Below are 57,671 nucleotides of genomic sequence, written 5' to 3' on the forward strand. Positions count from 1 at the left end.
GGATGCTATGGAGCTAGGGATAGGTATGGTACATCAAGAATTTATGCTTATACCAGGATTTACGGTATCTGAAAATATAAAAATAAATAGAGAAATTACAAAGTCTACTATAATCAGTAAAGTGTTTGGTAAAAATCTGAAAAAGTTAGATTTTAAGACTATGAATGAAGATGCAAGAAAAGCCCTTGATACTATAGGAATAGGTATTGATGAGTTAACATATGTATCTTCTTTACCAGTAGGGTATATGCAATTTGTAGAGATAGCTAGAGAAATTGATAAAAGTAGTATGAAAGTTTTAGTTTTTGATGAGCCTACAGCGGTGCTTACAGAAAGTGAAGCAGAAACATTAATGAATACTATGAAAGTACTAGCCAATAAAGGTATAGGTATAATATTTATAACTCATAGATTGGATGAAGTTATGCTAGTTGCGGATAATATAACTATTTTAAGAGATGGAGAATATGTAAATACATTAAAAAAATCTGAAACTAATGTAATAGAACTGGCAGAACTTATGGTTGGTCGTAAATTAGAAATCCTACAAAAAACAGATGATGATATTGAAGAACATAGAGAAAAAATTCTAGAAATTAAAAATTTTAATGTAGATATGCCAGGAGAAAGAATTAAAGGAATTAATCTAGATGTATTAAAAGGAGAAATATTAGGACTAGGTGGCCTTGCAGGACAAGGAAAAATAGGTATAGCTAATGGAGTAATGGGCTTATATCCTAGTGATGGAGAAGTCATATTTCAAGGAAATGCACTAAAGCTTAACAATCCTAAAGAAGCCTTAGAAAGTGGTCTTGCTTTTGTATCAGAAGATAGAAGAGGCGTAGGGTTATTATTAGATAGCTCTATAGAACTTAATATTGCAGTAACAGCTATGGAGGTTAAGAATAAATTTTTAAAATCCTTTGGTTTCATTAAGTTTGAAGGCTCCAAAGAAATTAGAGCTTATGCAGAGAAAATGATTAAGGCTTTAGATATAAGATGTACAGGTCCAACACAAACAACTAAAAGTTTAAGTGGAGGAAATCAACAAAAAGTATGTATAGCTAGAGCGTTGGCTTTAAGTCCTAGTATTTTATTTGTCTCAGAGCCTACCAGAGGAATAGATATAGGAGCCAAAAAACTAGTTTTAGATACTCTTGTAAATCTAAATAGGGAAACAGGTATGACTATAGTTATAACTTCTAGTGAGCTAGCAGAGTTAAGAAGTATATGTAATAGAATTGCAATAATTACTGAAGGAAAAGTAGCAGGAATATTAAAACCTCAGGATAAGGATGCAAATTTTGGACTGTTAATGTCAGGCTTAGAAATACCAAGAGAGCAAGGAGTTGATTAAATATGAAAGAAAAAATTAAAACCTTTATAGGAAAAATTGGGTTACCAAGAATTATTATAGCAGCATTTTTCATATTATTATGTGTTCTCGCAATACCATTAAATCTATCAGTTCCTATGTTGATCTCTGATATATTAGTTAGATTTGGTATGAATGGAATTCTAGTTTTAGCCATGGTTCCAGCTATTTTATGTGGTATAGGCTTAAATTTTGGATTACCAATAGGTATCCTTGCAGGTATATTAGGCGGACTTATAAGTATAGAACTAAATCTTAGTGGTGGTTTAGGGTTCTTTGTAGGAACATTAATTGGGATACCAATAGCGATATTATTTGGATATTTATATGGACAACTTCTTAATAGAGTTAAGGGTTCTGAAATGATGATAGCAACCTATGCAGGATTTTCAGCTATATCTTTAATGTGTATTGGATGGTTACTATTACCTTTCAATAGCCCGGAAATAAGGTGGCCAATAGGACAAGGATTAAGAACAACCATAACTTTGGAAGGTAGATTTGCTAAGATTTTAGATAATTTCTGGGCATTTAATATAGGAGGAGTAAGGATACCTACAGGGATGTTATTATTATTTTTTATAGGATGTGTAATAGTATGGCTATTTTCCAAGAGTAAAACTGGAATCATGATGGCAGCAGAAGGAAGCAATCCTAAATTTGCTAATGCATCTTCTATTCCAGTAGATAGAATGAGAATTATAGGAACTATTCTTTCAACAGTTTTAGGCTCTATAGGAATAATGGTCTATTCTCAAAGCTATGGCTTTATACAGTTATATCAGGCTCCTATGATGATGGGGTTTGCAGCAGTAGCAGCAATTCTTATAGGGGGAGCTTCTACAACTAAAGCTAAAATATCTCATGTAATAATAGGCACTTTTCTGTTTCAAGGATTACTAACAGTAGGACTTCCAGTAATAAATCAGATGATAAAGGAAAGTAATTTATCAGAGGTTATAAGAATAATAGTTAGTAATGGTATTATAATCTATGCACTAACTAAAGCTAAAGGAGGTGCAGCACATGAATAAAGGCAATTTTATGGGAAAGGCAAAAGAGTATGTTTTCAATAACATGGTAACGATACTTTTTGTGATTCTATGTTTAGTAGGGCTTAGTTTATCAGGGCAACCTATTTCTTTAGTTTTAAACGAATTAGTAATTAGAATTGCAAGAAATTCTTTCCTAGTACTTGCTCTAATAATACCTGTAATTGCTGGAATGGGACTTAACTTTGGTATTGTAATTGGAGCTATGGCTGCCCAAATCATAATAATTGCAGTTACACATTGGGGTGTAGTAGGGGTTCCTGGATTTTTACTTTGTGTGGTATTAACAACTCCTCTAGCTATAATCTTTGGGTATTTTACAGGAAAGCTACTTAATAAAACAAAGGGACAAGAAATGATAACTAGTATGATTCTTGGATATTTTGCCAATGGATTATATCAATTACTATTCCTTTTCTTGATTGGAACTTTAATACCTATGAATAATCCAGTACTCATGATAAGTGGTGGTGTAGGAATTAAGAATACGGTAGATTTAACAGGCGGAATTAAATATGCATTAGATAATATATTTAATAGATCTTTGTATTATGTAGTATATAATATGGCGCTTATAGCATTAGTAATATGTATAGCTTTAATAATATACTCAGTAATTAAGAAAAAGAAAAATCTGAAAGGCTTAATTATTAAAGCCATAATTTCTTTAGTAGTATTTGTTGGTTGTCAAATATATAGTGTAGCAATACTTTTAAACTATGTAGGGGTCCCAATAGTAACAATGCTTGTAATAGCAGCATTATGTGTATTTAATATACTTATCTTTAAAACTAAGCTTGGGCAAGATTTTAGAACCGTTGGACAAAATCCAGTAGTAGCCAATGCATCAGGTATAAATGTTGATAAAACTAGAATAAAGGCCATAGTTATATCAACAGTATTAGCAGCTTGGGGACAGCTTATATTCCTACAAAATATAGGAACATTAAATACCTATGGAAGTCATGAGCAAGTTGGAATGTTTGCAATAGCTGCTATTCTTATAGGGGGAGCTACAGTATCTAAAGCTACTAATAAGCAAGCTATTTTAGGGGTAATATTATTTCATACTTTATTTATTGTTTCTCCAACAGCAGGAAAAAATCTATTCAATAATGCACAAATCGGTGAATACTTTAGAGTATTCGTTGCTTATGGAGTAATCTGTGTATCCTTAGTATTATATGCGTGGAAGGATTATGTTAAAGCAAAAGAAAAGATAACATTGTAATAATAAAAAATATAAGGATATGGAGTGTATTGTTATAATATTCACTCCATATCCTATTTTAATATAGAATAATTTATATAATTTTATATGTTTAAATTAGAGTCTATATCTGAAAACTCTACCATGAGTTTTTCGCTATTATCGCTTATGTTTTGAGAGATATGATTCTCCACATCTTCAGTAGCTTTATCAAATTCTTTTATAGGAAGAGTAAATATAAATTCACAACCTTTATTTGGTTCGCTTTTAAGGATAATGGATCCATCTAAAAGTTCTACTAGAGATTTTACTAAAGATAAACCTATACCACTACCCTCTTTACTTTTAGCTTTTTCATTTTTAACTTGTGTAAATCTTTCAAATATGCTTCTTTGTTTATCTTTAGGTATTCCGATTCCAGTATCTTTTACTGAAACGGATATAGAATGCTCTGAGCATTTTAGGGTTACGTATATACATCCCCCTTTAGGAGTAAATTTAATGGCATTTGAAAGAAGATTTAATATAATCCTATCTAGCTTTTCAGAATCTAGTGGCATATAAACCTCTTCTTCGTTAGTATCAAATACTATAGAAATTCCTCTAGCAGACGCATATTCAATAACAGACATAGTGATATCTTCTACTACTTCTACTATATTTTTAACTTCAAATTCCACATGATAAAATCCAGAATCGATTTTGGTCATATCAATTAAGTTATTTATAAGCTTAAGTAGTCGAAAGCCATTTTGACGTATATATATTAGTTTAATTTCATCTTCTTTATTAGCAAAAGTAAGCTTGCCATTATCTTTATATATATCTAAAAGTTGTAGACCTGAAAGTATAACATTAAGTAAAGTACGTATTTCATGAGAAAAGTTAGCTAAAAATTCAGTTTTAATCTTATCACTTATCAGAAGTTCATCATATCTTTTTTTGGCAGCAATCATACTTTTAGCATTATTTGTTTTTTGGATTGTTTGAACGGCCAACATTATCATGCATATTAGTAAGATTAGGAGTAAAAGAAATACTATACCTATAGAGACACCTTTATTTATCCAGCTATCGTTTATAAATACAACATTCTCAGGAAGAGAAGATCTAGAAATATTATTTGCTGTTATTTCAGAAGCATCAAATAACAGGGTGCTTCCAGGATCATATACACTAGGTATTTCTTTTGGCTTAGCACCATTTAATACACGAATAGCAGTTTCATATATAATTTTACTGTGATTTTTTGCATATAATATATGCCCACCGATAGCTCCGTTTCCAACATAAGTTTCATTAAAAGTATACAATTGACCATGTGAATAGTTGTTTATTATGTGTGTAGCATTCTTAGGTGAAATTATAATGTTAGAAGTATCTTTAAAATTACCAACGATTATTGAGGGTGTATTACTAGGATATTGAGATAATTTATAGCATAAATCATCAATATAATCACTTTTAATAAAATTGAATTTTAACACATTATTATAATAAGGAATAGTGTCTCTTACTTGATTTTCTATATATTTAGACGCTATAGTATTATCTAATAAAATATTCATTTCTGAAGTATTTGGATTAGTGTATAAAATTAAATCAACTAGAGTACGTACATTAATTGGTTCCATTACTCCAGTGAAATTATTAAATGGATAGGAAGATAATTTGGTAACATCATTAATGCCACCATATACCACAGGTACATCTTTAAACATAGGAGTAGTGTAGTAATTTCCTATAAAACTTAAGGACTCATCATCAAGAGTAATAATTAAATCAAATTTAGTATTTTTATATTTTAATGACCATAAGTCAGCTTGTTTATCTAAGTAGGATTTGTCATTGTTTGTCATGGATAGGGATTCTGTTCGTGTATGAATATTTAAGTCGCTTGAAGTTAGTGAAGTATTAAGATCATCTAGAAGATTAGATTCCCATAGTCCATTTTCACTTTGAGAAGATAAGATTAATACTTCTTTATACTTTATAAGGTGTTGATCGGTATCACTTGATGGCGTAGCAAAAGCTGTGATAGAGCTGAAGGACATAATTGTAGCCAAAGCTAAATTCACTAGTATGTATATAAAACTATTTCTTTGAAAGAATCGTACATATTTATCATTCATAAAAATCACCTAACATATCTATACTTATATTTTAATCATATTTGATTGAATTGTAACAAAATATTTGAGCAAGTATCCCAAGAAAGTATATATATCGACATAATAATTATACCATGAAAATTAAATAGATAATAGAAAATTTTTAACATTATATTAATTTTTAATGTATTTATTATTATCTTAGAGAATATAATAAATACATTTCCATAAAATAATAGTATTAAAATAGTGATGGGAGTATATATGAGTAGTAAGTGTATTGTGAAATGTAGTAAATGTGTGGATTATGATAAAATAATAAAATTTAACTATAAAAATCTAAACTTTAATGGAAATACACAACAAGATTATATTGATATTAAATTGGAAGATGTACGTTATAGCAATTGTGAATTTAGAAATATAAGTTTTAAAAATAATAGTTTTTCAAATGCTATCTTTATTAGTTGTAAATTTATTAATTGTAAATTTATCAGAGGAAGGATAAGTTTAAGGAATTTTTTAGAGTTTAATAAGTGTATCTTAGAAAGTTTGTATGTTAATAATTGTGATTTTTCATCTTTGTATATAAAAGAATGTTCATTATATAAGGTTGATTTTAAGAATAGCTTTATGAAAGGATGCAATTTTATAAAAAACAGCTATGATGAAGTTAGGTTTATAGATGACTGTAACTTAATGGATTGTATTATAAAAGAGATGGAAGGCACTATGGATATAAAGTTTATTAATGAAAAGTCTTATACTAAGCTTAATTATGGTTCTTATATAGGAAAATTCAACTATAAGGATATGAAAAAAAATAATGGATGTATTAATAAAAAAGAGCATTGTAATTGTATATGTAAAGCTAATTATTTAAATATTAGTTTTACATATATGGATTTTGGTGGGCAATATTTAAGAAATCATGTAAGTGGAAGATATGGAAGATGTTTTTATCAAAGTAAATTAGCTTTTCATAGAACACTAGAAGGGAGAAAGAAGTTTTATTCTTATGTGGCTAATATAGTTTGTGGTTATGGTGAAAAACCTTATAGAAGTTTTATGTTATCGTTAATTATAATTTTGATATTTGCTTTATTATACATGATTACCGGTATAAGCTGTGCTAGTGGAATAATTGGATTTAGAGGATTAATAGGTAATTTCTCTGTTGGAATGCTATTAAAGAATGTAATTTATTGTATTCACTTTAGTTTAGTTACATTTTCTACAGTAGGATATGGTGATTTATTGCCTTATAATATGTCAGGGATAATACTAACTAGTATAGAAATAATTATGGGAATTATAATGATAGGAATTTGGACATCTACTTTAGTTAGAAAGATGACAAGATAAACTAAGTAAAAAAAGTAAGGTCGAAGCTATACCTTACTTTTTTACTTTATATATTTATATAAAGCCTTCTATATGTTTTGCTCTTTCAAATGAATTTTCTATGATTTCATCTGGATAACCAATGTATTTTAAAAGCTTTATAGCATTTTTAGTTTGAGAAACTCCCTGTTTCAGCTTGTAGTCAAAGGAAAGTCCTTCATTGTTATTTACGTCCTCACTGAAGTAAAAGAAATCATAATTATCTTTAAGAATATCAGCTAGTTCTCTATCATGAGTGGCAACTATAGAAATAACTTTTTTAGAGTTAATATATTTTAGGATTTCAGCGGAAGAAGCAATTCTTTCTACAGGATTTGTACCTCTAAAAATTTCATCTATGGCACAGAAAATAGGAAGCGGTTTCTCAGTGGCATTTATAATTCTAAGGATAGATTCAGCCTCTGCCATGTAATAGCTTTTCCCTGTGTTTACATCATCATTGGGACTAATTGAGGATACAACATTGAAAAAACTAGCTTCGTAATTTTCAGCTAGCACAAAATTGAAACTTTGAGCAAATACTATGTTAATTCCAAGCATCCTTAAGAAAGTTGATTTTCCAGACATATTAGTACCGGTGAGAATGATACCGTGTTTATTAATATTAATGGAATTTGCGACAGGGTTTTTAACAAGAGGATGAATTCCTTTGGAAATATTTAATTTTATTTCCTGAGTAAATTTTGGTTTAGTATATGCTGTATTAAGTCCACTTTGATAGCTTGCTACAGAGGCTAAAGCTTCAATTTCTCCAATTATGTAATATAGATCTAGAAGATAATCCTTTTTATCCTTAAGTTCACTACTAAGTTTATAGTAAGTGGCTTCTTCTAGTAAAAGTGGTACGGAGATGAACTCAAAGAAACCTTCAAACATTGTGGTAAATCCAACAAATCTAGTTCCTCTATCTATGGTTTTTATATTGTTTAGGATATTGGTTATGTAGCATTTATAATCCTTAAGTTCAGAAATATTAAGGTTTTTTAACTTTTTAGCAGCAACAATTATTTTTCGTAGGTATAGTAACCCTTTATCTTTGATATTTTTAGCTTCAGCCATATTTATAAATGCATTAATCCATAAGATTACAGCTAAAGGAAGCATGTACTTAACATTCTTTGAAAATATAGAAGTAAGTATTATGATTAAAGGAAGAATTTTACCTAAAAAGGTATATAAATAGTATTTAAACTTATTTACTTTAAGATATGTTTCTAGCATTTCTATAAAACAGTCTTTACTATCAAAGCCCATATTAAAAAAATGCATTTGAACCTGGCATTTTTTATCTTCATTTTCCTTAAAGAAGCTAATTATATTATTTCTTTTGTTAAGTTCTTTTTCATCTATAATAATATTCCTTATCATAGAATACAAAGCAGATTCTCCTGCACTACTATAGGTTCTATCAATTTTTTCATAAACTGTATTCATAAACTGTATTCATATCTAGGTCATTGAAACTTTGTTCATCTAGAAAATATTCAGTTTTAGGTCTTATATCAAACAACCGTCTAATAGATTTGAAGTTACGTACTCTTTCATTATCTCGTTTAGAATCTTCTTTAATATAGTTTAGTTTGTTTGTGGACAAAATATCACTTCCAATACATGTTATTATTTAACATTATAACTTATTATTATATTTTAGTCTAATAAGTAACAATGACCTATTAATTTTATAGGAAGAATATGAGAGTTTATGCTATAATATAAGGTATATTATAAGTGTAAGTAAGGGATTTATATTAAATTGATATTTTTAGTGGCATAGACAGGGAATGGAGGTGATTTTATGGATATAAAACAGGTTTTAAGTAAATTTAAAGAGGATAAGAAGCATAGATTTTTTATAATCAATGGAAAAGAAGGTGTGGGGAAAACTAGGGCAGCTTTATCAAGAGCTATATTTTTACAAGATAATTATTGTATTAGAGAGAATGAAAATATATTGTTTATATCCAATGAGTATTTAGGGGATACTTTAGAAGAGGTAAAACTTGATGTAAATAGAAATAATACGTTCTTTACATATTTAAATAATAATGTTGAGATATGCAGTAAAAAACAATTAATAAATAAATGCTTTCAGTATATATCAGCAGATAGCCGTTTTGGAAATAAGAGACTTTGCAATAAGGATGTGACAAAGGCTTTTATTTTAGAAGGAATTGGGGAATTGCGACAGAAGGAAAAAAGAATAAATAAGATTATCTTAACAAAAAATATAGATTTTTTATTTGATGAAGTTTTATATATAAAACATTTGAATATAAAATCTCTTGAAGAATATCAACAATTAAATAGAAAAAAAAGAGGGCTCTCATTAAGAAAGAACTCTAAAGGTAGAGAATCTATTTATAAATTATATTTATGGTATTGTAACTACATGGATGAAAATGGGCTACTAGATTATATAGATGAGTTTAAGCTTGTTTATGACAATATGGATAAGCTTAAAGATTTAAAGTATGCACATATAATAATAGATAATGTAGAACAGTTAACCATTGAAGAAGTAAAATTTATTCGTGGCCTTTTAAAAGATTTCACATATAGTAATTTTATTTTGGTGAAAAATAGTAATCCTATTAACACATCAAAACCTTGGCTAGAATACTTTAAAAGAAATAAGGATGTTACTATTTTTGATAGTAATAAATATAAGGTTATTAATTGTAGTAAGGCATCAAAGAAAACTGTGACTAAAAAAGTTATAGAACAGACTATTGAAGAGAAAATTAATAAAGAGTTGAAGGAAGATAAAATGGTTAAAAATAATGAATATATCGAAACCTTTAAATATGTAGATTTAAAACATAATATATCTCATGATTTTGCCATAGATACTAGTAGTTATAATGAAGTAATTTTAAATCCTGACACTACTAGTGAAATAATCGGAGGTAAGGAAATAAATAAAGTTCCAGTATATAATGAGATTGCTGCTGGTCAACCTATTTCCATAAATGATGAAATAGAGGGAGAATTTAATGTCCCTATATATTGGCTTAAAGGTGTACAACAACCTTTTATATTAAAGGTAAAAGGAGATAGTATGATTAATGCTGATATTGAAGATGGGGATTATATAGTAATAAATAAGCAAACCATGGCAAATCATAATGAGATAGTTGCTGTAAGTATAGATGGAGAAGCTACCCTTAAGAGGTTATGGTTAAAAGGAAATAAGGCAGTATTAATGCCAGAAAATGATAAGTACTATCCTATAGAAATTAAAGAAGATAATGCTTATATTATTGGAAAAGCAGTAGGATTAATTAAATCCACTAGCTAATCGTATATGAGTATTAAAATAGTAACAAGTTATTTTATGAAGTTAATTAAAAGGTAGGGGTAGAGTAAATATATTATTTAAATTTACTCTACCTTTTTTATTTTATAATCTTAATAATATTTATAGAACAAAAATCAACAGGATGTTTATAAAACCACCTATAGCTATGGAAATCCAATTTAAGAAAAGATGAAAATTTATACTGTTAAAGGTATTGAAAATTTTATCTTCTTTTTTTTTGAAAGCCCTATTATTTATATATTTGGAATGTATTTGATTTAAAATATAAAAGGACATACCTAAAGTTTTGCTGTTTATAGCTGAAGTAATAGACATTACTAACATGAGTAAGCCTTCTATAAATACAATATCTTTAAAGTAAAAGTTAGTTAGAGGTGTAAATATATTTGCTATTGTTAGCGTTAAAATACTCCATAACACACCATATATAAATAGTTTTAAAGTGGTTTTTACTGATATATTTCTCATGAAATTCACCTCACTTAAAAATGCATTGTTAGTAAATTATAAGAGTTTAATATAATATATGATTAGAAAGTAATTTAGGTAAGGTATATAAGAAAAATGTAATAAAAAGTGTATATTGATATAGAGAAATGTAAACCATAGAAACTTCATAAGTCATAGTGTATAATTATCTATGAAGTTTAGTTTAATCTGATTATGAGAGGGAGAGATTTTATGTTAAGTAGAGTGAGATTAAATTTAGAGGCAGTAGAAGCAATGCTTTACTATTGGCAAGCAGCATCTGAAAAGGATAACATAGCAGAATCATTTTTCTATGATGTGGCAAAAATGCCGGGATTAACTGTTGCCTATGATGATGAATTTAATGAAGAGTCTGTAAGACGTGCTTTAAGTTCTATAAAAAATAGAGAACCTTTTGATGGAACTAAAAAAGAAAAGAAGTTTTGGAATAACAATATGTGGATGATGGAAGATCTAGAGTTTACACATGCAATGGCAGCTCCACTTAAAGTATTAAATTTAGATTCACTAGTAAAAGAATTTCAAAATGTAGAAAATAAACATAATTATGATGAAGTAGAAGTTATTTTTTCACCATTGCATTCTGATGAATATATAATTTCAGGAAATAAGCTAGTTATAAATTTCTTTAGAATAAAAATTGATTTAGCGGATGGCAAAGCGACTATTGGAGATATGGAAATAATAGAATATATTAAAGAAAAGATTATAGAATTATTATAATAGTAAAATGCTATAGAATTAATTGAAGAAAGGGTGTTGTAAAATGACCTATACTAGTCATTAGCAATGCTCTTTTTTAACTTTATTTTCACACAATGCATGTCTCATACTTTCAATAATCTTTTAGCTGTAGTATTATATTTATAGGATATATGAAGAAATATCTAAAAACTAAGTAGTGTGGTGTAATGAAGTATGGACAAAACTAATTTTAGTATAGGATTTTTTGACTCAGGGGTTGGAGGTATTAGTGTCCTAAAGGAATCGATAAAGCTACTACCTAAAGAAAATTACATATATATAGGAGACTCTTTAAATGCACCCTATGGAGTGAAAACTCCAGAGGAGGTTAGAAAGTTAACCTTTAATATGGTAGATAAGCTTATTTCTATGAATGTGAAAGCTATAGTAGTGGCATGTAATACTGCAACTAGTATTGCAATCGATGAATTAAGAAAGATTTATAAGGAAATCCCCATAATTGGAATAGAGCCAGCTTTAAAACCGGCAATAGAGAATTATGGTAATGGAATAATAGTAATAATGGCTACACCAGTGACTTTATCTGAGAATAAATTTAGTAAACTGAGAGAAAGATATAATAAGGCCTCTGATATAATTTCAATGCCTTGTGATGGTCTGGTGGAAATCATTGAAGATGGAAATATTAAGGGAGAAGTTGTAGAGGGGTATTTAAGAAATAGGTTTAAAGATGTACCTAAAGAGAAGGTATCCTCTGTGGTTCTTGGGTGCACTCATTATCCATTTATTAAAGAAGCATTAGTGAATGTTATAAATGATGATGTTGCTATTATAGATGGTAGTTTAGGAACAGTAAAACAATTGAAGCGTAAGTTAGAGCAAAAAGGTTTATTAAATACTAATAATGAGCAAGGCACTGTTAAAATATTTAATTCTAAGGATGATGAAAATTTAATAGAATTATCATATAAATTACTTGATGCTGATAAAAATAGCAAATAACTATGAAGATAACAAGTTATATGAAAAATATAGATAAAGTAATCTATATTAAATATATAAATTAAGGTCTATATTTATCATTAGTATAATAAATTACATAGACATAATTAAAGAATAAATAATATAAATAAAGAAAAGAGGAAGATATATGAATCCAATAGTAACTTTTGAAATGGAAAACGGAAAAGTAATGAAAGCAGAATTATATCCTGAAATAGCTCCCAATACAGTAAAGAATTTTGTAGACTTAGCTTATAAAGGATTCTATGATGAGTTAATTTTTCATAGAGTAATACCGGGCTTTATGATTCAGGGTGGTTGCCCAGAGAAATCAGGAATGGGTGATCCAGGATATTCAATTAAAGGAGAATTTAGTGGGAATGGATTTAAAAATGAGTTAAAACATACAAAGGGTGTTTTATCTATGGCTAGAGCACAACATCCAGATTCAGCGGGTTCTCAATTTTTTATAATGGTTGAAGATGCTCCACATCTAGATGGAAGCTATGCTGCCTTTGGTAAATTAATAGAAGGTCAAGATGTAGCAGATGAAATAGTAAGTACTCAAACAGATAGAAGAGATAGACCATATGAAGATCAAGTTATAAAATCTGTAACTGTAGAAACTTTTGATGTAAACTACGGAGAACCAGAAAAATTATAATGGAAGGTATGTAATATGAATATACTTAAAGAAAGATTAATTATAGCTTATGGTCTTAATGATGAAGAGATTGAAAAATTAAATCTAAAATTTAAAGATATATGTGTAAAACCATGTTTACTAATAAATGAAAATATGGGTGTATATACTTTAGAGAATATATTGAAGGAAGAGAAGTTAACAGATAGTGATACTAAACTACCTGAAGAAAAAGTTATTATATTTAATGGCTTTTTAGGTGTGTATCTTCAACAAGCTGTTAAAAGGGTTAGAGAAGTTTTAGGTTCAGAGCCAATACTTGCATCTACTACACCAGATTCAATTAAAATGACTCTTCATGAATTAGTAGACCATTTAGTAAAAGAAAGAGAATATTATAAGAAAAAATAATTTAGAAATCCTCTAGGGTTAGAGGATTTCTGTTTATATGAGGGATAGGCGAGGAGGATGACTAAACATGAGTACCGTTGGAGAAAGAATTAAACAAGGAAGAAATGCTAAAGGAATGACTCAAAAGCAACTTGCTAAGAAGCTTGGAGTATCAGAAAACTATATAAATGATGTTGAGAATGGAAGAAAAGTTGTAGAAGAGAAGTTTATAGAAAGAGTAGGTAAGGTTCTAGGTGGAGATCTTGCAGAAATGACTACACTATTTGATAACATAGCTTATGAAGAAAGAAAGTCTTCAGAAGCTAGTACTAAGAGTCAAGGAATAGTTAAGAATAATAAAATTAAAGAAACTATAAATGAAGTATGGAATGATGCCTTTAGTTCAGTTCTTAAATCTGTAGGAATTTATAATTATGGTTTAAACAAGCCTATAGGAAAAAAGGAATTACCTGTTATATCAAATAAAATAGAAGGATATGCTCAGGATAAGGTATTATATATTAAAATTGAGAATGATGACTTACTAGGGTTTAGAATTTGCCAAGGGGATTTAGCTCTTGCTAACCTAACTTCTGAAATAGAAAATAATAAGATATATCTTATAGATATAAATGGTGAGAGAGTAGTTAGACAATTAAAGAAGTTAGATAGTAATAAGGTTTTAATAATAAGTAATAAGAATATGGTTCGTACAGAAACATCTCACCCTAAAGACATAAAGGTTATTGCAAAATTAAATAAGTTAGAAATTGAGTTATAGCAAAAAGCGATCTTAGAATTAATTTAGTTGATTTTAAGATTGCTTTTTATTATAAAGTATTATAACTATATTAATATTTAAAGCACAAGAGTAGTTATTACTTAAATATTAATTTAATAACACTTTCAATCTTCATCCATATTATGAATATATATGAATTTGGAGGTATGAGTGTGCAAAAGGTTGATGGGTTATTAAATTTACTTACAAATCTGCCAGAGGAAATAAGAAATAAAATTATATCAGGATATGAATTAGGGAAACCAGGAAAAAATTATATTGAATTAATTATACTTTATAGTGGGACTCCAGAGGCAATGGCAGAACAAATTAATGCTATTGGAGGTACCTTTGAAGATTTAGATTTTGGATATGGTATTGTAACTATACTTAATAGTGATATCGGAAAGCTAGCAAATATAAGGGAAATTAACTATATAGAATTACCTAAAAATTTATATTTATCCTTCGAACCAAGCAATAGAGCTTCATGTATAACAGAAGTAAACGCTAATTATGGGTTAGAAGGAGAAGGTGTACTTATAGGATTTATAGATTCTGGCATAGATTATGTAAATCAATCATTTAGACAGGAAAATGGAGATACAAGAATTGATTTCATTTATGATTTAGATACAATAGATAGAAGGGTTTATACAAGAGAAGAGATAAATGCAGCTCTAAAAAGTCCAGATCCATATTTATTGGTACCTCATTCGGATAGAGCAGGTCATGGGACGCATGTAGCAGGGATAGCTTGTGCTGGAGGGAATATACCAAGAAGATTTTATGGAGTAGCACCTAGAAGTTCTATTGCTATGGTTAAAATGACAAGAGAGATAGGTGGACGTGGAGCAAAAAGTACCCAACTAATGAGGGGAATTAAATTCCTAGTTGATAGATCCTATGAATTAAGTAGACCTTTAATTATAAATATAAGTTTTAGCACTAATGATGGAGCTCATAATGCGGGAAGTTTATTGGAACAATATATAGGTATAGTTTCTACAATTCAAAGAGTAACTATAGTTATAGCAGCAGGAAATGAAGGAGATAGAGCACATCATATTGGCGGAGAACTAGGTGCAGTACAAGAAGTACAATTTAATGTTGGAGTAGATGAGAGAATACTAATAATACAGTTATTTAAGTCTTTTTTAAAGGATATTAATTTAAATCTTATATCACCAAGTGGAGCTAACAGCGGTGAGTTAAGGTTAACTAATGCAATAAATAGAGGAAGAATAGGTAACACAGAGTATTTTATATATAATACAGGACCAACACCTTTTAACATAGATGGTGAAATAATAATTGTACTTTCAGGAGTAGGGGAAGGAACTATTGCAAGTGGTATATGGACTATGGAAATGACTACTAACGAAAATGTTAGAGGTAAGTATGATATGTGGCTACCTATTGCAGAAGGATTAAATATTGCAACAAGATTTTTAAGACCGAATACAAGTAATACTGTAGGCATACCAGGAACTGTACCAGAAGCAATAACTGTTGGTAGTTATAATTTTGTGAACTCTACAATATCGCCTTTTTCAGGACGTGGAAATGAAGAATTAAATCCAGTAAAACCTGATTTAGTAGCACCAGGAGAAGGCATAGAATCATCTACTCCAGGAGGTGGATTTGAGCCACGGTCAGGCACCTCAATGGCAACTCCACAAGTTGCTGGAGCTTGTGGACTTTTAATGGAATTTGGAATTGTAAAAGGAAATGATCCTTATCTGTATGGAGAAAGAGCAAAATATTTTTTACTGAAAGGAGCTAATAGAAGCAGAGTAGATGTACAGTTTCCTAATAATAGTTGGGGATATGGTACGTTATGTCTTGCAGGAGCTCTTAGAGTATGGAATAATGAAGTAGCTTCAAGGTAGAAAGAAATGATAAGTTTTGTATAAAAAATATGTAACTTTTCTAGGATAGTCATCATAATATATATATTGAAGTATTATTTTAAGGAGAAATTCATGGCAGATATAGGCAGATTGCAAGTTCAAGTGTATAGAGTAAATTCAGCCATACCTGTAACTAATGCTAATATTATAATAACAAGAGCAGAGGGAGAAACTAGAGAACAAGTTGCAGCACTTACAACCGATACAGAAGGGCAAACAGCTACTATAGAAGTAGAAACCCCGGACATAGAAAGATCATTAAACCCTGAGAATACTTTAATACCTTATGCACTTTATGATATATCAGTAACTGCAGAAGGGTTTGATGATGTAGTTGTAAGAGGGTGTCAGATATTGCCACGACGAACAGCATTACAGATATGTAATCTAATTCCAACAACCCTTGCTAGAGAGAGTGCAGAGGCGGAAGAGGTACAGGTAGTCAGAGTTATAGAAATTCCACCTAATGTTCAATTTGGAGATTTCCCACCTAAGATACCTGAAGATCCGAATAAACCATTGCCACCTCCACCAAGTGGATTTGTGGTTCTACCAGAGCCAGTTGTACCAGAATTTATAATAGTACATGCCGGTGCACCAACTAATTCAGCAGCTCCAAATTATACTGTTCCATATAGAGATTATATAAAAAATGTAGCTAGTTGTGAAATTTATGCAACATGGCCAGAGGCAACTATAAGGTCAAATGTATATTGTATTATTTCATTTACACTAAATAGAATATACACAGAATGGTATAGAAGCAAGGGATTTAACTTTGATGTAACAAACTCTACAGCTTATGATCAAGCTTTTGTTTATGGAAGAAACATATTTGATAACATAAGTAGGATAGTAGATGAACTATTTGCTACCTATGTGAAGAGAGCAGGAGCTAAACAACCTTTACTTACGCAATACTGTGATGGAAGAAATGTTCAGTGCCCAGGATGGCTTACACAGTGGGGAAGTAAGGATTTAGGTGATCGAGGATATATACCATATGATATATTAACAAATTTCTATGGAAATGATATAGTGCTTGAAAGAGCTGAAAAGGTTTCGGGAAGTCCAAGGTCATATCCAGGTTTTACTTTACGACAGGGAGCCAGTGGAGAGCCGGTTAGAACCACTCAAACATTTTTAAATAGAATAGCTCAAAATTACCCTTTAATACCTAAAGTTGCTGTAGATGGAAGATATGGTCCGACAACTGCTGAGCAAGTAAGGGTATTTCAACAGGTATTTGGGCTTCCACAGACAGGTGAAGTAGATTATGCTACATGGTATAAGATTTCAGCTATATATACAGGGGTAACTAAAATTGCAGAACTAAGAAGTGTTCACGAGGAAGAAGTTGAATACTCATACTTTGTTCCACATTGGCCATATAAGGATCCATGGGATTTACCTAGAATAAAATATCCTAAAAATTAAATATATAATCTGTTAATGGACTTCGAATTTAACTCGAAGTTCATTTTTATGTATAAAAATAATATAAGAAATATTTTAATAAAGTGTATAAGTAAATAATTATACAGTATAAAATAAGGTATAATTATGATTAAGAAGAAAGATACAAGGAGATATGGGTATGGATAATATAAATATATTATTAGTTGATGATGAAGAAAACATTAGAAATTTATTAGATGCTTATTTGAAAAAGGAAGGATTTAATATATTACATAGTTCTAACGGTAAAGAAGCTATAAAGATTATGGAGAGAGAATCAGTAAATTTAGTAGTACTAGATATAATGATGCCAATTTTAGATGGATTTGAGACATTAAAGGTTATAAGAAATAGATGGAACGTACCAGTAATAATGCTCAGCGCAAAGGAGGAAGAAGAAGATAAGCTTTTAGCATTAGGGTTCGGTGCAGACAATTATGAAACAAAGCCCTTTAGTCCAAAAGTTTTAGTAGCTAAAATTAAAGCATTAATAAAGAGGACCTATGGCAGTAGTATAGATAAAAGTACAGGAATTATTATAGAGAATCTTTACATAGATGAAGAAAGTCATAGGGTTATGGTAGGTGATGAAGATATTAATCTTTCACCAACGGAGTTTTCTTTACTAATATATTTCCTGAAAAATAAAAATATAGTTCTTACTAGAGATCAAATTCTTACTAAAATATGGGGTTATGATTTTGAAGGAGACATAAGGGTTGTTGATACTACTATTAAGAGACTAAGAGAGAAGCTAAAGCACATGAATAAAGTTATAGTTACAGTAAGAGGCTTTGGTTATAAGATAGAGGTTTAAGATGAATATAATAATTAGCTACTATAAAAAAATAAAAGGGAATATAGAAAAAAGCATTACAATAAAAATGTTTGCTGTAACTACTTTGGTTTTTATAGCATTTTTAACTATTACTCTATTAAGTCAAAGAATATTATTTGAAAAGATATATAATGATAAAAAAGAAAATGATATTAAGAGTAATGTGATAAAATTCAGAGATACACTAAGTAATCCAAAGGATGAAGGTGAAATAGCAGAGAGTATTAAGAAATTTGATACTAATTATAATACATCTATAGGTGTAGTTAACATGCAAAGTAATTTAATATTAACCATTAATACTGATTCAGAAATTATAGATAAAAAAAACACAGAAATATTTAACTATATTATTAAAACCATAAAGGCGGATCCTGAGTTATTAAGTGAAATGCTTAATAAAAAACAGGTGACTATTTCATTTAAGGATGGAGAAAACACTAAATATTTAGCCTCTGCTATTCTGTATGAAAATAATATAATAGTTGGTTTTACATCTTTACAATATGTAAAAGAAGCCATGGATGTTATAGGTATATTTTATAAGTATTTTTACGTGGGTGCTATAGTAGTAATAGTTGCATTAGCTTTAATATATTCTAAACTTATCACAAAACCATTAAGAGAAATAAATAAAGTGGCTGTGAAAATGAGTAATTTAGATTTTAGTAAAAGGTGTACTATAGTATATGAAGATGAAATTGGAAATCTTGGAGAGACGTTAAATTTTTTAGGACAAAACTTGGATAGCTCTTTAAATTCTTTAAAAGAAGCAAATAGAAAGCTACAAGATGATATCGAAAGAGAAAGAGAAATTGAGACTATGAGAAAAGAATTTATAGCAGACGTATCTCATGAGTTAAAAACTCCTATTACTTTAGTGAAAGGATATGCAGAAGGTATTAAGGATGGAGTATTTTTAGAGGGAAATATGGACTCATCGTTAAATGTAATTATAGAAGAATCTGATAAGATGAATAATTTAGTTAGAGATATGCTTCAAATATCATCTTTGGAAAGTGGAAAAGTAATACTTAATAAAGAATTGTTTTTTATTGATAATTTAGTAAAAAATGTTGTAAAGAAATTACATCATAGTATCGATAATAAGAATGTAAAAATAGATATGAATCTATATGAGAAACAAATTTATGGAGATGTATTTAAGATAGAACAAGTAATAACCAACTTCCTTACTAATGCCGTAAGACATACTCCCTGCGAGGGAAGTATATTTGTTGAAATGTACCCAAAAGGGAATATGACTCAAATATCTTTTGAAAATACAGGTGAGCTTATTAATGAAGAAGAAGTAGATAAGATATGGGATAAATTTTATAAGATAGATAAGTCAAGAAATAGGAAGGATGGCGGCACAGGACTTGGACTATCAATTGTTAAAAATATAGTAGATTTGCATGGTGGTCAATATGGAGTTGAAAATACAAGAAGAGGCGTAAAATTCTATTTTGTATTGCCAAATAAGTGCTAATATACTATAGCCATAGAAAAGAGGGGTATTAATTATGAAAGGCACAGTTGTATCAATATGGCTAAATACTTGTAGAAAACTATATAATGATTCACAAGTGAATGAGGCTATGAACCATGCAGGGTGGAAGACAAATAAGATATTTTCTCCACTAGAAGAAGTTGACGATAAAGTAATAGCTAAATTTATATCAAAACTATCAGAAACTAGAAGTTTAACTAAAGAGAAGTTATGGAATGAGATAGGAAAAGACAATATACAATCATTTGTTAATGTATATCCAGTGTACTTTAAAAAGAAAAGTGCATATGAATTTTTAAAATCACTGAGTGATATACATATAGCAATAACTAAGAAAATTACTGGAGCTAAGCCACCTGCGGTAGATATTGTTCAGACATCTAAAAGAAAAGCAGTGATGACTTATTCATCTAGGAGAAGGATGTTTGATTATTTCTTAGGTATGCTTGAAGGAACTTTTGATTATTTTGATGAACCATTAGAATATGAAATTTTAGAAAAATCTGGAGATGTGATGAAAGTGGAAATGACTTTTGAAAAAGAAATAAGTAGCAAAAAAAGTTATGGCTTTAATAAAATTTTATCCTTTGGATTTATAAAATCATTGCCAGCTAAAGCGTCAATATTTACTTTTATACTAACTCTTATTGGATCAATGTTAATACTTGGAGTTGAAAGTATGATTCCAGCTTTAGGAATTACAGCCTTAGCTACAGTAGTAACCTTTATAGGTACATATTTATTATTAAGTCCTGTTAAAACTATGACTAGATTACAAGAAGACAAGGAAATGGCATATGATGCTATTAGCACTAAGGACGAGCTTGAAGGATTATATGAAGCTATTAAGTCAGGTGCTAATACTTCTTCAATGGATATGACAGAGTTTGATGCTAATGTTAGCGAGATGGTAGAATATCTTAATAAAGTTAAAGCCATTTCAAACGTAATGGAAGCCTCATCTAAAGAGATATCTACAGTAGTAGAACAAATGTCAGAAACTAGTGTGGATCAAGCTAATAATACAGAGAGAGTAGCATCGGGATTAAATGATAATATTAGAGCACTAAATAATTTAGTAAATAGTGAAAATGAAAACAAGTTAGCTATGGAAGATACCATAATGAAAATTACTGCTGGATTTGATGAGATAAAGACTGTAAGTAATAATATTCAAAAGACATTAGACAAGTTCCAAGAGGTAAAAGAAACCGGAATTAAGTTAAATAATAAAGCTAGTGATATTACTAATATAGTATCAATAGTAGCTCAAATTTCTGACATGACAAATCTTTTAGCATTAAATGCTTCTATAGAAGCAGCTAGAGCTGGAGAACATGGTAGAGGCTTTGCTGTTGTTGCAGAAGAGGTAAGAAAGCTTGCAGAACAAACTAAAGATGCTGTTGAAGAAATTAATTTAAATCTTAAAGAATTTGCAGAGGACATAAAATATACTGTAGATAGTATAGATGAACAGTACGTGGCACTTGAAAAACAAACTGATGGATTAGAAAGAATTAGAGATATAAGTGCTGGTACTACTACTGCTGTTGATAAAGTATCAGAATCAATGATTTCTACAATAAATGATTTAGGTAGAGAAGTTGAAGCTATAGAAGGTATGTATGACAATGTGGAGTCATTAGCAGCTATTGCAGAGGAGAATTCTGCATCATCTCAAGAAGTTAGTGCTAGTGTAAATACCTATACTGATGAAATGATTAAACTTACAGATGCTATAGGTGAGGTTCAAAGAATTACAGAATACTTTGGAAGTACACTAGATGTATAATTAATGATAAGAGCATTCTTAAGGTAAAGTTCATGAGATTTTACTTAAGAATGCTTTTTATTTGCTTAGTTTTATGACTTTTAAAGAGCTTTATTATATTCGAGTTTTAAATCCCTTGTAGATTGAAATCTGGTACATAAACTGTTGAGTTAGAACCAGATTCTTGGATAAAGGCATTTTTATAACCTAGATCTACACAGTAATCTATTAAGGAGTCATAATGGCTAGGGTTAAGAGGTTTATTAATTTCAACATATTCTACTGCTTTAAACATAGGTGTATACTGATTCATTAGACTTAAGTATACTGAATCTCCAAAGGTTTTATATATGTAATCTACTATTTTTTTAGAGTCGAATAAAAGTCCAGGGAGCATTAAATGTCTTACGATAACACCTCTAATCATAATTTCTTCATCATTAAATATGGGGATACCTACTTGATCCACCATTTCCTCAATAACCTTTGATGCAATGCTGAAATAATTAGGAGCAGAAGAATACTTTATTGCATATTTATCGTTAAAATACTTTAAATCAGGAATATACACGTCTATATATCCTTTAAGAGCTTTAATGCTTTCTACGTTTTCATAACCATTGGAATTATAGACTATAGGGATATTCAGTCCATTTTCTCTGGCTTTATCTAAAGCAATTATTATTTGAGGTATATAGTGAGTAGGATTAACTAAATTTATATTATGGTATCCTTTCGCTTGTTGCTCTAAGAATATTTCACTTAATCTTTCTATTGAAACGTCCTTACCTATGCCAGACTGACTAATATCATGATTTTGACAAAATACACATCTAAGGTTACAGTTTGAAAAGAAAACTGTACCAGAACCTTTGGTTCCAGATATACATGGCTCTTCCCACATATGGCCATAGGCCTTAGCCATCTTTATCTTAGCTCCACTCTTACAAAAGCCTAATTTTCCAGAATTTCTATTTATACTGCAATTACGAGGGCACATATTACAATTATTGAGAGAAGTTATATCTTTCATAATTATCTCCTTACATAATGAAAATATAGTAAATACTATACTTTTATTTTATTCAAAGTAAATGAACACTACCTAAGATAGTAGTGTTCATCTTATATAACCTCAGTATAATTAAAGAAAAGCAAAAAGTGAAGTGTGCTTTTGTAGGTTTCAGCTATTTTTTTACTTTATTCATTTTAAAGTAGAACCTAATGCATTGAGCTATAAATATCAAGCTAATTATTCCGAAACCAGGATATAGGAAGGTTATTAGCTGTTTAAAGCCAATTTGAGATATAGGAAGAGCTACTAAAAGAATGAGCACAACAGCTCGCTTATAAGGAATATTGTATTTATTTTCAAGAGTTTTACCAACACTATATATATCTGAAACTTCAGTAGAAAACATCTCGCACCAAATAATACATAAAAGAAGAATTTGCATTAAAGAGATAAACTTACTAGCTACAAAGAGCAGTGGTATTTCAAATTTAAATATTTCAGGTATATTTGCCATTAACATTGAATTAATTAAAAAAGCAAGTAGAGTAAGGACAAGAGCGCCAATGGTTAATCCAGAGATAATTAGGCGTTTATTTTTTATTTCCTTACTAATTGGCACAAGAACTCCACTACAGGATAACATGTTAAATCCTGCGTAAAGAAGTGATGATATAATCCACTGTTTATCTATAATAAGGTTTTTATATATTGGTACTTGCTTCATATAGTCTATAGATATAGTATCCTTTGAAAAGAGAAGATAAAGTACAAATATAGTAATAATTATGGTAGTAAGACTAGGTACTATTATGGAATTAATAGCTATTAGTCCCTTAGTGTCATTTAATAAGGTAATGAGAGCTATTCCAGCCATTAGTAATACTCCAACAAGTCTTGGAATACCAAAGTGTTGATAAAGTAAAGCACCACTACCTGCAAGGATTATAGCTGCTCCTGAGATTAAAAAGAAACTAGTAAGATAATCGGTTATTTTTCCGAAGAAACCTGGGCTTACAAGAGTTATAAAATCTGTATAGGAATTTAAATCATATTTTAAACTTATTGAGACTATAATGGAACTTATTATTATGTAAAATATTGCACAAAGTAGAAGTCCATAAAAGCTTGAAAACCCATAGGTAGAAAAGAATTGAGTTATTTCTTGACCAGAAGCAAGTCCTGCGCCTACAATGGTACCAATAAAAACAGTGGCAGCTTGAAAAATTAATTTAAGATTCTTCAAAGTTATCCCCCCAAATTATAATAGCTTGTATATTTATATTGAAGTCCACAAAGGAATATGTGGAAAACTATTAATATGTGGACAACTTTTTAAAGTATTGTTAGTAAATTTTCATATAGTGGATTTTGAAAGCTAAAAGAGTTAAACTATAATTGAATATAGAAGATTACTGTATGGATATATTTAAGAATAGATAACATAAGAACAGATAGGAAGATTAGGTATGAGAAAAGATTTTAATGGAAAGAGATATCATAGTTTAAATTATTTTTTAAGAAATAAATTTAATGGGCAAAAAACTTTTAAAATATCTTTAGATGGCGGATTTACATGTCCTAATAGAGATGGAAAATTATCAAAAGGTGGATGTATATTCTGCTCTGAGAGTGGTTCAGGAGATTTTGCTGGAGATAGGTTATCATCCATAACTCAGCAGTTTATTGATATAAAGGAAATGATGAATAAAAAGTGGAAAGATGGCAAATATATAGCTTATTTTCAAGCATACACTAACACCTATGCACCTATAGAAGTATTAAAGGAAAAGTATGATGAAGCTTTAAGACAAGAGGAGGTGGTTGGACTTGCCATTGCTACGAGACCAGATTGTTTAGAAGAAGATGTTCTAGAACTATTAGAAGACTACTCAAAAAGAGTATATACTTGGGTAGAACTTGGACTTCAAACTAGTAATGATACTACAGCTACGCTTATAAATAGAGGATATAAGCTAGAAGTATTTAAAAGAGCAGTGGAGGAGCTACATAAAAGGAATATTGATGTGGTAGCACATATAATATTTGGACTTCCAGGAGAGAGCAAGGAAGATATGTTAAACACAGTTAAGTATATTTCTAAGTTACCTATAAAGGGGGTTAAAATGCACCTCCTTCATGTAATGAAAAATACAAGACTGGAGAAGCTATTAGATGAAGGTAAGTTTAAGCTGCTAGAAATGGATGAATATATTGATCTTATAACTAAGGCGATAACTATGTTACCACAAGATATAGTAATTCATAGACTTACAGGAGATGCTCCAAGAAATTTATTAGTAGGCCCTATGTGGAGCTTAAAGAAATGGGAAGTATTGAATGCCATAGATGATAAACTAGAAGCCGAAGACTTATATCAAGGGAAATTTTATAAATAATATTATTTAATTTTATATAATCATGGGGGGAAAAAGATATGAATATTGATGTAGTTATATCTGCACAACATATTAAGCCAGAGAAATTTAAAGATAGAATAGTGGTTGTTATTGATGTATTAAGAGCAACTTCAGTAATGGTTACAGCATTAAATAATGGTTGTGATAAGATAATTCCTGTAAAAGAAATAGAAGAAGCTGTGCACATTGCAAATAAAGATAGAAATAACTATCTTTTAGGAGGAGAAAGAGGTGGAATAAAAATAGATAAATTTGATTTCTCTAATTCACCTTTAGATTATAGTGAGGATATAGTAAGAGGGAAGAGTCTTATAATGACTACTACAAATGGAACTAGGGCTATTAAAAATAGTGAGGAAGCAGAGAAGATATTTATTGGTGCTTTAATAAATGGAAGAGTAGTAGCAGAAAAATTAGCTAAGTTAAATAAGGATGTAACCTTTGTAAATGCGGGAACAGATGGAGAATTCTCCATGGATGATTTTATAACTAGTGGATATATAATCAACTGTTTAAGAGACATTATGAAAAACCAATGCACCTTAACAGATATAGCAAAAACTTCAGAATATATATATATAAATAATCCTAGTATAATAAGCTTTGTAAAAGATGCACTTCATTATAAAAGGATGAAGGATCTTAAATATCATGAAGATTTAAGATATTGCCTTTCAAAGGATTTAGTAAATATAGTTCCAGAATACAAGGATGGAGAAATAAAGATATATTAATAAATTACAGGCTTTAATATACAATTAAAATATAGATTTGAAACTTAGTTTAAGAACTATTGCTTTTAGTAGTTCTTTTTCTTTTAGCTAAAGTTAAAAATATAACTTCATACACTACAGTATATAAGGTAAAGAGAGCTATGAAAATAATTTGCTCAATGCCATTCATTTTAGAGGTAGCAAACAGTATTATTATAGGGAAACAAAAAACAATCTGAATAAATCTTAGAATGGATAAGCCTTTCATAACATCACCTTTTACCAAATATTACTATATGACTATTGTTACACTTTTAGAACTCATATTCAATAAAAAACGTATAACAAATTTATATTTTATTATCCTTAAAATTTAAGAAAAGCAAAGAATAAAATTACATTATGTAAAAATAAGAAAAAATGTGGAGTGATATGCATATAGTATACTTAGTAATGGTAAGTAACTAAAATTTATATGAAATTATAATAAAAATGTACTCATGTAATAAGAAGGTGAATAAAATATATAAAGGGGGAATATGTATGGATTTCTTTAGTTATATTACAGAGAATGCATTGATACTAATACCAGTGCTATATATAATTGGTATGATCTTAAAAGGTATTGAAAAGGTAAATGATAAATATATACCAGTAATCTTGCTTCCTATAGGCATATTGCTATCTATGGGAGTTATGCATAGTTTTAGTGCTGATGCTATAATTCAGGGTGTTTTAGTAACTGGAGTTAGTGTATATGCTAACCAATTAGTAAAGCAAAGTCAAAAGAAAGAATAAATAAGATCTAAATATAAAGAGCTATATAATTTATATATCTAATTAGATTATAAATTATATAGCTTTTTATAAATAATTAAACTACTTGGAAGATATAAAATTTTAAGTAGTATGACTCATCACTATTCCAAAGAATTGGATGGTCAGGAGCTTGAGTTCTAAATTCTACTTGTCTTAGGGTAACCTTTGCATCTTTAGCTGCACTAGCAATGGTATCTTTAAATAATTCAGGATTCATAAAGTGAGAACATGAACAAGTTATAAAATAACCACCTTTATTCACTAATTTCATTCCTCTAAGGTTTATTTCTTTATAGCCTCTTGTAGCACTTTTAATAGTAGAACGAGATTTTGTAAAGGCTGGCGGGTCAAGGATAACCACATCATATTTTCTACCTTCATCAGACCATTCACGAAGTACATCAAAGGCATTGTGACATTCAAACTTAACTACATCTTGTAGATTATTAAGCTCCGCATTACGTCTACAGAATTCTACTGCATGCTCGGATATATCTACTCCCAATACTGACTTAGCACCAGCTACTCCGGCGTTTAATGCGAAGGAACCAGTGTGAGTAAAACAATCTAGCACAGCAGCATCTTTACAAAGTTTATGTATAGCGGCTCTGTTTTCTTTTTGATCTAAGAAAAATCCTGTCTTTTGTCCGTTTTCAACGTCAACATAGTACTTAACACCATTTTCAACTATCTGAACCATAGTATCAAAAGGTTCAGTTAAAAATCCTTTAACTTGTTCCATGCCTTCAAGGATTCTAACCTTAGCGTCACTTCTCTCATAAATACCCTTAGCACCATATTCTTCTACTAGAATTTTTACGATGATATTCTTATATTTATCAATTCCTAGAGCTAGAGATTGAATAACGTAGTAATCTTCTAATTTATCAATTATAAGTCCAGGTACAAAATCAGCTTCCCCAAACAAAAATCTGCAGCTAGAAGTATCTATGATTTTTTTTCTGTATTCCCAAGCAGCCTTTAGTCTTTTTCTAAAGAATTCTTCATCAATTTCTTCATCAATATCTCTAGTCATAATTCTTATAGTAATTTTAGAAACATCATTTATATAACCTTTTCCGATGAATTCCTCTCTACAATTATATACTTCTACAATGTCTCCATTTTTATATTCACCATCGTACTCTTCTATATCAGTAGAGTAAACCCAAAGGTGACCATTCTCAACACTTTTTCCTTTTCCCTTTAGTAGATAGAATTTACAAGTCATTTATATCCTCCTATTATTAAAACAACTGATTATTAATAATAACTCATATTGTTAGATTTAAAAATAAATTATTAAACTATGTTTAGACTTATTATAGTATAAATATATAGAGAAGATTTTGCAAATAAATTATTTATTTTCCATAGAAAAACTTTTAAGAGTAAAGTATAATATTCTTGGTTTGAATTTTTAGATTCAAGTTATTAAATAATAGTCATAAGGATATTAGGAGGAAAATAGATGAGTATACTTACAGTTAAAAATATAAGTCATGGTTTCGGGGATAGAACAATATTTGAAGATGTATCCTTTAGATTATTAAAAGGGGAACACGTAGGTTTAATTGGAGCTAATGGTGAAGGTAAGTCTACTTTTATGAATATAATAACTAGTAAACTTATGCCTGATGAAGGCCAAGTGATTTGGTCTAATAATGTTAGAGTAGGATATATGGATCAACATGCTGCTTTAGAACAGGGGTTAACTATAAGAGATGTACTAAGAGATGCATTTAAATATCTATTTGATTTAGAGACTGAAATGAATGAGCTTTATGGCAAAATGGGTGAAATGGACGAGGAACAAATGAATAAGGCACTAGAAAGAACTGCTGTTATTCAAGATATGTTAGATAATAACGGATTTTATGTTATAGATGCAAAAGTTGAAGAAGTTGCTAAGGGATTAGGACTTTTAGATGTAGGGCTAGATAAAGATGTAACAGCTTTAAGTGGAGGACAAAGAACTAAGGTTTTACTTGCAAAGCTTCTGCTTGAAACTCCAGATATATTACTTCTAGACGAGCCTACAAACTATTTGGATGAAGCACATATAGAATGGCTTAAAAGATATCTACAAAGCTATGAAAATGCATTTATTCTAATATCTCACGATATTCCTTTCTTAAATTCTGTAATCAATCTTATATATCATGTGGAAGATAGAAAGTTAAGTAGATATGTGGGAGACTATGAAGAGTTTAAGAGAATATATGAAGCAAAGAAGGAACAGCTTGAAAGAGCATATGAAAGACAACAAGCTGAGATTGCAAAACTTGAAGATTTCGTAGCAAGAAACAAAGCTAATGTTGCTACATCTAATATGGCTAAATCAAGACAAAAGAAGCTGGACAAAATGGACAGAATAGAGCTTTCTAAGGAAAAGCCAAAGCCAACCTTTAACTTTAAAACTGGAAGAGCATCAGGAAAAGTTATATTTGAAACTAAGGACCTAGTTATAGGATATAATAGTCCATTAACAAAGCCTCTTAATATTTCCATGGAGAGAGGACAAAAGATCGCTCTTGTAGGGGCTAATGGACTTGGGAAAACTACTCTTCTTAAGAGCCTTATGGGAGAAATAAGACCTATAAATGGAGAAGTTACCCTAGGTGATTATCAACAGATAGGATATTTTCAGCAAGAGGGAGCATCAGGAAATAAAAATACTTGTATAGAAGAATATTGGCAAGAATTCCCTAGTTGTACTCAATATGAAGTTCGTGCAGCATTAGCTAAATGTGGTTTAACTACTAAGCATATAGAAAGTATGGTTATGGTATTATCAGGTGGAGAAGCTGCTAAGGTAAGACTTGCAAAGCTTATAAATAGGGAAACAAATATATTAATCCTTGACGAGCCTACTAATCACTTAGATGTAGAAGCAAAGGATGAATTAAAGAGAGCATTACAAGAATATAAAGGAACTATATTATTAGTTTGTCACGAACCAGAATTTTATAAAGATGTAGTAACTGACATATGGAACTGTGAGGATTGGACTACTAAAATAGTGTAGAAACATTAAAAAGGGTTAGAATTAAATCTAGCCCTTTTTTGCAGTGATTTTCTTTACAATATAAAATTAAAAGAATATGATAAAATAGAATTTAACATTAAATATATAGTAAAAACTTTGAGGTGAAAAATGAAAATAAGAGTACCAAAATATCTTAATAAATTTAAATGTATAGCAGATAAGTGTGAGGACACATGTTGTGCTGGTTGGGAAATTGTTATTGATGAAGAAACTTATGATTATTATCAAAATCTTAGTGGTAGCTTTGGGGAAAGACTAAGAAGTGAGATGGTTAATGATGGAGAAGATAATATATTTGTATTGAAAAATGGCAACTGTGCCTTTCTAAATGAAAATAAATTGTGTGATATATATAATGAACTTGGAGAAGATAGTCTTTGCTATACTTGCAAGAAGTATCCTAGATATATGGAGGAGTTTGGTAATTTAAGAGAAATAGGTATATCACTTTCTTGTCCAGAAGCTGCAAGAATAATGCTAGGTGATTCTAATAAAGTTGAATTTGAGTTAAGTGAAAATGATGAGATTATAACTTCTTATAACGATATTGATGCTATGTTGTTTATTGAACTTATGCAATGTCGAAATATAATTTTTAATATACTTCAGAATCGTAATATTGATTTAAATATAAGAGCTGCTATAATTCTTAACTTTGCAAAGGAAGTTCAAGATAAGATAGATGAGGATGATCTAACTAGTTTAAAGATGATTAAAGAAAGATATCTAGATAAAAATTTTATATATAAGACTAGTAGTGATTTGGATAAAAATATCAGTGATAAAGAACAGTGGTATAATGATATAGAAGAGTATTTTCATGTGTTTAAAAGCTTAAAGCATATAAATAACAATGATCCCTTAGGCTTAGATAAGGTGTTATCTTATATTAAGGGTAGTGATGAGAATAAAGAAATTTATCTAGATAAGTATAGGGAGTTTAATAGTTTTTATAATGAAAAGATGTATAAGCTTGAAAATATATTGATTTACCTTGTGTTTAGATACTTTATGAAAGCTGTCTTTGATTATGATGTGGCTGCTAAAGTAAAGACGGCAGTGGTGAGCTATTTAATGATTAAGCAGTTATGTATAGTTAGATGGATAGAAAGTGGAGACCTTAGCGATGAGGATATTGTAGATATAAGTCATACATATTCTAAAGACATTGAACATTTAGAGGAGAATATAGACATCTTGGCAGAGATTTTTAAAACAAATCCTGTATTTAAAGAAGATAGAATTATAAATATACTAATAAACTAAAAATAGGGTATTAGATGATTAAGTAATATTTAAGCTACTTTGCTTTTAAAATATTATATTACAAAGGAAAAAATTAAACTTATAGTATGGAGAAGGAGAGATATGGAATATTATAAAATTTTAGGTGTTGATGAAAATGCATCTATGGAAGAGATAAAAAAAGCTTATGAAGATAAAGTAAATAAATTTAAAAAAGAGATAGAAGATGAAAGAAGAGCAAAATCATTTATAAAAGTATTTGATGAAGCTTATGAAAAAATAAAGGAAGAGAGAGAAAAAAATAAAAGTAAGCAAACTGTGATTATAGATAATCAAGCGGAGGATTTAAATAAGCATTTAAATAATGACTTTGATAAAGAGAATAGTAATGGATATGAGGATTTTAATGAATATGAACAAGAATCCACAGTTAGTAAAGAAAAGAAGAGATCATCTTCAAAAAGTACATCAATAGGAAAACGAAAGGGAGCTAAGAAGAAATCTACAGTAGATAGAGAAAATATTAAATCTGAAAAACAAAGCAAAAATGACAATAGTAGAAAAGCAGGAAGTAATAAAAAAAGTAGTGCACCTTCCCTTACTCAATTGCCGCTTAAGATATTGTTTATGCCTGTAGTAGCTATATTATCCATAATAATATTTCTATGTAAAATATTAAATATAATATCTTGGATTGCATCTAAGATTATAATAATAGCAGCTATAGCTATATCTGCTATTCATGGATATCAAATTTATATTGGACATGCTATTCAATACAAGATATTTGTATTATGTGCTGTGGGCTTTGTAGTTTCTTTATTTTTACCAAGTATCCTAAAAATCCTTGTATCTACCTTAAGTAAAGTAAATAACAAATTAAAAAAGTTTGTTTTTTAATATTAAGTGGTAGAAATAGTTTTATAGAGATGTAGTAACTGACCGAACCTTCTGTTGCAATAGCATTTTATTATTGATATAATAAAATAAGTAAAGTTTATTATAAACTTGTTTTGATTGTTATAATTGTGGGTTATTTTATATTAAAGTTAAAGGATAACTAATTCATTCGTATCTTAAATATTTTTAAAATAGGAGAGAATGCATATGAAAGAATTTAGTATCAATACAAATGTCTATTTTGGAGAAGGTTCTTTAGATAGACTAAATGAAATTAAAAGTAAAAGAGTACTGATTGTATGCGATAAATTTATGGAAACTTCAGGTATGGCTGAAAAAGTACAACAAAAGCTTGTTGATTGCCAAGTAGCTATATTTAGTGATATTGTACCTGATCCATCTGTAGAAATTATTGCTGAGGGTATTCAAAAGTTACAAAGTTGTAATGCACAGGTTATGATAGCGCTTGGCGGAGGTTCATCAATTGATGGAGCTAAGGCTATGAGAGAATATGCAAAAAAAATTACTGGAGGGGTTTCTTCTATAGAAGAATTCTATGCTATACCTACTACAAGTGGTACAGGCTCTGAGGTAACTGAATATGCAGTAATTACAAATAAACAAGAAGGATTAAAATATGCACTTGCAGATAAATCTCTTCTTCCAACGGTTGCAATTCTCGATCCTGAGCTGGTAAAATCTGTACCTAAATCAATAACTGCAGATACAGGAATGGATGTAATTACACATGCTATAGAAGCTTATGTTTCAAAGAATGCTACTGATTTTTCAGATGCTCTTGTAGAAAAAGCTCTTACTTTAGCTTTTAGATTTTTACCACAGGCTTATGCTGATGGAAATGATATAGTAGCAAGAGAGAAACTTCACAATGCATCATGTCTTGCTGGTATGGCATTTAATGCAGCTGGACTTGGAATTACTCATAGTTTAGCTCATGCTGTAGGTGGGAAATTACATATTTCTCATGGAAGAAGTAACGCAATGATACTTCCTTATGTAATTGAATATAATGCTAATTTAAATAAAGGTGCTTTCAATGTTGAATATGACATAGCATCTAAAAAATATCAAAGACTTGCAAAATTATTGAAATTACATGCGCCAAATGTAAACATTGGTGTTAATAATCTAATTAAAAGCATTGTAGAACTTCAAAAAACATTGATGATTCCAACAACATTAAAAGAGCAAGGTACTGATATGAATTTAGCTGCAGCATCAAGAGAAGAAATCATTAATGCAGCTCTTAATGATATATGTACAGCAGCAAATCCTAGAGAGGTTACAAGTGAAGACTTATCAAGGATTTTGGATAAAGTTTTAGGATAAAATATTGTATTTTATACCACTCATTAATGAGTGGTTTTTTTATTATTTTTGTAAAGTATTTTAATTTAATTTAATTCAAAGTTATATATAGTTAATTAAATGGAATAAATTTCCTCTTTACAGTTGTTATTATAATATGTAATATTATTTATACTAATAATAAAAAATTTTTTGAATTTTAAATGGTAAATAATTCATTTTGAGGTTAAATATTATTCTTCAATTATTTTTGGAAATTATTAATTTTTGTTTATAGCAAACTCACATAATTAAGTATTTATAATTCTCATCATAATCACAATAAAAATATCCATTTATATAAAAGTTTGATATCAGAGTTAGTAAAAGTTTTATTAGAAATTTAGTTATATATAAGTTTATGATAAACATTTTGAAGCTGCAAAGAATTCTTAGTTTTTTGAATGAATTTAAAGTAATAATAAATATCATAAAGGTGGAGTTAATTTTAAAAATGCATATAAGGACTCCGCCTTATATATATTTGACATTTAGTGGGGGGAATTCTTTTTAATAAAGTTTTAAAATCTTTGAAATCTAACGAATCTAGATTTTGAAAACGGCTAAAATATTATAAAAGAGGTGAACTTAGTATGGGAGAAGAATTATATTCAATAGGTAAAGTGGAAGAAATATGTAAAATAACGAAAAAGGCACTGAGATATTATGATAAAATGGGAATATTATCACCTGACAAAGTAGCTGATGAAAGTGGGTATAGATATTATAGTAGGAAGAACCTACTATCTGTGCCAGTAATAAAATATTACAAGCAAAGTGGGTTTAAGCTAGAGGAAATGAGAGCTTTTTTGAAAGGGACCACCTATGACTTTTTTGATAAAAGTTTTAGAAGAAAAATTGATGAATTAAGAGACCTTGAGAATGAGATAAATTTAAAAATAAGATCTGTTAAAGATTGGCATGAGCTTATAGTTGAGGCACAGATGGTAATTGAAAATAATGTTCGAGATGTTTCTATAAAATATATTGATGAGCGCAAATTAATATTTTTAGATCAAGATTTTCAATATGATTATATGGATTCTATAATTAATATAGAGTTTAATAATTATATTGATTATATAAATAATGCAATAACGGGTCCTGTAATTATATGTTTTCCGTCTTTTGAAGATAAAATTAATGGAAGATGCAGTAAGATGAAAATAATGCAGGAGACTATTTTAAAGTGTAAAGAGGAAGAAAGCATTGAATTTGGTGGTTGGCTTGCAGCTTCTTGCTATCATATAGGAACTCACGAAACAATTAATAACACATATAAAAAAATACAAGAGTGGTCGGAAGAACATGATTACATATGTTCAGAAGAATCCTATGAAAGATATGTAACAGATTATTGGACAACTAAAAATACAGATAAGTTTGTAACGGAGATTTTGATTAAAATTCAAAGGAAAAGATAAATTCATTATACTGAAAACACTGGAAACGTTGACCGTAGGGGAAAGGATAAATTGTCGATAAAACTCACCTTGTAAAAAAAAGCCAAATATATTAAATAAAAAAATACATTTATTCCTTTCATAAAATTTAATTTGTATTGAGTGATGTTAATGGATTTCAGTATTTATCACTTAAAAAAACTAACACAACTAACTTAGAGGTAAGTATTAAGTTAATTGTGTTAATTTTTTTTGAATTTTCCTGTGAAATATATGTTGACTTTACCCCATAGGGAAAGGCATATAATTTAATTGTTAATAAAATAACCATAAGATATCAAATGAAAAGTTATTCAATAGTTAAAAAATTAAATACCCCCAATTATAACAATCTCAAAGTGTATTCATTGTAAATTTTTATTTAATAGTATAAATTTAAAGAATTATTTCAATAAGCGGAAGGAGATTTATTTTATGAAGGAAGTTTCGAAAACGGCAAGTTTAGAAGCGATTACTGCAAAAAACAAATTATCATCTAATTTCCTTAAAAAAGGCATTTCCATTGCTCTTTTTTCAGGCCTTATGTACGGATTCTATTCAGCATTTTTGACATTAGGAATGACAAAAGGAGTTTGGGGTGACTGGTATGGTGCGAATACAGCAGGTTTATCAGCAGTAGTTATTACATATGTGCTTGGCGCTCTTGGTAGTGCCGTAAACGATACATGTAGTGCTGTTTGGGCAGTGATCTATGCAACTGTTAAAGGTAAACTTGGAGATTTCTTTAGGTGTCTTAAGACTAAACCAGGTGCTGTGATGATATTAGCAGCTCTTATTGGAGGACCTATTTCAAGTACAGCTTTTGTTGTAGCTTTACAAATGGCTGGTTCAATTGTTATTCCAATTACTGCTCTTTGTCCAGCTATTGGTGCTATTTTGGGAAGAATATTGTTTAAACAAAAATTGGACAAACGTATGATGCTCGGTATTGTCATCTGTGTTTTATCTAGTTTTATGATTGGTAGTACTAGTATTGGGGGAGATGCTCCAGCTGGGATGTTCCTTGGAATTTGTATTGCATTTATCGCAGCTCTTGGATGGGGATTTGAAGGTTGTGTAGCTGGATATGGTACATCTATGATTGACTCAGAGATTGGTATTACAATTCGTCAAGCCACATCTGGACTTTCAAACTTAATAATATTAGTGCCTGTATTTGGTATGATATTTGGTGATGGAATTAAATTTTCAACTGATTTAGTTGTTCAAGCATTTACAAGTGGTCCTGCAATGATATGGTTTGCCTTAAGTGGCCTTTGTGCCTTTGTTTCGTATATGAGTTGGTATAACGGTAACAGTATGTGTGGTGCTGCTCTTGGTATGGCTTGCAACGGTACATATTCCTTCTGGGGTCCTTTCTGCTGTTGGATAATTCTTGGAGTAATAGGTGGTATGGAAGGATGGGCATTACCTCCAATCGTTTGGATTTCTGCGGTATTAATGATGTTCGGTATCCTTGTAATAGCTATGAATCCAATGGATTTATTCAAAAAGAAGGAGGTAAACGAAAATGAAGCCGCTTAACTATGCGATTTTAAAATATTTTACTAAAGTTGAAGAAGCTTGTGCTGATGATGTTATAAATGCGTTAAAAGGAGAATACGGTAATTTTAAGGCTTTAAAAAAGAATGCTGTAATAACTGCTTTAATGACAGCAGAGGCAAATGGTCTCATTGAAGAAACAAGATTTGAATTAGATAAAAATGGTGATTTAAATGTTTATTATCATGCGCACGCAGATGGTGCTGCTACAATTAATAAATATATAAAAGACTAAGGAAAGTTTTTAAAGTAATTAATTAAAAGGCTCATTGCTATAATTTAAATTTCATAGGGATGAGCCATAATTATTTATTAATATACAAAAGAAATCGTTAATTGAAAGGAGTTTTATTTTATGAAGGAAGTTTCAAAAGCAGTAAGCTCTCAAGCTATTGCTGCAAAGAAGAAATTATCAAGTGATTTCTTCAAAAAGGGTATATCTCTAGCTTTATTTTCAGGACTTACCTATGGATTATATACTGCATTTCTAACTATGGGTATGACAAAAGGAGTATGGGGTGACTGGTATGGAATTAATACAGCGGGTTTATCAGCATTTGTTATAGCATACTTACTTGCTGCACTTGGTAATGCAATAAATGACACATGTAGTGCTGTATGGGCGATTTCATATGCATTAGTAAAAGGTAAATTTAAAGATTTCGTAAGATGTATTAATACTACTCCAGGACGTATTATGATATTAGCTGCTCTAATTGGTGGGCCTATAGCTGGTACTGCTTATGTTATAGCGCTTCAAATGGCTGGACCAATAGTTGTTCCAATATCAGCTCTTTGTCCTGCTATCGCTGCTATATTAGGTAAAATTTTATATAAGCAGGAATTAAATAAACGTATGGCTTTAGGTATTGCAGTATGTGTATTTGCTAGTTTCTTAATTGGTAGTACAGGCTTTAGCGGTGGTGCTTCAGCGAATACTTTAATTGGTATTTTAATAGCTATTATTGCAGCTCTTGCATGGGGATTTGAAGGTTGTGTAGCTGGATATGGTACATCAATGATCGATCCTGAAATTGGTATTTGTATTCGTCAAGTAACATCAGGTATAGCAAATTTATTCATCTTAGTTCCAATTTTTGGAGTAATGGCTGGTGGATTAAACATTTCTGTTGATCTTGCTATACAAGCATTCACAAGTGGTCCTGCAATGGTTTGGTTTGTTTTAAGTGGTCTTTTATCATTTATCACATTTATGACATGGTATGCAGGAAACAGTATGTGTGGAGCAGGACTTGGAACTGCATGTAACGGTACATATTCATTCTTTGGACCATTATTCTGCTTATTGTTATTAGGAGTATACGGTGGAATGGATGGATGGTCATTACCTTCAGTTGCTTGGATTGGAGCTGTAATAATGATGTTCGGTATCCTTACAATATCTATGAATCCACTTGATTTATTAAGAGGAAAAAAAGAGGGGGATAAAATAGATGAAGCCGCTTAATTATGCAATATTAAAATATTTTACTAAAGTTGAAGAAGCTTGTGCAGATGACGTTATAGAAGCATTAAAAGGAGAATATGGAAATTTTAAAGCTTTAAAAAAGAATGCTGTAATTACCGCTTTAATGACAGCAGAAGCAAATGGTCTTATTGAGGAAACAAGATTTGAATTAGATAAAAGTAACCAATTAAAGGTTTATTATCACGCCCATGAAGATGGTGCAGCTACAATTAACAAATATATAAGAGATTAATTTTTAACATTACCCATAGGGTAATGCTTATAAAGAAAAATCTCTTATGAATTTAGTAAAATAGTTATTCTTATTAAACATTATGAAAAGACTTTACTCTTAACAGCATAATTTCTTGTAAAAGTATTTAAGAATTTTAATGCAAGAAATATATTGACTTTCCCCCAAAGGGTAAGGGATATAATCAATATATAAGAACAAACAAAAGATGCATGCAAACATAAATATAATATATAGAAGTTAAGTAGTTAAGCTAAAGTATATTGAGCTAAAAATAGGAAGGAGGAATTAGTAATGAGATATTATGGAGATGAGGCTTTAGGCCTTGTAGAAACAATAGGATTGGTTCCTGCACTTGAGGCTGCAGACAAAATGCTTAAGGCAGCTAATGTTGAATTAATTTCATATGAAAATGTTGGTTCCACTCTTGTAACTATTATGGTAAAAGGTGATGTTGGTGCAGTGAGATCTGCTGTAGAAGCAGGTGCTGAAGCAGCAGCAGCTATTGGTAAATTAACAGCACACAATGTTATGCCACGTCCTATTAAAGAAGTTGGAGATATCGTTTCAGTACACGATATCGACGCATAAAGCATAGAAAGGAAATGATTTACATATGTCAAGATATGAAGCTTTAGGATTAATCGAAACTTTTGGTCTGGTTTTTGCGTTAGAAGCAGCAGACGCTATGTGCAAATCAGCAGATGTAGAACTGATAGGATATGAAAACGTTGCGTCAGGTTATATATCTGTATTAGTTCGTGGTGATGTTGGTGCTTGTAAAACAGCAGTAGATGCTGGAGTTGCAGCAGTAGAAGGAATGGAAGGTGGAAGTCTTTATAGTTCAATAGTTATCCCAAGACCACACCAAGATCTTGAAAAAATAATAAAACGTTATGCGATTACAAATCTTATAACAGAATAATAAATTGAAAAAATTTTTTCTAAGGAAAAGGAGAGAGAAAAATGAATATTATTGATAATGATTTACTCTCCATGCAGGAAGCGAGAATTCTTGTTGAAAATGCTCGTGAGGCACAAAGAAAATTAGCAGCCTTCCCACAAGGAAAACTTGATGAGATAGTTGAACGTATGACCGAAGAAGTTGAAAAACATTTAAAAGAACTTGCAAAAATGTCTAATGAGGAAACTGAATATGGAAAGTGGGAAGATAAACATATCAAAAATAACTTTGTATGTAAGTATCTGAAAAGTAGACTTAAAGGTATGAACTGTGTAGGTGTCATTAGTGAAGATAAAATGAACAAGACAAAGGATATTGGAGTACCAATGGGTGTTATTATAGCCTTTTCTCCATCAATGAGTCCTGTTTCTACAACCATATATAAGGCGTTAATTGCAATTAAGTCAGGAAATGCAATCATATTTTCACCTCATCCAAGAGCTAAAAATACAATTTCTAAAACAATTGATATTTTGATTCGAGCTGCAGAAGGGGTAGGACTTCCAGAAGGTGCACTTGCATATTTGCATACAGTGACGCCAAGTGGTTCATTAGAACTTATGAATCATAAGGATACTTCACTTATAATGAATACAGGAGTTCCAGAAATGCTTGATGCAGCTTATAAATCCGGCAAACCAGTAATTTATGGTGGCAATGGAAATGGTCCAGCATTTATAGAACGTACTGCTGATATTGAGCAGGCTGCTAAAGATATTATTGATAGTAAGAACTTCGATTATGGAGTTGTATCTGCTGCTGAACAATCAATTGTTGTAGATAGCTGTATAGTAGCTGAAGTAAAACAAGAACTTATTAAAAATGGTGGATACTTTATGACTGAGGAAGAAGCTGAAAAATTGGCATCAATTTTTTATTACAAAGATGGAAGCCCTGACATGGATATGATTGGGAGATCACCACAATTTTTAGCTAAAAAGGCTGGATTCAGTGTTCCTGAAAATATAAGAGTTCTTATTTCTCAGCAAAAATTTGTATCTCAAAAAAATCCTTATTCAAGAGAAAAGCTTTGTCCTGTTTTAGCTTTTTATATAGAAGATGACTGGATGCATGCTTGTGAAAAGTGTATAGAATTATTACTTAGTGAGAGACATGGACATACACTTATTATACATTCAAAGGATGAAGAGGTTATTCGTCAATTTGCATTAAAAAAACCTGTTGGAAGAGTACTTGTTAACACTCCAGGAACTTTTGGAAGTATGGGAGCAACCACAAATTTGTTTCCATCAATGACTCTAGGTAGTGGATCTGCAGGTCATGGAATGACTTCAGATAATGTTTCACCTATGAACCTAATATATGTACGTAAAGTTGGATATGGGGTTCGTAAGGTAGATGAAATTATTGGCATGATGGACAATGCAGAGGATTCCAACTATGAAGTTTTAAAAGATAAATTAAATGTAAATGAAATTGATAGTGTTAAGCTATTAGAGAATATTTTGAAAAAAGTTTTAAATGACTTAAAATAATAGGTCATACTAAATGTATGAAATATATTAAAGAATGTGAGGGAATAAATTGGATATTCGTGAATTTTCAAATAAATTTATGGAAGCTACTCAAAACATGTCTGATGAAGAACGTGCTAGTTTAATGAAGATGTTTTCTAGTGTTTCCAAAGAAATAACAAAGGAAGAATCAACTACTAGCTGTGTTGTATGTGACAATAATGGCCAAATTCCAGATGGAATAACAGAGCGTTTAGTTAAGTTAAAGGAAAAGTACTTAACTCATGTGCCAACAATCACTACTCACAAAGCAAGAGTTATTACTCAAATAGCAAAAGAAAACCCTGGTATACCTAAGGCAATTTTACGTGGTAAGTCTTTCAAGCGTTGCTGTGAAACTGCACCATTAGTAATTCAAGATAATGAGCTTATCGTTGGTGCACCAAATGGACAACCTCGTGCTGGATCTTTCTCTCCTGATATATCTTGGAGATGGATGAGAGACGAGATTGATACAATAGGAACTCGTGCACAAGACCCATTCTATGTTTCAGAAGAAGATAAGAAAATCATGCGTGAAGAATTATTCCCATTCTGGGAAGGTAAATCAATTGATGAATACTGTGAGAGTCAATACAGAGAAGCTGGAGTATGGGAACTTTCTGGAGAATCTTTCGTATCAGATTGTTCATACCACGCATTAAACGGAGGAGGAGACTCTAACCCAGGATATGACGTTATCTTAATGAAAAAAGGTATGCTTGACATAGTAAAGGAATGTAATGAGAAATTAGCTGACCTTAGCTATGAAAGACCAGAAGATATGGAGAAAATATACTTCTATAAATCTCTAATCGATACTGCAGAGGGTGTTATGATATACGCTAAACGTATGTCAGATTACGCTGCAGAATTAGCTGCAAAAGAAACTAATCCTACTCGTAAGGCTGAGTTATTAAAAATTTCAGAGATAAATGCTAGAGTTCCAGCTCATAAGCCAAGCACTTACTGGGAAGCAGTTCAATCAGTTTGGACTATAGAATCATTACTTGTAGTTGAAGAAAACCAAACAGGTATGTCTATAGGACGTGTTGACCAATATATGTACCCATTCTACAAAGCTGATATTGAAGCTGGACGTATGACTGATTTTGAAGCATTTGAGTTATCTGGTTGTATGCTTATAAAAATGTCTGAGATGATGTGGCTTACAAGTGAAGGAGCTTCTAAATTCTTTGCAGGTTACCAACCATTCGTTAACATGTGTTTAGGTGGAGTTACTAGAGAAGGAAGAGATGCTACAAACGAATTAACATACCTTCTAATGGATGCAGTTCGTCATGTTAAGATATACCAACCAACTTTAGCTTGTCGTATACACAAAGCATCACCTCAAAAATATCTTAAAAAGATAGTTGATGTTATCCGTGCAGGTATGGGGTTCCCAGCATGTCACTTTGATGATGTTCATATAAAAATGATGTTAGCTAAGGGTGTTTCTATAGAAGATGCAAGAGATTACTGCTTAATGGGATGTGTTGAGCCACAGAAGTCAGGAAGATTATATCAATGGACTTCTACAGGATATACTCAATGGCCTATATGTATAGAACTTACTCTTAACCATGGTGTACCACTATGGTATGGTAAGCAAGTATGCCCAGATATGGGAGATTTAAGCAACTTTAAAACTTATGAGCAATTTGAAGCAGCTGTTAAAGAGCAAATCAAATTCATTACTAAATGGACAAGTGTTGCTACAGTAATTTCTCAACGTGTTCACAGAGACCTTGCACCAAAACCACTTATGTCTATGATGTATGAAGGATGTATGGAAAACGGTAGAGGAGTAGAAGCAGGCGGAGCTATGTATAACTTCGGACCAGGAGTAGTATGGAGTGGTCTTGCTACTTATGCAGACTCTATGGCAGCTATAAAGAAATTAGTATTTGAAGATAAAAAATATACGCTACAAGAAATGAATGAAGCTTTAAAAGCTGATTTCGTTGGATATGAACAACTTAAGAAGGATTGTTTAGAAGCACCTAAGTATGGTAACGATGATGATTATGCAGATTTAATTGCCGCTGATTTAGTTAACTTTACTGAACAAGAGCACCGTAAATACAAGACATTATATTCAGTGCTTAGCCATGGTACTTTATCAATCTCAAACAACACTCCATTTGGACAACTTACAGGAGCTACAGCAAATGGACGTAGAGCATGGATGCCTTTATCAGATGGTATAAGCCCAACACAAGGAGCTGACTTTAAAGGACCAACTGCTATAATTAAATCTGTTTCTAAAATGTCTTGCGAGGATATGAATATAGGTATGGTTCATAACTTCAAGTTGGTAGCTGGTCTTCTTGATACACCTGAAGGTGAAAATGGAATCATTACATTACTACGTAGTGCATGTGCCCTTCAGCTTGGAGAAATGCAGTTCAACTATTTAGATAACAAAACATTACTTGAAGCACAAAAACACCCAGAGCAATACCGTGATTTAATTGTTCGTGTTGCTGGATACAGTGCATTCTTTGTTGAGTTATGTAAAGACGTTCAAGATGAAATTATCAGCAGAACTGTGCTTACACACTTTTAATTAAAAAATTGTATAAAATCTGTAATCTGCAGTAGTGTTCTGTAGATTACAGATTATAAATAAGATATATATTAGAAATCAAGGTAATGAAACTGGAGAATGAAAAATATGAGTAATGAAAACTTAGGTATAATCGAACGAAAAGCGACGATTTTTAATATACAGAAATATAACATGTATGATGGAGATGGAGTAAGAACTTTAATATTCTTTCAAGGTTGTCCTCTTCGTTGTAAATGGTGTGCAAATCCTGAAGGACTAGTTAAAAAGCATAGAGTTATGTTTAAAAGTAATTCATGTGTTAATTGTGGGGCTTGCGTTTCTGTTTGTCCTGTTGGAATACATACCATATCTAATGAAACTTTAAAGCATGAAGTTAATCGTGATATTGATTGTATCGGATGTGGTAAGTGCAAAGAAGCCTGTCTTAAATCTGCTTTAACAATAGTTGGAGAAGTAAAAACTATTTCAGAGCTTTTGGAGATTGTAGAGGAAGATAGAACTTTTTATGAAGTTTCTGGTGGTGGTGTTACATTAGGCGGTGGTGAAGTTTTAATGCAGCCTGAAGCAGCGTGCAGCTTGTTAATGGCATGTAAGCAATCAGGGATAAATACTGCAATTGAAACTTGTGGTTATGCAAAACTTGAATCAGTACTTAAGGTTGCGGAGTTTACAGATTTATTCCTATTTGATGTTAAACATATTAATTCTGATAGACACTTTCAGTTAACAGGTGTGAGGAATGAACAGATTTTAGAAAATCTGCAAGAACTACTTCGCCGCAAATATAATGTGAAGATTCGTATGCCTTTACTTAAAGGTATAAATGATTCTCAAGATGAAATTCAAAAGACTATGGAGTTTTTAACACCATATAAAGATTATAAAAACTTTAGGGGTATTGACTTACTTCCGTATCATAAGATGGGGGTAAATAAATACAATCAATTAGGAATGGAATATCCTATAAAGGATGATCCAAGTTTAAAAAATGAAGATTTAGATAGAATAGAAGGATGGATTAAAGAGTACGATTTACCTGTAAAAGTAATCCGTCATTAAATAATTTTCAAATAGATAATAAGATGGAAGGTAAGGTTTATGGGAGATTTTCTTGATAGAAACATACAGCGTGTTATACAAGAGTCAGTGCCAGGAAAGCAGATTACAATAGCTCATATCATTGCATCACCTATGTCTGATATATATGAACGTCTTGGAATCGATGAAAAAGGAGCTATAGGTATTTTAACTCTTTCTCCATATGAAACTGCAATTATTGCGGCAGATATTGCTACAAAGGCTTCTAATGTTGAAATTGGCTTTCTTGATCGTTTTACAGGTTCTGTTGTAATAAATGGTGATGTTCAAAGTGTTGAAACAGCACTTGGGGCAGTAAATGATACATTAAGAGATATGCTTGGATTTACTCCGGCGCCCATTACAAGGACATGAGAAAAAAGCGCATAATGGTAATTGGACCTTCAAGGTGTGGTAAAACCACATTAGTTAATGCCCTAAATAGTTATGATGGTCCATTGAAGCGAACACCAGATTTAATTTATGGTAAAAATACTATTGATGTTCCAAGTGCTTATTTAGAGAATTCATGGATGTACAAGCATATAATAGCAGCAGCTCAGGATGCATCTCATGTGCTTATATTGGTTGATCAGTCTAATTGCAATGAAATATACTCCCATGGATTTGCAAAGTCTTTTAGATGTCCGGTAATTGGAGTTATAACAAAATGTGACTTGATACCTGAAAATGAAGAAAAATGTTTACGACAACTCAAGAACATAGGAGTATCAGAGCCATATTTTAATATTAGTTTTCCAATGGGAATAGGAATTGATGCTTTAAAAAAGTATTTATTTGAAAAAGGTGAGGAGTAAAGGTCAATGATGAAATTTATTACCGAAGAGTATTTGAGAGATTTATATCGAAAAGAGCCTTTTAATACCTACAAGTTACAGCAGGGACAGCGCCTTACACCTGGAGCAGCTCAATATTTGTCTGATAAAAGAATAACAATGGATAGCGATGCTTCTAAAAAGGATAAAAATGTTTCTCAAGACAACAAGACTGAAACAGTAAAACCTGAGGGAAACAACAATATAAATTTGAAGAAACTTTGTTGTAAATTAAAATCTATGGAGGCAGTATTTCTTGTTACTAGTAGTGAAATATTAAGAGAAGATATCATTTTAGCACAAAATATTATAAATTTAGGTAGAAAAATATCAAACATCAGAAATGTTGTGGAGGGAAAAGGTACTCTTGAGTCCATTTACTGTAAAGAGTGCACAGGAATGAATTCATTAAATTTCATAACTGAGCTTGATGATTGTTTTGAAATAACAGAATTTCATATGCAGCTTGAAAAAAGCAGTGTGATTTTAAAAATGCATACACTTCGTTGTGCTTTAAGGGAATTACAATTTGAAATAATTGATACCTACAAAAATGATGATGACGGTTTAAAAAATAGAATTATGGAGAACACTAATTCAATAATTAATTCGCTGTCTCAATTGATTTGTTCAGCAGTAGGAGGAAAAGAATGTCAGAAAAAAAATTAACTTTTGAATATTGCGATAAGATGGTTCAAGAGTTTGAAGAAGTTATAGAAAAACCAATCCTTAATGGATCTTCTGTTTATTATACAGGTGTGGACCTAGGTACTGCCTGTGTGGTATTGGCTGTTTTAGATGAAAACTACAAACCTGTTGCTGGTGCATACAGGTATGCAGATGTAGTTCGTGACGGTATGGTTGTGGACTATATTGGAGCAATAAGGATTGTTAGAGAACTTAAGCAGGAAATTGAGGAAAAACTGAATACAGAGCTTCTGTATGCAGCTGCTGCAATTCCACCTGGAACGGATACTTTAGATTCTGGAGCAATTAAAAATGTAGTTCAGTCAGCAGGATTTGAATTGACAAATCTTTTAGATGAACCTACTGCTGCGAATGCTGTACTTAAAATTGAAAATGGTGCGGTTGTAGATATTGGTGGTGGAACAACTGGAATATCAATTTTAAAAGATGGAAAGGTTGTTTATGTTGTTGATGAACCTACAGGAGGTACTCATTTTTCATTAGTTATTTCAGGTGCTTATGGAATGCCTTTTAAAGAGGCAGATAAGTTTAAAAGAGATAATAAAAACCACAAGGAAATTTTACCTGTGTTAAAGCCAGTAGTTGAAAAGGTGTCCTCAATTATTAACCAACATATTAAGAATCACGATGTGAATGAAATTTCTTTAGTTGGTGGTACTTGTTGTTTGACTGGAATTGAAGAAATTATTCAAAAACAGACTAAAGTTTATACTCATAAACCTAAAAATCCTATGTTTGTTACACCACTTGGAATAGCATTAAGTTGTACACAAGATATTATGGAATAATAAGGAGAGTGTTTAAAAGTGGATTTTAGAATTATAAAATCACCTTCCCAGAGCACTAAAGATATTCTTATAAGACGAATCGGTGGAAATTGTAAAACCAAATTAGACAGTGTTGATGCAATAGGACTTGTTCAAGGCAAGCTTATCGATATGATTTATGCTACAGATATTGCTGAGAAAAGTGCTGGTGTCACTGTTGAAGATATAAAGGGTACATGTCCCCAGCACATGGTTTTAATTGGAATTTTCGGTGACACATCATCAGTTGAATCTGCAATAAATGAGATTAAACTGAAAATGAAAGAAGGAAAAACAATATGATAGTAGCAAGACTTATTGATAATGTATGGGCAACTAGAAAAGCAGAATCACTTAATGGACTTAAATTTATGCTTGCTGAGGAAATTGGTGGAGTAGATGAAGGACGTAGATTTATTGTTGTTGATAATATCAGTGCAGGTATTGGTGATAGAGTTATCGTTAGTACTGGATCATCTGCTCGTAGGATGTTAGGTGATGATAATATACCTGTAGATGCAGTTGTTGTTGGAATAGTTGATAATGACTGTAACTTTGGTTAAATACAATCTTTCTTAAAAATAATCATAGGATTTTAGGTTTTTTATAGATACCAATATTATTTGAAAGGAAGTGAAAATATGAAAAAATTAATCTGTGCAAAAGATATTGAACAATTAATATTAAAGGGTGAAAAAGTATTTTATATAGATGGTAGTGAAATAATTACACCATCAGCTAAGGATCTTGCAAAGAACAATGAAATACTATTTACTACAGAAGTGCCTGCATCTAAAGTAGAGACCTTAGAAGCTAAAAAGGTTCCAAGCATAGAAGGTATGGATAGTGAAATGATGCTTAATTTCTTTAGAGCAATGATGGACAAGGGTCTTTTACAAGAAATGCTTGAATGTTTAAAACCAAAGAATCTTCTATTTGAAGCTGAGAGTGATCCTAACGGACTTAAGGTTGTTAGAGGAAAGACAGTAAAAATGGATGTGTTCGACACTGGTAATTCAGATGCAAAAGTCTATTTTCAGGAATTAGTAAGCAAAGAAGAATCAAAAATGAGTGCTGGATTTTTAGTTATTGAAAATTCAAAATTTGATTGGGAATTAACTTATGAAGAGATTGACTATGTTATTGAGGGAACTTTAACAGTTGAAATCAATGGAAAAACATATACAGCCCATGCTGGAGATGTATTGTTTGTGCCATCAGGTTCTAAAGTAGTTTGGGGTTCTCCAGACAAAGCAAGGGTATTCTACACAACATATCCGGCTAACTGGGCAGATCTTTTATAGAAGATTAGGGGGATTGACCTATGCAAGCACTTGGTTTAATAGAAACAAAAGGATTACTTGCATCTATTGAGGCAGCTGACACAATGGTGAAATCCGCAGATGTAAGTATTATTGAAAAGACCTATGTAGGTGGCGGTCTTGTTACAATTGCAGTTACAGGTGATGTAGGTGCAGTAAAAGCAGCTATAGAGGCTGGAGTAGCAGCTGTTAAAAATCTTAATCAAGAAGCTTTAGTATCAGAGCATGTAATTCCACGTCCTCATGAGGAACTGGAAAGCATAATTGGATCTAAACCGTCAGTAGAAACTCAAGAGGCTCTAGTATCTGATGAAAAAACTGAAGAAGTTCAAGAAATTCAGCAAATTCAAGAAGTAGAAGCAGCAGAAGAGATAGAAGAAATTCAAGATACTGAAATAGTTAAAGAAATCCAAGAAACTCAAAAAACTGAAGAATCAGAAGTAGTTGAAGAAATTCAAAATAATGATATTTCAGACATTGATTTAGATAAACTGCATAAGGGAAGTTTAGACAATCTACATAAAGATGATGTAGATAATTTAGTTATTAAAGATGGTATAGAAAAAACCATTTTAATATTATCTAAGCTAAAAGTTGTTAAGCTTAGAAATCTAGCTCGAGAATATAAAGATTTTGTAATTACAGGTAGAGTAATTTCAAAAGCAGGTAAGAATCAATTGCTTGCTAAGTTCAAATTATATTACGAGAAAAATTAGACACTGTAAGGTTTACGAAAGGAAGTAATGACCAATGGAGAACTTTGATAAAGATTTACGTTCAATACAAGAAGCGAGAGATCTTGCTAGACTTGGAAAGGTAGCAGCTAATAAAATTGCTGATTATACTGAAGAGCAAATCGATAAAATTTTACGTAATATGGTTAGGGTTGCAGAAGAAAATGCTGTTTGTTTAGCACAAATGGCAGTTGAAGAAACAGGTTTTGGTAAAGTTGAAGATAAAACTTTCAAAAACCATTTAGCAGCTACTATACTATATGAATCAATTAAAGATATGAAAACTATCGATATAATTAGAGAAGATGAGGTAAATAAGCTAATAGAGATTGCTGAACCAGTTGGTTTAGTTATGGGTATAGTACCTTCAACAAACCCAACTTCTACTGCTATTTTCAAAGCGATGATTTCAATTAAATCTCGTAATGCTATAGTGTTCTCACCACATCCATCTGCTGCAAAATGTACAATTAAAGCAGCTCAATTAATGCATGATGCAGCTGTTGAGGCTGGTGCACCAGAGAATGTTATAACATGTGTAACTTCACCTTCAATTGGAGCTACAAATGAGTTAATGAAAAGCAAAGAAGTTGCTATAATAATAGCTACAGGTGGTCCAGGAATGGTTAAAGCTGCTTATAGTGCAGGAAAACCAGCTCTTGGTGTTGGTGCAGGAAACTCTCCAGCATATATAGAAAAAACTGCTAATATAGAAAAAGCTGTTAGAAACATTATGGCAAGTAAAACTTTTGATAATGGTACAATTTGTGCTTCTGAGCAATCAATAATTTGTGAAGAATGTAATGAAACTGCAGTTATTCAAGAGTTCAAAAAACATGGTGGATATTTCATGACAGCAGAAGAAACTGATAAAGTTTGTAAACTGTTATTCAAAAATGGACACGCTATGAATGCTAAATTTGTTGGAAGAAGTCCACAAGTTATTGCAAGTGCTGCAGGAATTGAAATTCCACAAGGAACTAAAGTACTTATAGGAAGACAAAATGGAGTAGGTGAAGGTAATCCATTATCATTTGAAAAACTTACAACAGTTCTTGGATTCTATACAGTAAAAGATTGGCACCAAGCATGTGATTTAAGTATTGAATTACTTCAAAATGGAATTGGTCACACAATGAGTATCCATACTGAAGATAGAGACATAGTTATGAAGTTTGCTAAAAAGCCAGCTTCTCGTATTCTTGTTAACACTGGTGGAACACAAGGTGGAACAGGTGCAAGCACAGGTCTTAACCCTTCATTCACTTTAGGTTGTGGTACATGGGGAGGAAGCTCAGTATCTGAAAATGTTACTCCTGAGCACCTTATAAACATTAAGAGAGTTGCTTATGGTTTAAAAGACTGTGCAACATTAGCATCTAATGACCCAACTTTCAACTGTATAAAAACTGCTGAGAATTGTCACAGCGTACAAAATCAGCTTATGAATATGAGTCCAGCTCAAATTGCAGCAGCTGCAGCGGCTTTAAATAAAGATAATGCTTGCGTTAACAATACTAATTGCAATACTGATAGCACAAAAAATGAAGAGATTTTAGACTTAGTTAACCAAATAGTTGCCGCTATGAAAGGGGCAAACTAATGGATAATTGTGAAGCAGTATTAAAGCTTTTACTAGAAGCTGTGAAAAACGATGAAAAAAACACTGCATCTCAGGGAAACTCATCTGAGATTCCAGTAGGAGTTTCTAATAGACACGTACATCTATCACAAAAGGATTTAGAGATTCTTTTTGGTACAGATTACAATCTTACAAAGCTTAAAGAGTTATCTCAGCCTGGACAATATGCATGCAAGGAGCTTGTAACAATTTGCGGACCAAAAGGTGCAATTGAAAAAGTTAGAATTCTTGGACCTGTAAGAAGTAAGACTCAGGTTGAAGTATTAAATGGAGATTGCATTAAACTTGGAGCAGCATCAAATGTAAGACTGTCTGGAGATTTAAGCAGAACACCTGGAATTACATTAGTAGGACCTAAAGGATCTGTTCAAATTGAAGAAGGTTTAGTAGTTGCACAAAGACATATTCACATGACACCTGAAGATGCTAAAAATTTAGGAGTTTGTGATGGAGATATAGTATCTATAAAATTTGACGATTTAAGAGGCGGAATATATAGTAATGTAGCTATTAGAGCTAATGATGCTTCAAAACTTGAATGTCATCTTGATATAGAAGAAGCTAATGCAATGGGCATTAACTCAAAATCAAAAATAACAATAGTAAAGTAAAAAAGCAACATAATAAGTGGTTATAATTAAAAATTATAATATAAATAAAAAAAGATATTTAGGAGGATTATAAAATGAAATACGATGCATTAGGAATGATAGAAACAAAAGGTTTAGTAGGATCAATTGAGGCAGCTGACGCTATGGTTAAAGCAGCTAACGTATATTTAATAGGTAAAGAATATGTTGGAGGCGGACTTGTAACTGTTATGGTTAGAGGCGATGTTGGAGCTGTTAAAGCTGCTACAGATGCTGGTGCTGCTGCTGCACAACGTGTTGGAGAATTAGTATCAGTTCACGTAATCCCACGTCCACATTCTGAGGTTGAAGTAATTCTTCCATCTTCTAAAGAAGCTGCAAAGTAGGATTTTAATTACACTGTAAAAAAATAAAAACGTCGCTAAAGATAATTTAGCGGCGTTTTCTTTTTTTGATTAGAACAATTTTAATTTTTCTTGAGTTCATGAAGATGGAGTAACTTACATATGGAGATGTGAGGAGCGGACATTGTTTGTACCCTAAGGAAGTATGAAAATCACAATAAAGATACTCTTACAAAACAGATAATTCTATTTTGTTTGTATATTATTACATCAAGTTATGGATAATGGTTCTAATATAATTATTTTTGAATATTATTTTAATATGAAAGTTTAATTGAGAATTGCAAAGTTCAAGCTTGGAACAATATATGTATGAATATATAAATAATAACATATAAATATTTAGTTGACAATTTAGGGTAATATATCTATAATACAAATTGTATGGTAGTATAATTTACATAAAGTTAATATATGTAAAACTACTAATAAAAATTTAATCGTAATCATTGATTTATTTTATGACGAGAAATATTCGTTAAGGAAGTCGGTGCAATTCCGACACAGTTAATCCCTACTGTAAGGGTGACGAACAAAGCAAAAATGCCACTGGTATAAAAACTGGGAAGGCGCTTTAAGTAGGATGAACCTAAGTCAGAACACAACAGTAAGGTAAATCAATAGATTTCACTGTGCAAGTTTTACCAATTATAAGCATGGATATCTGAAGGCATAGCAGATGTTTATTTTTTACGCCCATTTTTAAAAAAATGAGCATAAAAGCTTAACTATATAGCATAAAAACTTTTAGAAATTTGAAAAATGACTGAAATGAAAATTATAGATAAATACATGCTGAAATAAGGGGGGATAAAATTATTGGTAAAATTCATCACATAACTATTTATAAAAAAATGATAAGAAGGTAGCAAATACTTTTATTATGATGAATTAGAATGACAAAATAAATGTTGTGTTAAGGGGATAAAAGATTGGGGAGGATTATAATGAGTAAAAAAATGAAAAAGTTTTTTGGTTTTCTTTTAGTTCTAGTTATGACCTTAGCTATTAATGTAAATGCAAATATAAATGCCTTTGCAAATGCTAATGAAACTGTTAATGTTCAGATTCAGATGAATGGAGAGACTTATATTAATGAAACCGTAAATCTTAATGATTTAAAATCTAAATTAAGTTCAATAAATTCAGATCATCTATATAGTACACAACCCTATACTAATTATGCTACCGAAGGTATAAAGACACCAACTACAGCTGATGCTTTAATTTTTGCATATAACCAATACTATATGAGTCAGGGATCAGCAGAGGTAACTCCATTACTTGATACTAATTATCCAAATACAGAAGCTGCTATTAGCTATAATTGGGATTTGAAGCCATATACTGGTAATCCAGGAATCTACTTTATTTACTTTGATGGAATGACAACTGTAGATAATGGTACTATTCAAAATTCAGATGGTACCCATACTTGGACTGGTGAGGCATGGACTTTCTATGTAAATGGAGTAAAATCAAATTCATATGCTAGTAACATCTCATTAACAGATGGTATGACAATTACTTTTAATTATGGTACAGTATCTGAGACTTGGTAAAATTAGGGGATAAAATATTTTAATAAATAATTAAGATTTATAAAAAATGATATGAAGGTAACAAATACTTTTATTAGTTTTAAGAAAACCACCTGCTATGCAGATGGAACGCAAAATGCTTATAGTCACAGTGCAAGCCACCCGTTTTACGGGTGGTTATGACTATAATGAATTAAAAGGGCAAGATAAATGTTATGTTAAGGGGATAAAAGATTGGGGAGAATTATAATGAGTAAAAAAATGAAAAAGTTTTTTGGTTTTCTTTTAGTTTTAGTTATGACCTTAGCTATTAGTGTAAATGCAAATATAAATGCCTTTGCAAATGCTAATGAAACTGTTAATGTTCAGATTCAGATGAATGGAGAGACTTATATTAATGAAACAGTAAAGCTTAATGATTTAAAATCTAAATTAAGTTCAATAAATTCAGATCATTTATATAGTACACAACCATATACTAATTATGCTACCGAAGGTATAAAGACACCAACTACAGCTGATGCTTTAATTTTTGCTTATAATCAATATTATATGAGTCAGGGAGCAACAGAGGTAACTCCATTACTTGATTCTAATTATCCCAATACAGAAGCTGCTATTAGCTATAATTGGGATTTAAAGCCAAGTGCTGGCAAGCCAGGAATCTACTTTCTTTACTTCGATAGAATGACAACTGTAGATAAAGGTACTGTTCAAAATCCTGATGGCACTCATACTTGGACTGGTGATACATGGACTTTATATGTAAACGGAGTAAAATCAAATTTATATTCTAGTAACGTTTCATTAACAGATGGTATGACAATTATTTTTGATTATGGTGCAGTATCAGAAACTTGGTAAAATTAGATAATAAAAATATTTTACAGATGATTAAAGACTTCTTTGATCATCTGTTTATTTGGGGGAGAAAATGAATAAAATAAAAAGATTTATCGTATATCTATGCGTAATGTGTATTGTTATAACAGCAATTCCTGTTAAAGTCTTTGCTAAAGATGAAGAATCTAGTAAATCTACAGAGTTAACCAGTTTAATAGTAGCATGTGGGATGCAGATGCAGAATTCAATTTCATGGAAGGCTTCACAAGCCAATAAGATAGAAGGTACAGATAATGTTTATTACGCTGATATTTCTAGTGGAACTCTTGGATTTTTAAGAATTACAGGTACTAGAAAATCAAATACAGCAAAAATTACTATTGAGGATATGACAGATCCAGAGAATAAATCTAAAAAAGATTTATCTATTAACTATGATAAAGGTTATAAACTTAATGACCAAAATAAACTAGTTGAAAATAAAGAAAATAATCCCTTCTGTAGCCTGGAAAAAAATTCAAGTATGGAAAATTTTATAAAAGCTGCCGGGGGAACCAATGTATTTAAAATAACAGTAGAAGATGGAGATAAGAAAGAAGAAAATTATTTAGTAGTTTCCTTTAAAAAATCTGCCAGGGATTTAAATAATAACTGGCCAGATAAAATTAATATATTAGATGGAAAAACTTCTAAGCCCTTAGCTGATGAATATCAATATGGCAACGAAATTATGACAAAAACTAAGGGAATCGGAGTTTGTGGAGAAGATGAAAAGTGTAAAATTCCAGACAGTACTTCATCTATAAGATTGCAATTAGAAAAATCAGTGACATCATCTAAAGATGCTTTTTATGAAGGTTGTAAAGATGGGTTTTATAGGACAAATTCCTATGAAATTAGCTTGAATGGAGGACCATGGAAACAAATTGGTGGCAATGAAATAAGTGAAGAGTTTGCTTTAAAACAAGGATTAAATATAATTCAGCTTACTACAAGTTCAATTGAAGCTTTCCAAGAACGAAGATCAGAGATACTTGGAGGAATAACTCTTTTACTATATAGAGATGGAGAAAACACCTATGAAGTTCCAAAAGGAACAGATACTTCTATAAAATCTGTAAAGATATTTCAAGGAGCTAATGATAAAGCTCATGGAACAGATAGATTTGCAGAGCTATTGTCTACTAATAAAGTTGATGAAAAAGCAAGTATTAATTTAACTTCTTCAAATCCCTATGTATATATGCAAGTAGAAACTAATGATCCAGCGGCAGAGGTATTTATACCAAATAGTAAAGTCATTGATGGAGGATACTTTTTAAAATTAGATAGTGATAAAAATGATGCAATTCCAATTAGTGTTATTCCGGCTAATGGGGATACAGGTGCTCAGGCATTGCATAATATAAACATTAACTGGCAGATTACGGATGCAATCCTAGACAAGCTAGAGGTTACTGGAGGTAAAGTAACAAAATCTTATGAGAAAAATATAAAGGATTATTATCTTATACCTGATTCCTTTGATTCTAATGTAAGTTTAAATTTTATTCCAGGAACAGGAAGTAATGTTGAAGTTTATTTAAATAGAATTGATTCTAAGCCTATTGGAGTTACAAATAATACTGTAGAAGCAGATCCTTCAAAAGTGCATCAGGTTATATTTAAGGCTACTTCTTTAGATGGATTTACAAATAATTATACTGTTGCAATTAAGAGGCCAGATTCCGAGGATACATCAGGCGATTATGAGAAGACAAAGGAAAAAGCTTCAACAATATTAAAGAACGCTATTGATGGATGCAAAAATAAACAAAAAGATAAAATGAATGAAGCATATTGGGATATTTTTGCTATGACTAGTGCTAATGAAAGCTTAGATGGATACTATGTATATGATGTAACGAAGCATAGACTAAATCAAGCTACAGATTATGCTGGTATTATTTTAGAACTAACTATGATTGGAGAAAATCCATATAATTATGGCGGTGTAAACTATGTAGAAGGACTTAAGAATCTTAGAGATGAAAAGGGGTCTTATGGACCTTTTGCCTGTAATATTTGGGCATTATATGCACTAGATGCTGCAGGATGTTATGATGAGGATTTAGTTAAAATTGTAGCTAACCAAGCATGTAGTAAGGGTTTTGATTTAGATATGCGTGGTTGGGCTCTTGCAGCAATTCAAAACCATTTAGATGTAGAAGGAGTTGCTGAAAAAAGCGCAATAGCTGTTGAAGGTATGAAGCTAAGTCAAGATGGTTCTGGTACAGATAAGGTAGCCTTCGAAAACCCTTACTATTCCAATAGTAACCTTTCTAGTCATGCTTCTGTAATAATGGGACTTACTGCTGCAGGAATTAATATAGAAGATGAAGATTGGAAGGTAGATGGAGTTTCTCCATTAGATTTAATAGAGAAACGTCAAGATGAAAATGGAGCCTTTGCATTTGAATCAGGAGATCAAGGTAACTATAATACACAAGTTATTATAGGCCTAGGAGGAGTTGTTAATAGAGATAATGTTTGGACAGCTCAAGTTCTTACTTTAGATAAGGTAGAGAAACTTTTAGCAAAAGCAAAGGAAGTTAAAACAAATCCAATAATTCAAAAGCAAATAGATGCACAAAGAGAAAAGCTGGAAGAATTATATAATAAAAACTCTGGTAATGCCCTTGGCATGGGAGAAGATTATTATGCTTTATATGATTTAGTAGGTTTAGCTGATGAAAGTTGGAAACCTAACACCTTCATGGGGACAGAGGAAGAAAAGAAGGAAGTAGAGGATGTTATAAAGCAAATTGAAGAAATTTCAGATATAAAAAAGTTAACTTATGCAGATAAAGCTAAAGTAGAATCTGCAAAAAGTGCTTACGATAGATTAAAACGTGTTCGTGTTCCAGGAAAAGAAGTTGGAATGACATTATTACAACATTATGTAAATAATAGTTATGTTTTAGATGAGGCTATTGCTTTCATTGAAAGTGAAGAAAAGCTACATAAGGAAGATGCAGAGAAGTTAACTAATGAAATTTTAAAGTATAAGGATATAGATTATATTAAGTTAGAGGATAAAAACAACATTATGGACTTAAAGCAGAAGGTTGATGGCTTAGGTGAAGAAGTTTCTAAGTGGGTTTCAGGCGAAACAGTACAGACTTTAAATGAAGCTGTTAATCGTGTTATTAATTTAGAAGTAGCAACTCCAGTTATTACGGAAATTAAGAAATTAGAAGAGGGAGTTACTATCTTAGATGGACCTTTCTTGAAGGAAGTAAGAGCTATGTATGAAGCATTAACTAAAGACCAAAAAGCTTTAGTTAAAAATTATTCCGTACTGGTAAGTTCAGAAAAGGAGTTTAACAAGCTTCAGATTGAAAATGTAGTAAATCAAATTAAGGAATTACCAGAACCAAGTAGTTTAAAGAAAATACTTGATGGAAAAGCAGAAGAAATTACAATTACTCCAAAGCAAATTGAAAAGATTGCAAAGGCTAAAGCTACATACGATGCTTTAACACCAGAGCAACAAGCTGCTATTGAAGCAATGGAAAATGGAGAGGCCTTAGTGACAAAATTATCAGAGGATGTACTCATAGCTGAGGAATATGAAGGTTATATAGAAGCATACTTAGAGCCATTAGTTGAAAAAATTAAAAACTTTAATATTCCAATGAATGCAAATCAAGTAAGCTATGCAAAGGAAATTCTTGATGCATATAACAAAAATGAAAATGCAAAGACATACTTAGATAGTATATCTGGAATAAAGGATAAAATCACTAGTATTAAAAAGGGTGTCGAAGAATGGAACGAAGCATTTAAAAAAGCTGATTCTGTTAAGAAATATTTTACTGAAGCAACTGAGAATGCAGATGAAAATTTA

The 57,671-nt window shown here is 30.9% G+C and carries 51 protein-coding genes, 1 pseudogene and 1 riboswitch (2 of these 53 only partly in view); of the genes and pseudogenes, 47 read left to right on the top strand and 5 right to left on the bottom strand.

The window, feature by feature from the left end:
• The 3 genes in view from ABDZ93_RS08340 to ABDZ93_RS08350 are tightly spaced (at most 2 nt apart) and all read left to right on the top strand, a layout consistent with a single transcriptional unit that may run on beyond the window.
• On the top strand, positions 1–1,357 hold the 3' portion of the coding sequence (locus tag ABDZ93_RS08340) for a sugar ABC transporter ATP-binding protein (protein ID WP_343825441.1). Its footprint begins 242 nt before the window's first position; only the last 1,357 of its 1,599 coding nucleotides appear in the window; the start codon falls outside the window, past its left edge; its stop codon occupies positions 1,355–1,357.
• 2 nt (positions 1,358–1,359) lie between these two features.
• Positions 1,360–2,409, top strand: a complete 1,050-nt coding sequence (locus tag ABDZ93_RS08345) for an ABC transporter permease subunit (protein WP_343825444.1) — start codon at positions 1,360–1,362, stop codon at positions 2,407–2,409.
• Positions 2,402–3,658 carry an ABC transporter permease subunit gene (locus ABDZ93_RS08350; RefSeq protein WP_343825446.1) on the top strand — a complete coding sequence of 419 codons (1,257 nt, stop codon included), beginning with the start codon at positions 2,402–2,404 and terminating at the stop codon, positions 3,656–3,658. Before ABDZ93_RS08345 ends, ABDZ93_RS08350 begins: the two co-directional genes overlap by 8 nt.
• Positions 3,659–3,741: 83 nt before the next feature.
• Here ABDZ93_RS08350 and ABDZ93_RS08355 read toward each other — a convergent pair whose 3' ends face one another.
• Positions 3,742–5,769 carry a sensor histidine kinase gene (locus ABDZ93_RS08355; RefSeq protein WP_343825448.1) on the bottom strand — a complete coding sequence of 676 codons (2,028 nt, stop codon included), beginning with the start codon at positions 5,767–5,769 and terminating at the stop codon, positions 3,742–3,744.
• Positions 5,770–6,012: 243 nt separating this feature from the next.
• Between ABDZ93_RS08355 and ABDZ93_RS08360 the strand changes: the two genes are divergently transcribed.
• Positions 6,013–7,113 (top strand): pentapeptide repeat-containing protein, encoded by a 1,101-nt coding sequence (locus ABDZ93_RS08360; RefSeq protein ID WP_343825449.1) that lies wholly within the window; start codon positions 6,013–6,015, stop codon positions 7,111–7,113.
• 54 nt (positions 7,114–7,167) lie between these two features.
• Here the strand turns inward: ABDZ93_RS08360 and ABDZ93_RS08365 are convergent.
• Positions 7,168–8,746 (bottom strand): annotated as a pseudogene (locus tag ABDZ93_RS08365) (MutS-related protein).
• 201 nt (positions 8,747–8,947) lie between these two features.
• On the opposite strand from ABDZ93_RS08365, the gene ABDZ93_RS08375 reads away from it, so the two are divergent.
• From ABDZ93_RS08375 to ABDZ93_RS08425, 11 genes are all read left to right on the top strand, one after another.
• Entirely contained in the window at positions 8,948–10,450 is a 1,503-nt protein-coding gene (locus ABDZ93_RS08375) for a LexA family protein (RefSeq protein WP_343825455.1), read from the top strand.
• Positions 10,451–11,152: 702 nt separating this feature from the next.
• The gene (locus tag ABDZ93_RS08380; RefSeq protein WP_343825457.1) at positions 11,153–11,683 is read left to right on the top strand and encodes a TDE2712 family protein; all 531 of its coding nucleotides are present in this window, start codon (positions 11,153–11,155) and stop codon (positions 11,681–11,683) included.
• Positions 11,684–11,878: 195 nt separating this feature from the next.
• A complete protein-coding gene (gene murI / locus ABDZ93_RS08385; protein WP_343825459.1) occupies positions 11,879–12,667 on the top strand; it encodes a glutamate racemase in 789 nt (262 codons plus the stop codon).
• A gap of 148 nt (positions 12,668–12,815) precedes the next feature.
• Positions 12,816–13,331, top strand: coding sequence for a peptidylprolyl isomerase (locus ABDZ93_RS08390; RefSeq protein WP_343825461.1), 516 nt, complete (start codon positions 12,816–12,818; stop codon positions 13,329–13,331).
• A 15-nt stretch (positions 13,332–13,346) separates the two neighbouring features.
• Complete coding sequence (locus tag ABDZ93_RS08395; RefSeq protein ID WP_343825463.1) at positions 13,347–13,721, top strand: DUF3783 domain-containing protein; 375 nt, start codon at positions 13,347–13,349, stop codon at positions 13,719–13,721.
• Positions 13,722–13,788: 67 nt separating this feature from the next.
• Entirely contained in the window at positions 13,789–14,481 is a 693-nt protein-coding gene (locus tag ABDZ93_RS08400) for a helix-turn-helix domain-containing protein (protein WP_343825465.1), read from the top strand.
• A gap of 173 nt (positions 14,482–14,654) precedes the next feature.
• A complete protein-coding gene (locus ABDZ93_RS08405) occupies positions 14,655–16,373 on the top strand; it encodes a S8 family peptidase (protein ID WP_343825467.1) in 1,719 nt (572 codons plus the stop codon).
• 93 nt (positions 16,374–16,466) lie between these two features.
• The gene (locus ABDZ93_RS08410; protein ID WP_343825469.1) at positions 16,467–17,831 is read left to right on the top strand and encodes a peptidoglycan-binding protein; all 1,365 of its coding nucleotides are present in this window, start codon (positions 16,467–16,469) and stop codon (positions 17,829–17,831) included.
• Positions 17,832–17,991: 160 nt separating this feature from the next.
• Complete coding sequence (locus tag ABDZ93_RS08415) at positions 17,992–18,669, top strand: response regulator transcription factor (RefSeq protein WP_343825471.1); 678 nt, start codon at positions 17,992–17,994, stop codon at positions 18,667–18,669.
• Between the two features lies 1 nt (position 18,670).
• On the top strand, positions 18,671–20,182 hold the full coding sequence (locus ABDZ93_RS08420) for a HAMP domain-containing sensor histidine kinase (protein WP_343825473.1): 1,512 nt from the start codon (positions 18,671–18,673) through the stop codon (positions 20,180–20,182).
• A gap of 34 nt (positions 20,183–20,216) precedes the next feature.
• The gene (locus tag ABDZ93_RS08425; RefSeq protein ID WP_343825476.1) at positions 20,217–21,995 is read left to right on the top strand and encodes a heme NO-binding domain-containing protein; all 1,779 of its coding nucleotides are present in this window, start codon (positions 20,217–20,219) and stop codon (positions 21,993–21,995) included.
• A 106-nt stretch (positions 21,996–22,101) separates the two neighbouring features.
• On the opposite strand, the gene ABDZ93_RS08430 is transcribed toward ABDZ93_RS08425, so the two are convergent.
• Together ABDZ93_RS08430 and ABDZ93_RS08435 are read right to left on the bottom strand one after the other, a co-directional pair.
• Entirely contained in the window at positions 22,102–22,998 is an 897-nt protein-coding gene (locus ABDZ93_RS08430; RefSeq protein WP_343825656.1) for a radical SAM protein, read from the bottom strand.
• A 163-nt stretch (positions 22,999–23,161) separates the two neighbouring features.
• Positions 23,162–24,238 carry a YkvI family membrane protein gene (locus ABDZ93_RS08435; protein WP_425544767.1) on the bottom strand — a complete coding sequence of 359 codons (1,077 nt, stop codon included), beginning with the start codon at positions 24,236–24,238 and terminating at the stop codon, positions 23,162–23,164.
• Between the two features lie 217 nt (positions 24,239–24,455).
• Here ABDZ93_RS08435 and mnmL point away from each other — a divergent pair, with 217 nt between their 5' ends.
• From mnmL to ABDZ93_RS08450, 3 genes are all read left to right on the top strand, one after another.
• Positions 24,456–25,385 carry a tRNA modification radical SAM protein MnmL/YtqA gene (mnmL, locus tag ABDZ93_RS08440; protein WP_343825479.1) on the top strand — a complete coding sequence of 310 codons (930 nt, stop codon included), beginning with the start codon at positions 24,456–24,458 and terminating at the stop codon, positions 25,383–25,385.
• 38 nt (positions 25,386–25,423) lie between these two features.
• A complete protein-coding gene (locus tag ABDZ93_RS08445; protein ID WP_343825481.1) occupies positions 25,424–26,140 on the top strand; it encodes a 2-phosphosulfolactate phosphatase family protein in 717 nt (238 codons plus the stop codon).
• 522 nt (positions 26,141–26,662) lie between these two features.
• Positions 26,663–26,917 (top strand): phage holin family protein, encoded by a 255-nt coding sequence (locus ABDZ93_RS08450; protein WP_343825483.1) that lies wholly within the window; start codon positions 26,663–26,665, stop codon positions 26,915–26,917.
• A gap of 76 nt (positions 26,918–26,993) precedes the next feature.
• Here the strand turns inward: ABDZ93_RS08450 and ABDZ93_RS08455 are convergent, their stop codons facing one another.
• Positions 26,994–28,169 carry a class I SAM-dependent rRNA methyltransferase gene (locus ABDZ93_RS08455; protein WP_343825485.1) on the bottom strand — a complete coding sequence of 392 codons (1,176 nt, stop codon included), beginning with the start codon at positions 28,167–28,169 and terminating at the stop codon, positions 26,994–26,996.
• Between the two features lie 240 nt (positions 28,170–28,409).
• Between ABDZ93_RS08455 and ABDZ93_RS08460 the strand changes: the two genes are divergently transcribed.
• The 29 genes from ABDZ93_RS08460 to ABDZ93_RS08600 all read left to right on the top strand — a co-directional run.
• On the top strand, positions 28,410–29,966 hold the full coding sequence (locus ABDZ93_RS08460) for an ABC-F family ATP-binding cassette domain-containing protein (RefSeq protein WP_343825487.1): 1,557 nt from the start codon (positions 28,410–28,412) through the stop codon (positions 29,964–29,966).
• A gap of 129 nt (positions 29,967–30,095) precedes the next feature.
• On the top strand, positions 30,096–31,253 hold the full coding sequence (gene fliB / locus ABDZ93_RS08465; protein ID WP_343825489.1) for a flagellin lysine-N-methylase: 1,158 nt from the start codon (positions 30,096–30,098) through the stop codon (positions 31,251–31,253).
• Positions 31,254–31,355: 102 nt separating this feature from the next.
• Positions 31,356–32,132, top strand: a complete 777-nt coding sequence (locus ABDZ93_RS08470; RefSeq protein WP_343825491.1) for a DnaJ domain-containing protein — start codon at positions 31,356–31,358, stop codon at positions 32,130–32,132.
• A gap of 207 nt (positions 32,133–32,339) precedes the next feature.
• Positions 32,340–33,482, top strand: coding sequence for a 1-propanol dehydrogenase PduQ (locus ABDZ93_RS08475; protein WP_343825493.1), 1,143 nt, complete (start codon positions 32,340–32,342; stop codon positions 33,480–33,482).
• 611 nt (positions 33,483–34,093) lie between these two features.
• On the top strand, positions 34,094–34,924 hold the full coding sequence (locus ABDZ93_RS08480) for a MerR family transcriptional regulator (protein WP_343825495.1): 831 nt from the start codon (positions 34,094–34,096) through the stop codon (positions 34,922–34,924).
• A 453-nt stretch (positions 34,925–35,377) separates the two neighbouring features.
• Entirely contained in the window at positions 35,378–36,487 is a 1,110-nt protein-coding gene (locus ABDZ93_RS08485) for a hypothetical protein (RefSeq protein ID WP_343825497.1), read from the top strand.
• Positions 36,474–36,740: a hypothetical protein gene (locus ABDZ93_RS08490; RefSeq protein WP_343825499.1), complete on the top strand. Its 267-nt coding sequence runs from the start codon at positions 36,474–36,476 to the stop codon at positions 36,738–36,740. Before ABDZ93_RS08485 ends, ABDZ93_RS08490 begins: the two co-directional genes overlap by 14 nt.
• Positions 36,741–36,860: 120 nt before the next feature.
• Positions 36,861–37,973 carry a hypothetical protein gene (locus ABDZ93_RS08495; RefSeq protein ID WP_343825501.1) on the top strand — a complete coding sequence of 371 codons (1,113 nt, stop codon included), beginning with the start codon at positions 36,861–36,863 and terminating at the stop codon, positions 37,971–37,973.
• A complete protein-coding gene (locus ABDZ93_RS08500; RefSeq protein ID WP_343825503.1) occupies positions 37,960–38,226 on the top strand; it encodes a hypothetical protein in 267 nt (88 codons plus the stop codon). Before ABDZ93_RS08495 ends, ABDZ93_RS08500 begins: the two co-directional genes overlap by 14 nt.
• Positions 38,227–38,520: 294 nt before the next feature.
• Positions 38,521–38,817 (top strand): BMC domain-containing protein, encoded by a 297-nt coding sequence (locus tag ABDZ93_RS08505; RefSeq protein ID WP_035134852.1) that lies wholly within the window; start codon positions 38,521–38,523, stop codon positions 38,815–38,817.
• Positions 38,818–38,842: 25 nt separating this feature from the next.
• Complete coding sequence (locus tag ABDZ93_RS08510; protein WP_343825507.1) at positions 38,843–39,151, top strand: BMC domain-containing protein; 309 nt, start codon at positions 38,843–38,845, stop codon at positions 39,149–39,151.
• Between the two features lie 41 nt (positions 39,152–39,192).
• Positions 39,193–40,686: an aldehyde dehydrogenase family protein gene (locus ABDZ93_RS08515; protein ID WP_343825509.1), complete on the top strand. Its 1,494-nt coding sequence runs from the start codon at positions 39,193–39,195 to the stop codon at positions 40,684–40,686.
• Positions 40,687–40,735: 49 nt separating this feature from the next.
• On the top strand, positions 40,736–43,276 hold the full coding sequence (gene cutC, locus ABDZ93_RS08520) for a choline trimethylamine-lyase (protein WP_343825511.1): 2,541 nt from the start codon (positions 40,736–40,738) through the stop codon (positions 43,274–43,276).
• Positions 43,277–43,384: 108 nt separating this feature from the next.
• Positions 43,385–44,338, top strand: coding sequence for a choline TMA-lyase-activating enzyme (cutD, locus tag ABDZ93_RS08525; protein WP_343825514.1), 954 nt, complete (start codon positions 43,385–43,387; stop codon positions 44,336–44,338).
• A 39-nt stretch (positions 44,339–44,377) separates the two neighbouring features.
• On the top strand, positions 44,378–44,731 hold the full coding sequence (locus ABDZ93_RS08530) for a BMC domain-containing protein (RefSeq protein ID WP_343825516.1): 354 nt from the start codon (positions 44,378–44,380) through the stop codon (positions 44,729–44,731).
• Positions 44,728–45,174 carry a EutP/PduV family microcompartment system protein gene (locus ABDZ93_RS08535; protein WP_343825518.1) on the top strand — a complete coding sequence of 149 codons (447 nt, stop codon included), beginning with the start codon at positions 44,728–44,730 and terminating at the stop codon, positions 45,172–45,174. The genes ABDZ93_RS08530 and ABDZ93_RS08535 overlap by 4 nt, the downstream gene beginning before the upstream one ends.
• A gap of 6 nt (positions 45,175–45,180) precedes the next feature.
• On the top strand, positions 45,181–45,861 hold the full coding sequence (locus ABDZ93_RS08540) for a cobalamin adenosyltransferase (protein WP_343825520.1): 681 nt from the start codon (positions 45,181–45,183) through the stop codon (positions 45,859–45,861).
• Positions 45,843–46,688 (top strand): ethanolamine utilization protein EutJ, encoded by an 846-nt coding sequence (eutJ, locus tag ABDZ93_RS08545; protein ID WP_343825522.1) that lies wholly within the window; start codon positions 45,843–45,845, stop codon positions 46,686–46,688. The genes ABDZ93_RS08540 and eutJ overlap by 19 nt, the downstream gene beginning before the upstream one ends.
• An 18-nt stretch (positions 46,689–46,706) precedes the next feature.
• Complete coding sequence (locus tag ABDZ93_RS08550; protein ID WP_343825525.1) at positions 46,707–47,009, top strand: BMC domain-containing protein; 303 nt, start codon at positions 46,707–46,709, stop codon at positions 47,007–47,009.
• Positions 47,006–47,269 carry a EutN/CcmL family microcompartment protein gene (locus tag ABDZ93_RS08555; protein ID WP_035134869.1) on the top strand — a complete coding sequence of 88 codons (264 nt, stop codon included), beginning with the start codon at positions 47,006–47,008 and terminating at the stop codon, positions 47,267–47,269. Before ABDZ93_RS08550 ends, ABDZ93_RS08555 begins: the two co-directional genes overlap by 4 nt.
• A 78-nt stretch (positions 47,270–47,347) precedes the next feature.
• Positions 47,348–48,010: a cupin domain-containing protein gene (locus tag ABDZ93_RS08560; protein WP_343825527.1), complete on the top strand. Its 663-nt coding sequence runs from the start codon at positions 47,348–47,350 to the stop codon at positions 48,008–48,010.
• Positions 48,011–48,030: 20 nt separating this feature from the next.
• A complete protein-coding gene (locus ABDZ93_RS08565) occupies positions 48,031–48,744 on the top strand; it encodes a BMC domain-containing protein (protein WP_343825529.1) in 714 nt (237 codons plus the stop codon).
• A 34-nt stretch (positions 48,745–48,778) separates the two neighbouring features.
• Positions 48,779–50,365 (top strand): acetaldehyde dehydrogenase (acetylating), encoded by a 1,587-nt coding sequence (locus ABDZ93_RS08570; protein WP_343825531.1) that lies wholly within the window; start codon positions 48,779–48,781, stop codon positions 50,363–50,365.
• A complete protein-coding gene (locus ABDZ93_RS08575; protein WP_343825532.1) occupies positions 50,365–51,015 on the top strand; it encodes a phosphate propanoyltransferase in 651 nt (216 codons plus the stop codon). The genes ABDZ93_RS08570 and ABDZ93_RS08575 overlap by 1 nt, the downstream gene beginning before the upstream one ends.
• 74 nt (positions 51,016–51,089) lie before the next feature.
• Positions 51,090–51,380, top strand: a complete 291-nt coding sequence (gene eutM / locus ABDZ93_RS08580) for an ethanolamine utilization microcompartment protein EutM (RefSeq protein WP_035134878.1) — start codon at positions 51,090–51,092, stop codon at positions 51,378–51,380.
• A gap of 460 nt (positions 51,381–51,840) precedes the next feature.
• A riboswitch (cobalamin riboswitch) is annotated at positions 51,841–52,025 on the top strand.
• A gap of 320 nt (positions 52,026–52,345) precedes the next feature.
• Positions 52,346–52,960: a DUF4430 domain-containing protein gene (locus ABDZ93_RS08585; protein WP_343825534.1), complete on the top strand. Its 615-nt coding sequence runs from the start codon at positions 52,346–52,348 to the stop codon at positions 52,958–52,960.
• Between the two features lie 97 nt (positions 52,961–53,057).
• Positions 53,058–53,189, top strand: a complete 132-nt coding sequence (locus tag ABDZ93_RS08590; protein WP_343825536.1) for a hypothetical protein — start codon at positions 53,058–53,060, stop codon at positions 53,187–53,189.
• Positions 53,189–53,803 (top strand): hypothetical protein, encoded by a 615-nt coding sequence (locus ABDZ93_RS08595; RefSeq protein WP_343825538.1) that lies wholly within the window; start codon positions 53,189–53,191, stop codon positions 53,801–53,803. The genes ABDZ93_RS08590 and ABDZ93_RS08595 overlap by 1 nt, the downstream gene beginning before the upstream one ends.
• Before the next feature lie 70 nt (positions 53,804–53,873).
• A protein-coding gene (locus ABDZ93_RS08600) for a synaptonemal complex protein 1 (protein WP_343825540.1) crosses the window boundary here: on the top strand, positions 53,874–57,671 show its 5' portion. Its footprint extends 795 nt past the window's final position; 3,798 of the gene's 4,593 nt are visible here — the first part of the coding sequence; the start codon lies at positions 53,874–53,876; its stop codon lies off the right edge, out of view.

The sequence above is a fragment of the Clostridium subterminale genome, from assembly GCF_039521425.1.
Taxonomy (GTDB): Bacteria; Bacillota; Clostridia; order Clostridiales; family Clostridiaceae; genus Clostridium_J; species Clostridium_J subterminale.

What these genes read in the sequence shown, in the direction of transcription:
- ABDZ93_RS08350 (WP_343825446.1), top strand. Translation starts at nt 2,402, where the DNA reads ATGAATAAAGGCAATTTTATGGGAAAGGCAAAAGAGTATGTTTTCAAT.
- ABDZ93_RS08470 (WP_343825491.1), top strand. Translation starts at nt 31,356, where the DNA reads ATGGAATATTATAAAATTTTAGGTGTTGATGAAAATGCATCTATGGAA.
- mnmL (WP_343825479.1), top strand. Translation starts at nt 24,456, where the DNA reads ATGAGAAAAGATTTTAATGGAAAGAGATATCATAGTTTAAATTATTTT.
- ABDZ93_RS08490 (WP_343825499.1), top strand. Translation starts at nt 36,474, where the DNA reads ATGAAGCCGCTTAACTATGCGATTTTAAAATATTTTACTAAAGTTGAA.
- ABDZ93_RS08390 (WP_343825461.1), top strand. Translation starts at nt 12,816, where the DNA reads ATGAATCCAATAGTAACTTTTGAAATGGAAAACGGAAAAGTAATGAAA.
- ABDZ93_RS08420 (WP_343825473.1), top strand. Translation starts at nt 18,671, where the DNA reads ATGAATATAATAATTAGCTACTATAAAAAAATAAAAGGGAATATAGAA.
- ABDZ93_RS08515 (WP_343825509.1), top strand. Translation starts at nt 39,193, where the DNA reads ATGAATATTATTGATAATGATTTACTCTCCATGCAGGAAGCGAGAATT.
- ABDZ93_RS08510 (WP_343825507.1), top strand. Translation starts at nt 38,843, where the DNA reads ATGTCAAGATATGAAGCTTTAGGATTAATCGAAACTTTTGGTCTGGTT.
- ABDZ93_RS08585 (WP_343825534.1), top strand. Translation starts at nt 52,346, where the DNA reads ATGAGTAAAAAAATGAAAAAGTTTTTTGGTTTTCTTTTAGTTCTAGTT.
- ABDZ93_RS08375 (WP_343825455.1), top strand. Translation starts at nt 8,948, where the DNA reads ATGGATATAAAACAGGTTTTAAGTAAATTTAAAGAGGATAAGAAGCAT.
- ABDZ93_RS08425 (WP_343825476.1), top strand. Translation starts at nt 20,217, where the DNA reads ATGAAAGGCACAGTTGTATCAATATGGCTAAATACTTGTAGAAAACTA.
- ABDZ93_RS08540 (WP_343825520.1), top strand. Translation starts at nt 45,181, where the DNA reads ATGATGAAATTTATTACCGAAGAGTATTTGAGAGATTTATATCGAAAA.
- cutD (WP_343825514.1), top strand. Translation starts at nt 43,385, where the DNA reads ATGAGTAATGAAAACTTAGGTATAATCGAACGAAAAGCGACGATTTTT.
- ABDZ93_RS08395 (WP_343825463.1), top strand. Translation starts at nt 13,347, where the DNA reads ATGAATATACTTAAAGAAAGATTAATTATAGCTTATGGTCTTAATGAT.
- ABDZ93_RS08445 (WP_343825481.1), top strand. Translation starts at nt 25,424, where the DNA reads ATGAATATTGATGTAGTTATATCTGCACAACATATTAAGCCAGAGAAA.
- murI (WP_343825459.1), top strand. Translation starts at nt 11,879, where the DNA reads ATGGACAAAACTAATTTTAGTATAGGATTTTTTGACTCAGGGGTTGGA.
- ABDZ93_RS08570 (WP_343825531.1), top strand. Translation starts at nt 48,779, where the DNA reads ATGGAGAACTTTGATAAAGATTTACGTTCAATACAAGAAGCGAGAGAT.
- ABDZ93_RS08415 (WP_343825471.1), top strand. Translation starts at nt 17,992, where the DNA reads ATGGATAATATAAATATATTATTAGTTGATGATGAAGAAAACATTAGA.
- ABDZ93_RS08575 (WP_343825532.1), top strand. Translation starts at nt 50,365, where the DNA reads ATGGATAATTGTGAAGCAGTATTAAAGCTTTTACTAGAAGCTGTGAAA.
- ABDZ93_RS08360 (WP_343825449.1), top strand. Translation starts at nt 6,013, where the DNA reads ATGAGTAGTAAGTGTATTGTGAAATGTAGTAAATGTGTGGATTATGAT.
- ABDZ93_RS08485 (WP_343825497.1), top strand. Translation starts at nt 35,378, where the DNA reads ATGAAGGAAGTTTCGAAAACGGCAAGTTTAGAAGCGATTACTGCAAAA.
- ABDZ93_RS08475 (WP_343825493.1), top strand. Translation starts at nt 32,340, where the DNA reads ATGAAAGAATTTAGTATCAATACAAATGTCTATTTTGGAGAAGGTTCT.
- ABDZ93_RS08345 (WP_343825444.1), top strand. Translation starts at nt 1,360, where the DNA reads ATGAAAGAAAAAATTAAAACCTTTATAGGAAAAATTGGGTTACCAAGA.
- ABDZ93_RS08450 (WP_343825483.1), top strand. Translation starts at nt 26,663, where the DNA reads ATGGATTTCTTTAGTTATATTACAGAGAATGCATTGATACTAATACCA.
- ABDZ93_RS08355 (WP_343825448.1), bottom strand. Translation starts at nt 5,769, where the DNA reads ATGAATGATAAATATGTACGATTCTTTCAAAGAAATAGTTTTATATAC.
- ABDZ93_RS08535 (WP_343825518.1), top strand. Translation starts at nt 44,728, where the DNA reads ATGAGAAAAAAGCGCATAATGGTAATTGGACCTTCAAGGTGTGGTAAA.
- ABDZ93_RS08495 (WP_343825501.1), top strand. Translation starts at nt 36,861, where the DNA reads ATGAAGGAAGTTTCAAAAGCAGTAAGCTCTCAAGCTATTGCTGCAAAG.
- ABDZ93_RS08380 (WP_343825457.1), top strand. Translation starts at nt 11,153, where the DNA reads ATGTTAAGTAGAGTGAGATTAAATTTAGAGGCAGTAGAAGCAATGCTT.
- ABDZ93_RS08400 (WP_343825465.1), top strand. Translation starts at nt 13,789, where the DNA reads ATGAGTACCGTTGGAGAAAGAATTAAACAAGGAAGAAATGCTAAAGGA.
- eutJ (WP_343825522.1), top strand. Translation starts at nt 45,843, where the DNA reads ATGTCAGAAAAAAAATTAACTTTTGAATATTGCGATAAGATGGTTCAA.
- ABDZ93_RS08530 (WP_343825516.1), top strand. Translation starts at nt 44,378, where the DNA reads ATGGGAGATTTTCTTGATAGAAACATACAGCGTGTTATACAAGAGTCA.
- ABDZ93_RS08500 (WP_343825503.1), top strand. Translation starts at nt 37,960, where the DNA reads ATGAAGCCGCTTAATTATGCAATATTAAAATATTTTACTAAAGTTGAA.
- fliB (WP_343825489.1), top strand. Translation starts at nt 30,096, where the DNA reads ATGAAAATAAGAGTACCAAAATATCTTAATAAATTTAAATGTATAGCA.
- ABDZ93_RS08480 (WP_343825495.1), top strand. Translation starts at nt 34,094, where the DNA reads ATGGGAGAAGAATTATATTCAATAGGTAAAGTGGAAGAAATATGTAAA.
- eutM (WP_035134878.1), top strand. Translation starts at nt 51,090, where the DNA reads ATGAAATACGATGCATTAGGAATGATAGAAACAAAAGGTTTAGTAGGA.
- ABDZ93_RS08455 (WP_343825485.1), bottom strand. Translation starts at nt 28,169, where the DNA reads ATGACTTGTAAATTCTATCTACTAAAGGGAAAAGGAAAAAGTGTTGAG.
- ABDZ93_RS08410 (WP_343825469.1), top strand. Translation starts at nt 16,467, where the DNA reads ATGGCAGATATAGGCAGATTGCAAGTTCAAGTGTATAGAGTAAATTCA.
- ABDZ93_RS08590 (WP_343825536.1), top strand. Translation starts at nt 53,058, where the DNA reads ATGCAGATGGAACGCAAAATGCTTATAGTCACAGTGCAAGCCACCCGT.
- ABDZ93_RS08460 (WP_343825487.1), top strand. Translation starts at nt 28,410, where the DNA reads ATGAGTATACTTACAGTTAAAAATATAAGTCATGGTTTCGGGGATAGA.
- ABDZ93_RS08560 (WP_343825527.1), top strand. Translation starts at nt 47,348, where the DNA reads ATGAAAAAATTAATCTGTGCAAAAGATATTGAACAATTAATATTAAAG.
- ABDZ93_RS08555 (WP_035134869.1), top strand. Translation starts at nt 47,006, where the DNA reads ATGATAGTAGCAAGACTTATTGATAATGTATGGGCAACTAGAAAAGCA.
- ABDZ93_RS08505 (WP_035134852.1), top strand. Translation starts at nt 38,521, where the DNA reads ATGAGATATTATGGAGATGAGGCTTTAGGCCTTGTAGAAACAATAGGA.
- ABDZ93_RS08595 (WP_343825538.1), top strand. Translation starts at nt 53,189, where the DNA reads ATGAGTAAAAAAATGAAAAAGTTTTTTGGTTTTCTTTTAGTTTTAGTT.
- ABDZ93_RS08565 (WP_343825529.1), top strand. Translation starts at nt 48,031, where the DNA reads ATGCAAGCACTTGGTTTAATAGAAACAAAAGGATTACTTGCATCTATT.